55 protein-coding genes and 2 tRNA genes (2 of these 57 cut by a window edge) are annotated in these 55,612 nt (G+C 72.9%); 30 read left to right on the top strand and 27 right to left on the bottom strand.

Translation table 11 applies throughout. The features are described from left to right. From ACWEFJ_RS07855 to ACWEFJ_RS07840, 4 genes are all read right to left on the bottom strand, one after another. Positions 1–1,433: the 5' portion of a sodium/solute symporter gene (locus ACWEFJ_RS07855; protein WP_378086507.1), read on the bottom strand. 328 nt of this gene lie to the left of the window's left edge; only the first 1,433 of its 1,761 coding nucleotides appear in the window; its start codon is at positions 1,431–1,433; its stop codon lies beyond the left edge, outside the window. Positions 1,434–1,468: 35 nt separating this feature from the next. Continuing rightward, on the bottom strand, positions 1,469–1,909 hold the full coding sequence (locus ACWEFJ_RS07850) for a hypothetical protein (protein ID WP_378086480.1): 441 nt from the start codon (positions 1,907–1,909) through the stop codon (positions 1,469–1,471). Continuing rightward, a complete protein-coding gene (locus tag ACWEFJ_RS07845) occupies positions 1,906–2,763 on the bottom strand; it encodes a LytR/AlgR family response regulator transcription factor (protein ID WP_378086478.1) in 858 nt (285 codons plus the stop codon). Before ACWEFJ_RS07845 ends, ACWEFJ_RS07850 begins: the two co-directional genes overlap by 4 nt. A 61-nt stretch (positions 2,764–2,824) precedes the next feature. After that, entirely contained in the window at positions 2,825–3,691 is an 867-nt protein-coding gene (locus ACWEFJ_RS07840; protein ID WP_378086476.1) for a S49 family peptidase, read from the bottom strand. Positions 3,692–3,762: 71 nt separating this feature from the next. On the opposite strand from ACWEFJ_RS07840, the gene ACWEFJ_RS07835 reads away from it, so the two are divergent. Next, positions 3,763–3,930 (top strand): hypothetical protein, encoded by a 168-nt coding sequence (locus tag ACWEFJ_RS07835; RefSeq protein WP_378086474.1) that lies wholly within the window; start codon positions 3,763–3,765, stop codon positions 3,928–3,930. A 16-nt stretch (positions 3,931–3,946) separates the two neighbouring features. On the opposite strand, the gene ACWEFJ_RS07830 is transcribed toward ACWEFJ_RS07835, so the two are convergent. The 5 genes from ACWEFJ_RS07830 to ACWEFJ_RS07810 all read right to left on the bottom strand — a co-directional run bounded on the left by ACWEFJ_RS07830 (position 3,947) and on the right by ACWEFJ_RS07810 (position 8,575). Continuing rightward, the gene (locus ACWEFJ_RS07830; RefSeq protein ID WP_378086472.1) at positions 3,947–5,206 is read right to left on the bottom strand and encodes a histidine kinase; all 1,260 of its coding nucleotides are present in this window, start codon (positions 5,204–5,206) and stop codon (positions 3,947–3,949) included. Positions 5,207–5,407: 201 nt separating this feature from the next. Further along, complete coding sequence (locus ACWEFJ_RS07825) at positions 5,408–5,668, bottom strand: hypothetical protein (RefSeq protein WP_449713256.1); 261 nt, start codon at positions 5,666–5,668, stop codon at positions 5,408–5,410. Between the two features lie 91 nt (positions 5,669–5,759). After that, positions 5,760–6,623: a DNA-formamidopyrimidine glycosylase family protein gene (locus ACWEFJ_RS07820; protein WP_378086468.1), complete on the bottom strand. Its 864-nt coding sequence runs from the start codon at positions 6,621–6,623 to the stop codon at positions 5,760–5,762. 27 nt (positions 6,624–6,650) lie between these two features. Further along, on the bottom strand, positions 6,651–7,085 hold the full coding sequence (locus tag ACWEFJ_RS07815; RefSeq protein ID WP_378086466.1) for a DUF983 domain-containing protein: 435 nt from the start codon (positions 7,083–7,085) through the stop codon (positions 6,651–6,653). 86 nt (positions 7,086–7,171) lie between these two features. Then, positions 7,172–8,575, bottom strand: a complete 1,404-nt coding sequence (locus ACWEFJ_RS07810; protein WP_449713255.1) for an RNA polymerase sigma factor — start codon at positions 8,573–8,575, stop codon at positions 7,172–7,174. Between the two features lie 249 nt (positions 8,576–8,824). Here ACWEFJ_RS07810 and ACWEFJ_RS07805 point away from each other — a divergent pair, with 249 nt between their 5' ends. The 5 genes from ACWEFJ_RS07805 (at position 8,825) to ACWEFJ_RS07785 (ending at position 11,048) form a co-directional block, all read left to right on the top strand. Beyond that, the gene (locus ACWEFJ_RS07805) at positions 8,825–9,235 is read left to right on the top strand and encodes a DUF7674 family protein (protein WP_378086462.1); all 411 of its coding nucleotides are present in this window, start codon (positions 8,825–8,827) and stop codon (positions 9,233–9,235) included. 13 nt (positions 9,236–9,248) lie between these two features. After that, positions 9,249–9,321 (top strand) — tRNA-Gly (locus ACWEFJ_RS07800). 129 nt (positions 9,322–9,450) lie between these two features. Continuing rightward, complete coding sequence (locus tag ACWEFJ_RS07795; RefSeq protein ID WP_378086460.1) at positions 9,451–9,879, top strand: OsmC family protein; 429 nt, start codon at positions 9,451–9,453, stop codon at positions 9,877–9,879. Between the two features lie 112 nt (positions 9,880–9,991). Further along, positions 9,992–10,396, top strand: a complete 405-nt coding sequence (locus ACWEFJ_RS07790; protein WP_378086458.1) for a hypothetical protein — start codon at positions 9,992–9,994, stop codon at positions 10,394–10,396. Positions 10,397–10,442: 46 nt separating this feature from the next. After that, positions 10,443–11,048 (top strand): hypothetical protein, encoded by a 606-nt coding sequence (locus tag ACWEFJ_RS07785; protein ID WP_449713254.1) that lies wholly within the window; start codon positions 10,443–10,445, stop codon positions 11,046–11,048. 8 nt (positions 11,049–11,056) lie between these two features. Here the strand turns inward: ACWEFJ_RS07785 and ACWEFJ_RS07780 are convergent, their stop codons facing one another. Continuing rightward, positions 11,057–12,808: an ABC transporter ATP-binding protein gene (locus ACWEFJ_RS07780; protein ID WP_449713253.1), complete on the bottom strand. Its 1,752-nt coding sequence runs from the start codon at positions 12,806–12,808 to the stop codon at positions 11,057–11,059. Between the two features lie 303 nt (positions 12,809–13,111). Between ACWEFJ_RS07780 and ACWEFJ_RS07775 the strand changes: the two genes are divergently transcribed. From ACWEFJ_RS07775 to ACWEFJ_RS07750, 6 genes are all read left to right on the top strand, one after another. After that, positions 13,112–14,230, top strand: a complete 1,119-nt coding sequence (locus ACWEFJ_RS07775; RefSeq protein ID WP_378086452.1) for a hypothetical protein — start codon at positions 13,112–13,114, stop codon at positions 14,228–14,230. Further along, positions 14,223–17,903, top strand: coding sequence for an FkbM family methyltransferase (locus ACWEFJ_RS07770; protein WP_449713252.1), 3,681 nt, complete (start codon positions 14,223–14,225; stop codon positions 17,901–17,903). The genes ACWEFJ_RS07775 and ACWEFJ_RS07770 overlap by 8 nt, the downstream gene beginning before the upstream one ends. Before the next feature lie 96 nt (positions 17,904–17,999). Further along, positions 18,000–18,638, top strand: coding sequence for a hypothetical protein (locus ACWEFJ_RS07765; protein ID WP_378086447.1), 639 nt, complete (start codon positions 18,000–18,002; stop codon positions 18,636–18,638). Beyond that, the gene (locus tag ACWEFJ_RS07760; protein WP_449713251.1) at positions 18,631–19,590 is read left to right on the top strand and encodes a hypothetical protein; all 960 of its coding nucleotides are present in this window, start codon (positions 18,631–18,633) and stop codon (positions 19,588–19,590) included. The genes ACWEFJ_RS07765 and ACWEFJ_RS07760 overlap by 8 nt, the downstream gene beginning before the upstream one ends. Continuing rightward, positions 19,587–20,723, top strand: a complete 1,137-nt coding sequence (locus ACWEFJ_RS07755) for an acyltransferase family protein (RefSeq protein WP_449713250.1) — start codon at positions 19,587–19,589, stop codon at positions 20,721–20,723. Before ACWEFJ_RS07760 ends, ACWEFJ_RS07755 begins: the two co-directional genes overlap by 4 nt. A 13-nt stretch (positions 20,724–20,736) precedes the next feature. Continuing rightward, complete coding sequence (locus ACWEFJ_RS07750; protein WP_449713267.1) at positions 20,737–22,653, top strand: acyltransferase family protein; 1,917 nt, start codon at positions 20,737–20,739, stop codon at positions 22,651–22,653. On the opposite strand, the gene ACWEFJ_RS07745 is transcribed toward ACWEFJ_RS07750, so the two are convergent. Then, the gene (locus ACWEFJ_RS07745; protein WP_378086441.1) at positions 22,650–23,927 is read right to left on the bottom strand and encodes an alginate O-acetyltransferase AlgX-related protein; all 1,278 of its coding nucleotides are present in this window, start codon (positions 23,925–23,927) and stop codon (positions 22,650–22,652) included. The two genes, ACWEFJ_RS07750 and ACWEFJ_RS07745, sit on opposite strands and share 4 nt — an antisense overlap. 364 nt (positions 23,928–24,291) lie before the next feature. Here ACWEFJ_RS07745 and ACWEFJ_RS07740 point away from each other — a divergent pair, with 364 nt between their 5' ends. Continuing rightward, complete coding sequence (locus ACWEFJ_RS07740; RefSeq protein ID WP_378086439.1) at positions 24,292–24,666, top strand: hypothetical protein; 375 nt, start codon at positions 24,292–24,294, stop codon at positions 24,664–24,666. Positions 24,667–24,809: 143 nt separating this feature from the next. Here ACWEFJ_RS07740 and ACWEFJ_RS07735 read toward each other — a convergent pair whose 3' ends face one another. Both ACWEFJ_RS07735 and ACWEFJ_RS07730 read right to left on the bottom strand, forming a co-directional pair. Next, positions 24,810–25,469, bottom strand: a complete 660-nt coding sequence (locus ACWEFJ_RS07735; RefSeq protein WP_378086503.1) for a response regulator — start codon at positions 25,467–25,469, stop codon at positions 24,810–24,812. Beyond that, a complete protein-coding gene (locus ACWEFJ_RS07730; RefSeq protein WP_449713249.1) occupies positions 25,366–26,265 on the bottom strand; it encodes a sensor histidine kinase in 900 nt (299 codons plus the stop codon). The genes ACWEFJ_RS07735 and ACWEFJ_RS07730 overlap by 104 nt, the downstream gene beginning before the upstream one ends. A gap of 172 nt (positions 26,266–26,437) precedes the next feature. Between ACWEFJ_RS07730 and ACWEFJ_RS07725 the strand changes: the two genes are divergently transcribed. Then, positions 26,438–26,707, top strand: coding sequence for a hypothetical protein (locus tag ACWEFJ_RS07725; RefSeq protein WP_378086435.1), 270 nt, complete (start codon positions 26,438–26,440; stop codon positions 26,705–26,707). 113 nt (positions 26,708–26,820) lie between these two features. Here the strand turns inward: ACWEFJ_RS07725 and ACWEFJ_RS07720 are convergent, their stop codons facing one another. Continuing rightward, the gene (locus ACWEFJ_RS07720; RefSeq protein ID WP_449713248.1) at positions 26,821–28,617 is read right to left on the bottom strand and encodes a gamma-glutamyltransferase family protein; all 1,797 of its coding nucleotides are present in this window, start codon (positions 28,615–28,617) and stop codon (positions 26,821–26,823) included. A 74-nt stretch (positions 28,618–28,691) separates the two neighbouring features. Next, positions 28,692–29,990, bottom strand: a complete 1,299-nt coding sequence (locus ACWEFJ_RS07715; protein WP_378086431.1) for a UDP-glucose dehydrogenase family protein — start codon at positions 29,988–29,990, stop codon at positions 28,692–28,694. Positions 29,991–30,270: 280 nt separating this feature from the next. Here ACWEFJ_RS07715 and ACWEFJ_RS07710 point away from each other — a divergent pair, with 280 nt between their 5' ends. Next, entirely contained in the window at positions 30,271–31,023 is a 753-nt protein-coding gene (locus ACWEFJ_RS07710; RefSeq protein ID WP_378086429.1) for an SDR family NAD(P)-dependent oxidoreductase, read from the top strand. Positions 31,024–31,116: 93 nt separating this feature from the next. Here the strand turns inward: ACWEFJ_RS07710 and ACWEFJ_RS07705 are convergent, their stop codons facing one another. Then, positions 31,117–32,751 (bottom strand): TM0106 family RecB-like putative nuclease, encoded by a 1,635-nt coding sequence (locus tag ACWEFJ_RS07705; protein ID WP_449713247.1) that lies wholly within the window; start codon positions 32,749–32,751, stop codon positions 31,117–31,119. A 106-nt stretch (positions 32,752–32,857) separates the two neighbouring features. Here ACWEFJ_RS07705 and ACWEFJ_RS07700 point away from each other — a divergent pair, with 106 nt between their 5' ends. Further along, a complete protein-coding gene (locus tag ACWEFJ_RS07700; protein WP_378086426.1) occupies positions 32,858–33,289 on the top strand; it encodes a DUF6474 family protein in 432 nt (143 codons plus the stop codon). On the opposite strand, the gene ACWEFJ_RS07695 is transcribed toward ACWEFJ_RS07700, so the two are convergent. After that, positions 33,270–34,937 carry a BCCT family transporter gene (locus ACWEFJ_RS07695; protein ID WP_449713246.1) on the bottom strand — a complete coding sequence of 556 codons (1,668 nt, stop codon included), beginning with the start codon at positions 34,935–34,937 and terminating at the stop codon, positions 33,270–33,272. The genes ACWEFJ_RS07700 and ACWEFJ_RS07695 overlap by 20 nt on opposite strands. 92 nt (positions 34,938–35,029) lie before the next feature. On the opposite strand from ACWEFJ_RS07695, the gene ACWEFJ_RS07690 reads away from it, so the two are divergent. The 8 genes from ACWEFJ_RS07690 to ACWEFJ_RS07655 all read left to right on the top strand — a co-directional run bounded on the left by ACWEFJ_RS07690 (position 35,030) and on the right by ACWEFJ_RS07655 (position 41,466). Further along, positions 35,030–35,554, top strand: a complete 525-nt coding sequence (locus ACWEFJ_RS07690; RefSeq protein WP_378086422.1) for a hypothetical protein — start codon at positions 35,030–35,032, stop codon at positions 35,552–35,554. Positions 35,555–35,604: 50 nt separating this feature from the next. Continuing rightward, positions 35,605–36,363, top strand: coding sequence for a YcnI family copper-binding membrane protein (locus ACWEFJ_RS07685; RefSeq protein ID WP_449713245.1), 759 nt, complete (start codon positions 35,605–35,607; stop codon positions 36,361–36,363). Continuing rightward, a complete protein-coding gene (locus ACWEFJ_RS07680; protein ID WP_378086418.1) occupies positions 36,360–36,917 on the top strand; it encodes a copper resistance CopC family protein in 558 nt (185 codons plus the stop codon). The genes ACWEFJ_RS07685 and ACWEFJ_RS07680 overlap by 4 nt, the downstream gene beginning before the upstream one ends. After that, positions 36,914–37,936 (top strand): copper resistance D family protein, encoded by a 1,023-nt coding sequence (locus ACWEFJ_RS07675; protein ID WP_449713244.1) that lies wholly within the window; start codon positions 36,914–36,916, stop codon positions 37,934–37,936. The genes ACWEFJ_RS07680 and ACWEFJ_RS07675 overlap by 4 nt, the downstream gene beginning before the upstream one ends. Positions 37,937–38,056: 120 nt before the next feature. After that, a complete protein-coding gene (locus tag ACWEFJ_RS07670; RefSeq protein ID WP_449713243.1) occupies positions 38,057–38,929 on the top strand; it encodes a hypothetical protein in 873 nt (290 codons plus the stop codon). Positions 38,930–38,961: 32 nt separating this feature from the next. Continuing rightward, on the top strand, positions 38,962–39,777 hold the full coding sequence (locus tag ACWEFJ_RS07665) for a CHAP domain-containing protein (protein ID WP_449713242.1): 816 nt from the start codon (positions 38,962–38,964) through the stop codon (positions 39,775–39,777). 31 nt (positions 39,778–39,808) lie between these two features. After that, positions 39,809–40,591 (top strand): hypothetical protein, encoded by a 783-nt coding sequence (locus ACWEFJ_RS07660; protein ID WP_449713241.1) that lies wholly within the window; start codon positions 39,809–39,811, stop codon positions 40,589–40,591. Positions 40,592–40,671: 80 nt separating this feature from the next. Further along, a complete protein-coding gene (locus ACWEFJ_RS07655) occupies positions 40,672–41,466 on the top strand; it encodes an NAD(P)H-binding protein (protein ID WP_449713240.1) in 795 nt (264 codons plus the stop codon). A 46-nt stretch (positions 41,467–41,512) separates the two neighbouring features. Here the strand turns inward: ACWEFJ_RS07655 and ACWEFJ_RS07650 are convergent, their stop codons facing one another. The 3 genes from ACWEFJ_RS07650 to ACWEFJ_RS07640 all read right to left on the bottom strand — a co-directional run bounded on the left by ACWEFJ_RS07650 (position 41,513) and on the right by ACWEFJ_RS07640 (position 44,138). Further along, complete coding sequence (locus ACWEFJ_RS07650) at positions 41,513–41,833, bottom strand: hypothetical protein (protein ID WP_378086407.1); 321 nt, start codon at positions 41,831–41,833, stop codon at positions 41,513–41,515. Between the two features lie 66 nt (positions 41,834–41,899). Next, positions 41,900–42,790 (bottom strand): aminoglycoside phosphotransferase family protein, encoded by an 891-nt coding sequence (locus ACWEFJ_RS07645; RefSeq protein ID WP_378086405.1) that lies wholly within the window; start codon positions 42,788–42,790, stop codon positions 41,900–41,902. 19 nt (positions 42,791–42,809) lie between these two features. Beyond that, the gene (locus ACWEFJ_RS07640) at positions 42,810–44,138 is read right to left on the bottom strand and encodes a helix-turn-helix domain-containing protein (RefSeq protein ID WP_378086501.1); all 1,329 of its coding nucleotides are present in this window, start codon (positions 44,136–44,138) and stop codon (positions 42,810–42,812) included. Positions 44,139–44,414: 276 nt separating this feature from the next. Here ACWEFJ_RS07640 and ACWEFJ_RS07635 point away from each other — a divergent pair, with 276 nt between their 5' ends. Together ACWEFJ_RS07635 and ACWEFJ_RS07630 are read left to right on the top strand one after the other, a co-directional pair. Then, positions 44,415–44,738, top strand: a complete 324-nt coding sequence (locus ACWEFJ_RS07635) for a hypothetical protein (protein ID WP_378086403.1) — start codon at positions 44,415–44,417, stop codon at positions 44,736–44,738. A 13-nt stretch (positions 44,739–44,751) separates the two neighbouring features. Then, positions 44,752–45,114, top strand: a complete 363-nt coding sequence (locus tag ACWEFJ_RS07630) for a hypothetical protein (protein ID WP_310310641.1) — start codon at positions 44,752–44,754, stop codon at positions 45,112–45,114. A 273-nt stretch (positions 45,115–45,387) separates the two neighbouring features. On the opposite strand, the gene ACWEFJ_RS07625 is transcribed toward ACWEFJ_RS07630, so the two are convergent. Genes ACWEFJ_RS07625 through ACWEFJ_RS07615 form a run of 3 tightly spaced genes read right to left on the bottom strand, consistent with a single transcriptional unit; the run spans position 45,388 to position 48,656 of the window. Beyond that, positions 45,388–46,179, bottom strand: coding sequence for an SDR family NAD(P)-dependent oxidoreductase (locus ACWEFJ_RS07625; protein WP_449713239.1), 792 nt, complete (start codon positions 46,177–46,179; stop codon positions 45,388–45,390). Between the two features lie 12 nt (positions 46,180–46,191). Then, a complete protein-coding gene (locus tag ACWEFJ_RS07620; RefSeq protein WP_378086499.1) occupies positions 46,192–47,364 on the bottom strand; it encodes an MFS transporter in 1,173 nt (390 codons plus the stop codon). A 47-nt stretch (positions 47,365–47,411) separates the two neighbouring features. After that, positions 47,412–48,656: a glycoside hydrolase family 1 protein gene (locus ACWEFJ_RS07615; RefSeq protein ID WP_449713238.1), complete on the bottom strand. Its 1,245-nt coding sequence runs from the start codon at positions 48,654–48,656 to the stop codon at positions 47,412–47,414. Positions 48,657–48,720: 64 nt separating this feature from the next. On the opposite strand from ACWEFJ_RS07615, the gene ACWEFJ_RS07610 reads away from it, so the two are divergent. Then, positions 48,721–49,389: a TetR/AcrR family transcriptional regulator gene (locus ACWEFJ_RS07610; protein WP_378086397.1), complete on the top strand. Its 669-nt coding sequence runs from the start codon at positions 48,721–48,723 to the stop codon at positions 49,387–49,389. Between the two features lie 10 nt (positions 49,390–49,399). Here the strand turns inward: ACWEFJ_RS07610 and ACWEFJ_RS07605 are convergent, their stop codons facing one another. Then, positions 49,400–50,587 carry an amino acid deaminase/aldolase gene (locus tag ACWEFJ_RS07605; protein ID WP_449713237.1) on the bottom strand — a complete coding sequence of 396 codons (1,188 nt, stop codon included), beginning with the start codon at positions 50,585–50,587 and terminating at the stop codon, positions 49,400–49,402. A gap of 73 nt (positions 50,588–50,660) precedes the next feature. On the opposite strand from ACWEFJ_RS07605, the gene ACWEFJ_RS07600 reads away from it, so the two are divergent. Beyond that, complete coding sequence (locus ACWEFJ_RS07600; protein ID WP_378086393.1) at positions 50,661–51,938, top strand: D-arabinono-1,4-lactone oxidase; 1,278 nt, start codon at positions 50,661–50,663, stop codon at positions 51,936–51,938. A 122-nt stretch (positions 51,939–52,060) separates the two neighbouring features. On the opposite strand, the gene ACWEFJ_RS07595 is transcribed toward ACWEFJ_RS07600, so the two are convergent. From ACWEFJ_RS07595 to ACWEFJ_RS07585, 3 genes are all read right to left on the bottom strand, one after another. After that, on the bottom strand, positions 52,061–52,693 hold the full coding sequence (locus tag ACWEFJ_RS07595) for an NAD(P)-binding oxidoreductase (RefSeq protein WP_449713236.1): 633 nt from the start codon (positions 52,691–52,693) through the stop codon (positions 52,061–52,063). Between the two features lie 14 nt (positions 52,694–52,707). Beyond that, on the bottom strand, positions 52,708–53,325 hold the full coding sequence (locus ACWEFJ_RS07590) for a hypothetical protein (RefSeq protein WP_449713235.1): 618 nt from the start codon (positions 53,323–53,325) through the stop codon (positions 52,708–52,710). 450 nt (positions 53,326–53,775) lie between these two features. Beyond that, a tRNA-Leu gene (locus ACWEFJ_RS07585) sits at positions 53,776–53,858 on the bottom strand. Positions 53,859–53,973: 115 nt separating this feature from the next. Here ACWEFJ_RS07585 and ACWEFJ_RS07580 point away from each other — a divergent pair. Next, a complete protein-coding gene (locus ACWEFJ_RS07580; RefSeq protein ID WP_378086387.1) occupies positions 53,974–55,146 on the top strand; it encodes an FhaA domain-containing protein in 1,173 nt (390 codons plus the stop codon). A gap of 55 nt (positions 55,147–55,201) precedes the next feature. After that, positions 55,202–55,612: the 5' portion of an FHA domain-containing protein FhaB/FipA gene (locus tag ACWEFJ_RS07575; protein WP_378086385.1), read on the top strand. The gene runs 51 nt beyond the window's last position; only the first 411 of its 462 coding nucleotides appear in the window; its start codon is at positions 55,202–55,204; the stop codon falls past the right edge of the window.

The following is a 55,612-nucleotide window of genomic DNA, read 5'->3' as shown; positions in this document are numbered from 1 at the left end:
GCGCCGACCCAGGTCAACCCGCGCCACCAGATCCCCAGCAGCAGCAACGGGCAGAACGTGGACGCCGCCAGCGCGAACGACATCGCCACCGTCAACGACGCGTCCGCGCGCGGCAGCAGCAGCGCCAACCCGATCGCCACCGCGCCCGTCAGCACCGTGGCCCACCGGAAGTCGCGCACCTTGCCCGGCAGGATGTCCGTCGACACCACCCCGGCCACCGACACGAGCAGCCCGGACGACGTGGACAGGAACGCCGCGAACGCGCCCGCCGCCACCACCGCGCCCAGCACCTGCCCCAGCGGGTTCGGCTGCATCGTGGTCGGCAGCAGCAGCACCGCCGCGTCGGTCTTGCCCGTCACCAGCAACTGCGGCAGGTACTGCCGCGAGATCACGCCCAGCACGGTCGGGAACAGGTAGAACAACCCCAGCAGGTACAGCACGTGCAACGCCGTGCGCCGGGCCGCCCGCCCGTCCGGGTTGGTGTAGAACCGCACCAGCACGTGCGGCAGGCCCATCGTGCCCAGGAACGTCGCAAAGATCAGCGAGTACGTCTCGAACAGCCCCGACAGGCCGTCTGTCTGCGGTCGCAGCCAGTCCTCGTTGGACGTCGGCGACCCCTCCACCACGGGCACCGGCGAGCCGGCGGCGAACCGCAGCTCGGTGTCCGCGCCCACCTCGTGCAGGCCGGTCGTCCAGTACACCGGCCCGTCCGCGGGCGAGCCGTTCACCACGCCCGTCGCGGACAGCTCGACCGGCACGTCCACCCGCACCCGGACCGGGTCGACCGTGGTCACCTCGACGTCCTCGGGGAACCGCAGCACGCCCGCGGCGTCCACCGGCTGCGCGCCGTTGTCCGGCCCGGTCAGGAACAACGCGAACAGCACGAACGTCGGCGCGGCGATCGCGAACAGCTTGCCCCAGTACTGGAACGCCTGCACCAGCGTGATCGCGCGCATGCCGCCGCCGAGGACGTTCACCACCACGATCGCGGTCACCAGCACGCCGCCCAGCCACGCGGGCAGGCCCGTGATCGTGTTCAGCGTCAGCCCGGCCGACTGCAACTGCGGCACCAGGTACAGCACGCCGATGCAGATCACGAAGAACGTGCAGAACTTCCGCAGGTTGGACGGGCCGAGCCGGGCCTCGGCGAAGTCGGGCAGCGTGTACGCGCCGGACCGCCGCAGCGGCGCGGCCACGAACAGCATCATCGCCAGGTACCCGGCGGTGAAGCCGATCGGGTACCACAGCGCGTCGATCCCGTCCTTGAGCACCAGCCCGGCCACGCCGAGGAACGACGCGGCGGACAGGTACTCGCCGGAGATCGCCGCGGCGTTGCGGGTGGCGGGCACGGCGCGGCGGGCCACCAGGAAGTCGGGGGTCGTGTTGGCGCGGCGGGAACCCACGTAGCCCAACGAGAACGTCAGCAGCGCCATCACGCCGACGAGCACCAGGCTCCACGGGTTGTCGATCACCGGTCCACCGAACTCACGAAGTCCTGCTCGTGGCTCTCCGCCAGTCTTCGGTACGCGTAGCCCACCCCGTACAGGAGCGGGAACGGCAGCAGCGCCAGCAGCAGCCACGGCAGCCGCACGCCCAGGAACTGCACGTCCGACAACGACGGCACGAGGTAGAACAGCAACGGCAGCGACGCGAGCAGCACCAGCGTGCCGCCGCCGAGCGCCAGGCCGGTCCGCAGCTGGGTCCTGATCAGGTCGCGGATCAGCTTCTCGCCGACGCTGGTCTGCTCCTCCAGCTCGATGATCGTGCGCAGCACCCGCCCGCGCCCGCGCGGGTCCGCCAGGACCACGCGCCGCCGGCGGTTCTTGCGCGCCGACACCGACAGCCAGGCGTCGCGTTCGGCCGGCTGCGGCTGGTCCGGTTGGCCGGGGGGGCCGGAGTGCTTGGTCATCCCCAACTGCTCTTGGGGGGGCGCACGATCCGCTCCTTCAGCTCACGCGTGTGCCGCCGGCTCACCGGCAGCTCCTTCGCCCCCTCGCCCGACCCGATCACCACCGCGTACCCGTTCGACGTCATCCGCAGCTCGGTCACCAGCGGCAGCGCCACCAGGAAGGAGCGGTGGATGCGCACGAAGCCCGCGTTCTCCCAGCGCTCCTCCAGCTGGGCCAGCGGGATGCGCACCAGGTGGCTGGCGCCGTCGTTGGTGTGCAGGCGAGCGTAGTCGCCCTGCGCCTCGACGTAGCGCACGGTGGCCCGCGGCACGAGCTTGATCGTGCCGCCCAGCTCGACCGGGATCACCTCGTCGTCCTGCGGCTCCGCGGCCGGCTCCGGGGTCACCGCCGGGGTCGCGGCGACCCGGTCGACGACCCGCGAGATCGCCTTGTTGACCCGGTCGGCGTTGATCGGCTTGGTGACGAAGTCCAGCGCGCCCACCTCGAAGGCCACCACGGCCTCCGAGTGCTCGACCCCCGTGACGAACACCAACGCCGGCGGCGCGCGGAACGCGCCGAGCACGCGCGCGAGGTCCGTGCCGCTCAACCCCGGCATGTTGATGTCGGCGAACACGGCGTCGACCGGCGGTAGCCCGGCCCGGGTGCGGTCCATCACCTCGACGTCGTAGTCACCCCGGAGGATGCGCAGTGCCTCGGCCGCGTCGAAGGCCGTGAGCACGCGTCGGATGTGCGGGCTGCTTTCGAGCAGGTACTTGATCTCGCTCAGACCGGGTGCCTCGTCGTCCACCGCCAGGACGAGGAGCCCCGAGTGGTCCGCGCGATTGTTCACTGGGGTACTCACTGTGCCGCGCATCTTGCCGACCCGGCGGGGTCGCTGTCTACGCCGGTTGCCGGACGGCCGCGCGGCCGTGACCTCACAAGCCGAATCGCGACCAGCGCGCCCGCTCCTCCAACGCCGCCAACCCGTCCAGCAGGAAGTCGCCCGATCGGGTGGTGGCGCCGGCGAGCCCGAGACGGGCCAGGAGGGGTCGGCGGGGCTCGGCGACCGCGATGTCGGCGTCCGGGTAGCGCTCCGCCACGACGCCGCGCAGCGTGCCCAGCCCGTCGACCAGGCCCAGCTCGACGGCCTTCGCTCCGGTCCACACCTCGCCGTTGAACAGCTCGTCGTCGGTGCCCTTCAGCTTCGCGCCGCGCCGCTGCCTGACCCAGGCGGCGAACTGCTCGTGCAGCTGCGCCTGCAGGCCCTTGAGCCACTCGACGTCCTCGGGCTTCTCCGGGCTGAACGGGTCGAGGCGGACCTTGTTCTCCCCGGCCGTGTGCACGCGCCGCTCGACGCCGTAGCGCTCGATCAGGCCGTTGAGCCCGAACCCGGCGCTGACCACGCCGATCGACCCCACCAGGGACGTGCCGTGGGCGTAGATCTCGTCGGCCGCGCAGGCCAGCCAGTAGCCGCCGGAGGCCGCCAGGTCCTCGCAGAACGCCAGGACCGGCACCTTCTTCTTCGCGGCCAGCTCGCGGATGCGCTCGCCGACCAGCGCCGACTGGGTGGGCGCGCCGCCGGGCGAGTTGATCAGCAGGGCGACCGCGACCAGCCGGTCGTGGTCGAACGCGCGGGTCAGCGCGCTCTCCACGGTCTGCACGTTGATGGTGTTGCGGGCCATCGGCGAGGGCGTCGGGGTGATGACGCCGTGCAGGCGGACGGCGGCCACCACGGGGCCGCGCTCGGTCCGCTCGCTGACGATCTTCGGCAGCCGGGCCGCGATCTTGTCCGTCACGCTCATGCCCCGACCTTACGTGGGCCCGGCGGGGAGTGTGGCCGGGAAGCGGCGGCGCGCGCGGCTACCATCGAGCGGTGACGTTCAACCCGTTCCGGTGGCTCGAACGCTACGTCGAGTGGTGGGACGACCGCGGGCGCAAGAACGCCGACGGCCCGACCGCGATGCACGTCTACTGGATGTGGATGTCGTGGGGCATGTGCGCGGTCATGGTGGTCACGGTCCTGGCGATCGCCGCCGCGTGACCCCCGGCGCGGGACGTCACGCGCGCACGGCGGGCTGCTCGGTGGTGTCCTCCAGCCGCGGCGGCACCAGGGGCAGGTTGGTCTGCACGCCCCGGCTGTACTTCGGGATCTTGAGGATGATCTTCATGCCGGCGTCCGGCGCGGTCTCCACGACCAGCGCGTAGTCGTCGCCGAACACCGCCCGCATCCGGTGGTTGATGTTGCCCAGGCCCACGTGGGCGCCGGTCTGGTGGGCGTCCTTCAGGTCCTCGAACAGGCGGTCCGGGTCCATGCCGACGCCGTCGTCCTCGACGGAGATCAGCGCTTCCGCGCCGTTGTCCTCGGCGATGATCGTCAGCAGCCCGCCGCCGGGCTTCTTGGCCAGGCCGTGCCGGACCGCGTTCTCCACCAGCGGTTGCAGCACCAGGAACGGCAGCACGACCTGGAGCACCTCGGGCGCGATCTTCAGCCGCACGTTCAGCCTCGACCCGTACCGCGCCTGCTCGATGGTCAGGTAGCGGTGGATGTTGGTCAGCTCGTCGGCCAGCGTGGTGAAGAAGCCGTCGGTGCGGAACGAGTAGCGGGTGAACTCGGCGAACTCCTGCAGCAGCTCCCGCGCGTGCGCGGGGTCGGTGCGGATCAGCGACGAGATCGTGTTGAGCGCGTTGTAGACGAAGTGCGGCGAGATCTGCGCCCGCAGCGCCCGGACCTCGGCCTGCGCCAGCGCCTGCCGGGACTTCTGCAGCACCTCCAGCTCGAGCTGGGTGGAGACGAACCGCGCGGTCTCCTCCGCCATCCGGATCTGCCGCTTGTTCGCCACCCCGCTGACCACGATCAGCGTGCCGGCGACGTCGCCCTCCACCACCAGCGGCACGATCACGGCGCTGTGCAGCGAGCACGGGCCGGGCAGCTCGCAGTCGAGCTTGCGGTGCTCGACGTGCTCCTTGTGGCCCTCGCCGATGGCGCGCTCGATGTAGGGGCGCAGGAACTCGTAGTGGTCGTTCGCGCCGCCGTCCCACGACAGGAGCGTGTCCTCGTGGTCGGTGATGCCGACCGCGACGCACCGCAGCATCTCCCGCAGGTGCGGCGTCGCCTTGTTGGCCGCGTCCTCGGTCAGCCCCTCGCGCAGGTCGGCCGACGCCTTCGACATGCGGTGCAGCATGTCCATCACCGCGTCCTCGACCGACGTGCTGACCCGGCGGGCGCGGCAGAGCATCACGAACAGGCCCAGGACGGCCAAGGTCGCGATGAGGCCGAGCACCGCACGCTCGGTCAGGAGGTCACGCACGGCGTCCATGCTCTGCCGTGGGGGCGGCGGTGGCAAGGGATTCGCGGTGTGCGGCCGTGCACATCCGATGAATTGGCGGCGACCGTGGCGGATTGCTTACCCAATCGGGCGATCAAGACGGGGTGCGATCACGGAGAGTGGGTGCGATCCGATCACTCGGACCGCACCCCGGGGCACGGCGCTCACCCCGCGTCAGCGCCGGCCGTCCCGTCAGGTCGAGCTGGGCGCCGTCGTGGTGGAGGTCGGGCTCTGCTTCTTGCAGCCCAGCTTCTCGACCAGGTCGGCCAGGGCGGGTTCCTCCAGCAGGTCCAGCTCCTCCAGCACGCGGCAGATCACCTTCGTGACCTCGTCCTGCTGGAGCTGGGGTTTGTGCTCCTCGGGCGCGGCGGCCGAGACGGCGATGGTCGAACCGGCGAACGTGGCCAGTCCCATAGTGGCGCCGATCAACGCGGCGGCGATGCGCTGGTTCATGGCTCCTCCAAGTGTGGTTCGGACACCAGGAGGAGTGCCCCGACGAGCCCGGTTCAGCCGACGAACGGAGCAAGCCACTCGTCCGAGTGAGCTACTTGAGCAGCCGCGACATCCGGCGGTCGGCCAGCGGCCTGCCGCCCGTCTGGCACGTCGCGCAGTACTGGAAAGCCTTGTCCGCGAAGGAGACCTCGCGCACCGCGTCACCGCACACCGGGCACGGCAGACCGGTCCGCCCGTGCACCCGCAGGCCGGACCGCTTCTCACCCTTCAGGGTCGCCGCGTGCTGGCCGACCGAACGGGCCACGGCGTCGGTCAGCACGCCGACCAACGCCTCGTGCAGCCGGTCCAGCGCCTCCGCGTCCAGCTTGCCCGCCGTCGCGTAGGGCGACAGCCGGGCGGTGTGCATGATCTCGTCGGAGTAGGCGTTGCCGACGCCCGCGAGCACGGTCTGGTCGGTCAACGCCGTCTTCAGCCGCTCGGTGCGGCCCGCGAACAGGTCCTCCAGCTGGGTGCGCGTCACCGACAGCGCGTCCGGCCCCAGCCGCGCGATGCCCGGCACCTCCGCCGGGTCGGTCACGACCCACGCGGCCAGGCCCTTCTTGGTGCCCGCCTCGGTCAGGTCGAACCCCGGCCCCTCCCCCGGCGGGCCGAGGTGCACGCGCAGCGCCAGCGGCCCGCGACCGGGCTTGGGCGGACCCGCCGACAGGTGCTCCGACCAGCGCAGCCACCCGGCGCGCGCCAGGTGCACCACCAGGTGCAGGCCGTCGCAGTCGAGGTCCAGGTGCTTGCCGAACCGGCCCGCGCCGGTCACCTCGCGCCCCTGCAGCTCGGTCCACGGTGGCGTGAACGTCTTCAACACGTGCAGCGACGCCACGTCCACCCGGTGCACGCGCCGTCCAACGGCGTGCTCGCGCAGGTGGTGGGCGAGCGCCTCGACCTCGGGCAGTTCCGGCACCGCACCAGTGTCACCCGCGCCGGGCCGTCAGTCGACCGGTTGCAGCGGGCCGTCCAGGTCGGGCAGCGAGTACATCTCGATCTTGCGGGCCACGTTGGCGACCTCGTTGCGCACGGTGAGGAAGCCGCGCACCGAGCCGACCCACCGCTCCGGCGGCAGCTCCTCGGTCTTCTTCGAGTCCGCCGTGATCCGCCACGGCCGCCGCACCGCCCAGCGGACCGGGAAGAAGAGGAACACCAGGACCAGCGCCACCAGCAGCCAGCCGGGCACGACGACCTCCGGCGGCGTCCACGCCACCAGGATGACGCCCATGGCGATGACGATCGCGAGCATCAGCACGCCCGGGCCCTGACCGCCGCTCACGTCGTGCTCGAAGTCGGCGTCGGCCGACGGGTTGCGCCACTCGATCTGGCTGCGCACCGTCCACATCCGGCCGTCCGCACCGCGCACCAGCCGCGTCATCACCGTCTCCTCGGGACGTCGAGCGATCACTCAAGCGATCTCCACGCTACCGGGAGAGTCTTGCACCTCGCGGGTGAAACCGGTGGCTACGCGGGGTCCAGCCGGATCGGCGTCGGGTGCAGGGTGACGGTCGTCGGCGTCACCGGGGGCTTCGGCGGCTCGACCGACGTGCCCGCCGACCTGGGCGGGGAGGCGGTGGTCGTCGTGACGGCGGTCGTGGTGACGGCGGTCGTGGTGGTCAGCACCAGCACCGACGCGGACGCGGAGGTCGTGACCGGCGCGGTGTCGGTCTCCAGGGCGCGTTCGCGGGCCGGCGGGGCGCTCCCGGTCGGCTCCACCGCGGGCGGCGCGGGCGGGGGCGCGGAGGTCGTGACGGGCGCCGCGGAGCGGTCGGCCGGCCGGGTCCCGACGTGCGCGACGACCTGCCTGGCGCCGGCCGACGGCGACGTCTCGCTGGTCGGCGTGCCGATCACGGTCGTGGTCGCGGTGGTCGAGCACAGCGCCAGCACCTGCTCGTCGGGCGCGCCGTTCGGGCCGGCCTGCACCAGCGCCGGTCCGGGCCCGCCGGTGACCGTCCCGGCGACCACCCCGAACAGCCCCACGGCCGCGGCCGAGGCGGTGGCCGCCAGCGCGAGCTTCACCCGCCCGGTCAGCCACGCGGCCTTGCCGACCACCGCCGGGCCCAGCGCGGCCGGGGCGAGCGCGGCCGGACCGAGCGCCGCCGGGGCGAGCAGCGCGGTCGCGGCCACCGGCACGGCGATGCTCGCCGCGTGCGCCCGCAGCGTCGAGCACACCTCGACCAGCTCGGCGTGCAGCGCGTTGCAGGACGAGCAGGTCCGGAGGTGCTTGCGGATGCGCTTGTGCTCGGCGCCCTGCGCGCCGCCCGCCGTGTACGTGCCGAGCTTGGCCACCACCGAGCCGCACGCGCTCGGCCCGGCGTCCGCGGCCAGGTGCGCCTGGAGGTAGGCCGCCCGCAGCCCCTCGCGGGCCCGGCGGGCCAGGGCCGCCATCGCGTTCGGGCTCAGGCCGTAGGCGGGCGCGACCGCGGCCGGCCGCTCGCCCTCCACCTCGACCCGCCACAGCACCGTGCGCCACCGCTCGGGCAGGCTGGTGAACGCGCGGGAGATCAGCGCGTGCTCCGGCCGGCTCGCGGTGACGTCCGGGAACGGCTCGACCCGCCGGCTCAGCTCCTCGTCCTCCACCGGCACGTCCCGCCGCCGCCCGCTCCACTCCCACGCCACCCGGCGCGCGACGGTCAGCAGGTAGGTCCGGACGTGGTCGGTCGGGCCGTTGCCCCGGCGGATCGCCTGGAGCACGCGGAAGAACGCCTCCGCGGTGAGGTCGTCGGCCTCGGCGTGTTCACGCACGTGCCGGAGGGCGAAGCGGCGGACGGCGTCCGCGTGCCGGGTGAACAGCTCGCCGAACGCGCCGTCGTCACCCGCCCTGACCCTGGCGAGCAGTTCCCGGTCGAAATCGGCATCTCCGGCCATCCCGCCCCGGCACCTCCCGCCAAGCCTGTGGTCCACTGGTCAAGATGCCACAGACGGCTGATCCCGGGCCGAAGCGATAGCGAGCCGATACCGAACACCCGACGGTCGGTGTGGGCCGTTCGGCCCAGTCGGAGCGGCTGTCCACCGCCGTCGAGACGCTCGCGGTCGGTGACGGACCGGTCACGGGTGGGCGTCAGGTGGTGGCCGACGGCGCTGCGGGTTCCGCCGCGACGAGTACGCTCCTGCCGCGTGGTCGACTGGCGCGCAAGGGCTTCCGCCCTCCTCCCCGAGCTGAGCGCCGTCGTCGAGCGCGAGTCGTGGTCCTGCCACGTCTTCCTGGCCGAGTTGTGGCAACTCGCGCTGGAGGCGCACCGCGACGGCGACCGCGAGGTGCTCGGCCGCGTTTACGGGTTCGCGCACTGGTGCTTCCGGCAGCCGGAGCGGTTCCTGTCCGACGCGTCCGTGGTGAGCTTCTACGAGCACGTGTTCGACGAGTGGGAGCTGCGCGACGAGGTGGCGCCGTGGCTGCCCGCCGAGGTGGTGGACCGCGTCCGGCCGCTTTGGGAGTGGCGCTGGCCGAAGGAGCGGTTGACCGAGGTGGACCGCTTGTTGGCGCGAACGGGACCCCCCGTCGAAACCCCCTTGGAACATGGGCTATAGTTGTCCCCAGCAGGCGGATGTAGCGCAGTTGGTAGCGCATCACCTTGCCAAGGTGAGGGTCGCGAGTTCGAGTCTCGTCATCCGCTCTCGGGAAGACCCCCGGTGTCCGCACCGGGGGTCTTCCGCATTCCGGCCTTCGGGTTCCGGCGCGCGCGGACGATCACCACTAGGTTTGGCGTCGACAGGTCCTCCACGTCGAACACGGAGTTGCGCACATGGCCACCACCCGCAAGGCGACCACCAACTGGGAAGGCAACCTGCTCGAGGGCAAGGGCACCGTCGCCCTGGAGTCGTCGGGCATCGGCACGTACGAGGTGAGCTGGCCGTCCCGGGCCGAAGCGGCGAACGGCAAGACCAGCCCCGAGGAGCTGATCGCCGCCGCCCACTCGTCCTGCTACTCGATGGCGCTGTCGCACGGCCTCGCGCAGGCGGGCACCCCGCCGCAGGAGGTCGAGACCTCGGCCGAGGTGACGTTCCAGCCGGGCACCGGCATCACCGGCATCCACCTGACCGTCACCGCGGTCGTGCCCGGCCTCGACGCCGAGGGCTTCGCCGCCGCCGCCCAGAACGCCAAGGAGAACTGCCCGGTCAGCAAGGCGCTGGCGGGCACCGAGATCACGCTGACCGCGAACCTCAAGCAGTGATCGCGTGACGGTGGTACCGGCCCGATACCCGAAGTGTCGGGCCGGTACCAGATGTCCCGAAGGATTTGACCCTAACGAGTGAGGCCGGTAGTCGTTGGGGATGCTCACGGCGTTGAGTGCCCCCGGCCGGCTCGCCTTCGGCGCCCTGATCGGCGCGGCGGTGGCCGCCCTCCTGGCGGTCCAGGGCGGGCTGGGCAGAGCGCCCCGCAGCCTGGAGCCCACCGGCGGTGGCGGCGAGATCGTCGTCGTCAAGCGCAGCGAGCAGCCCGCGCGCACGGCGGCCGCGACCGGCACGACGACCACCGGCTCACGCCCGTCCGGCACGACGACGACCACGACGTCATCGTCCGCGACGACCACCAGCACGACGACGACCGAGGTCACCACCACGACCGAGGCGACCACCACGACCACCACCACGGCGCGGCCCACCACGACCACCACGCGGCGGCCCACCACCACGACGACCACGACCACGACGACGACCCGCAGACCGTGCGGGATCATCTTCTGCTGATTGCCCTCCCCCGGGTCACCGAACGTGTTTTGGCAAGATCGGAGGAGTGACGTCCAGCCAGGTGCCCACCCAGCCCCAGCGAACCCACGACACGCCCACGATCCGCATCCAGCCCGTCACGGACGCGCGGGAACCCGCTTGGCCGACCGCGGAACCGGTGACGGCGACCGACCTGACCCCCGTCGCGGTCGCCACGACGAAGTTCCCGCCCGTGCCCGCGCACGACGTGCCCGCCGGCCCCCTGCCGCAGCCCGCCGTCCAGGCCGCCCCGCTCCAGGTCGCGCCCGTTCCCGCCGCCCCCGCCCAACCCGCGCCCCTTCAGCCCGCGCCGCTCCAGGCTGCTCCCGCCCAACCCGCTCCCGTTCAGGCCGCACCACTTCAGGCCGCACCACTTCAGGCCGCACCACTTCAGGCCGCACCGCTCCAAACCGCGCCCGCCCAGCCCGCGCCCGCCCAGCCCGCGCCGGTCCAGCCGGTGACGCCGCCGGTGAACGGCGCACCCGCGCCGGTTCCCGCGCCGACCGCCGACCCCGCGCCGCAGGCCGCGCCCGAGGCGGCCAAGCCGACGCCGCCGCCCGCCAAGCCGCGCAGCCGGTTCCGCCGGATCGCCCGGCGCATCGTCGGCCCCACGCTGCTCACCAAGAAGGGCTGAGCGCCCGGCTACGCGCTCTGGGCCCGCGCGTACAGACCCCCCGACCGCAGCAACTCGTCGTGCGAGCCGATCTCCGCGATCCGGCCGTCGTCCATCACCACGATCCGGTCCGCGTTGCGGATCGTGGACAGCCGGTGCGCCACCACGAACACCGTGCGCCCCCGCACCAGGCGGGCCAGCGCCTGCTGCACCAGCGCCTCGGACCGGTGGTCCAGCGCGGAGGTCGCCTCGTCCAGCACGAGCACCCGCGGGTCGCGGATCAGCGCCCTGGCGATCGCCAGCCGCTGCTTCTGCCCGCCGGACAGCCGCGCGCCGCGCTCGCCGACCACGGTGTCCAGCCCGGACGGCAGCCGGTCGATGAACTCCAGCGCGTTGGCGTCGGCCAGCGCGCGGCGCACCACGTCCTCGGGCACGTCGTCGAGGCCGTAGCCGACGTTGTCCCGGATGGTGCCCTCGAACAGCACCGACTCCTGCGGCACCACCGACAGGAACCGCCGGTAGCTGCGCAGGTCGAGGGTCTCCATGTCCACGCCGTCGAGCAGGATGCGGCCCTCGGTCGGACGCAGGAACCCGATGACGAGGTTCACCACCGTCGACTTGCCCGCGCCGGACGCGCCGACCAGCGCGATCGTCTCGCCCGGCCGCACGTCGAGGTCGAAGTCGCGCACGGAGGGCCGGTCGGCGTCGGGGTAGGAGAACCCGACGCCCTCGAACCGCACGCCGCCGCGCACCACGTCCACCCGCGCCTTGCCCGCGTTGTGCTCCAGGTCGGGCGCTTCCAGCACCTCGCCGAGCGAGCGCACCGACGCCAAGCCCTTGCCGATCAGCGGGGCCAGGCTCATCAACGTGGTGACCGCGCCGGTGAGGGAGGCGAAGTAGGCGCTGAGCATCACCACGTCACCGGGCGTGACGGACAGCCGGCCGTGGTAGGCGGCCAGGGCCGAGCCCGCGAGGCAGCCGACGCCCAGGGCGTTGAGCAGGATCCAGGCCAGCGCGCCGAACCGGACGTTGAGGCCGTCGAGCTTCATGCCGGCCGCGAAGACCTGGCGCAGCGTGCCGTCCATGCGGTCGAGGGCGGTGCGCTCCAGGCCGTGCGCGCGGGTGATGGGGATGAGCGTGGTCATCTCCCCGACCCGCGACGACAGCTGCTCGACCTCCTGGCGGAACGACTCGTTGTACGCGCGCAGCCGGCCGCGCAGCCACATCACCAGCACCGCCGCGGCGGGCACGACGAGCAGGAACACCGGCAGGAACGCGGGCGCGCCCACCGCGATCACGGCCAGCGCGCCGCTCAGCGTGGCCAGCGCGGCGAGCCCCTGGTCGCCGATCTGCTGGGTGGAGGTCTCGATGCTCTCGACGTCCCGGATGACCTTGGTCTGCAGCACGCCCGCGCTGACCCGCGCGTGGTAGCCGATGGAGAGCTGCTGCATGCGGCGGCTCAGCGCGGACCTCGTCCGCATGCCCATCCGCCGCGCGCTGCCGTACCACCAGCGCGTGTAGAGGATGGCGAACGGGTAGTTGAGCACGAGCATGACCAGCAGCAGCCCCGCGCCGAGCCACATGCCGACGATCGGCCGACGCTGCACGACGACGTCGATGACGTGGGCCGTGATGAGCGGGGTCAGCCAGGTCGGGCTGTGCTTGACGAAGAACGCGCCCGCGCCGAGGGCGAGCTTCCCGCGGTCCTCCCGGTAGAGGTAGAGCAGGGTGCGGAGCGGGTGCTCGCCGCGGTAGCGGTGGTCGAGCGGACCGTGGGGCATGGGGCTGCTCCTGCGGACGGCGGGTGGTGTGACGCCCACACCGCGCCGTGTGGGGAGCGCTCTCACATCGTAGGTGGCCGGTGCGCGCGCCCGGCCCGCCCGCGCGGCGTCGCGGACCGTGGGCGGTCGTGCGCCGAACGTCAGGGCGACGGACCCCGTCACGGGCCGCGGCGGTCGCGTGGCGTGGGCCACCCGGAGGGACCAGCGGCCGGCAACGACCGCATCACAAGTGCCGTATGCCCGCACCGCCCCGGAACGCATAGGCAACAATGGCGCTCGCGCGGCAACCCCTGGAGGAGCGGAATGTCCTGGCAAGAGGACCTGGCAGAGTTGGACCGCACGTTGGCGGAGGGTCGGATCAGTGCCGACGACTACCGCCGTCGCCGGGATGAACTCCTCGCCGCCGCCTCGGGTGGCGGCCCGGCCGCACCGGCGCAGACCAACAGCGGCCCGTTCGCGCCGCCCGTGCGGTGGGACGCGGTGCCCCCGCAGCACCAGCAGCAGCAGCCGAACCCGGACGCGACCCAGATCGTCACGCCCGGCGGCCCGCAGGCCAACGCGGACAAGACCCAGGTCGTGAGCCAGCGGCCGACCGACGCCGACCGCACCCAGTACGTGGCGCCCATCGCGCCGCCGCCGAACCAGATGCCCCCGCCGCCGCCGGGCGGCTGGCAGGCGGGCCCGCCGTCGAGCACCCCGCCGTGGGGCGGCGACAGCTACAGCCCCGTCGGCGACGCCAACCCGAGCTGGATCGCCCAGGGGCCCGAGGTCTTCGACGACAGCGGCAGCGGCGGCAAGGGCAAGGTCATCGGCATCGTCGTGGCGATCGTGCTGCTCGCGGGCATCGCGTTCGGCGCCTACTGGATCTGGGGCCGCGGCGGCTCGACGCCCGCCGCCGAGTCCTCGAGCCAGACGCCGACCGCCACCACGACCACCACGCCGCCACCGCCGCCGGACCCGCTGCCGGTCGGCAAGGTCCCCGGCAAGGTGAGCACGAACAAGGCGGTGACCGACTTCACCGCGGTCCCGAACCTCAAGTACCTCCTCGACTCCGAGAGCGCGCTCTACACCTCCGCGGGCGCGTCCAAGACCAAGCTGGCCCAGTTCACCCTGGACGACGGCTCCAAGGGCATCATCCTGATCGTGCAGTGCACCGACGCCGCGGCGGCCGCCGCCGGCACGGTCGGCCTGCACAACACCCAGATCAACAACGGCATGGTGCAGGTGACCGACACCCCCGCCGGCGTGATGGCGGGCCAGGTCGACGCGAAGGACGGGCAGAACGCCCGCGTCCGCGGCCACTACACCAGCAAGGACCTGATCGTCCGGGTCGACGTCGCCGCGCCGACGCTCGCCGCCGCGCGCAAGGGCTTCGACGAGGCGCTGGACGCGGAGCTCGAGGTGCTGTCCGCCGATGGCTGAGCCGCGACCCGACGGCGGCGCGGTGACCGCGTGCACCGTCGTCGCCCGCAACTACCTGCCCGCCGCGCGCGTCCTGGCCGCGTCCTACCTGGAGCACCACCCCGACCACGAGTTCGTGATCGCGGTGATCGACGCGCCGCGCGGGTCGGGTGAGCGGCAGGGCCGGCTGCGCACGGTCGGTCCGGAGGCCACCGGCATCGACGCCGAGGACTACCTGCGGATGGCCACCGCCTACAACGTCACCGAGCTGGCGACGGCGGTGAAGCCGTACCTGCTGCGCGAGCTGCGGACGGCGGCCGACGTGGTGATGTACCTGGACCCGGACATCCAGGTGTTCGCGCCGATGCCGGAGTTGGCGGAACTGGCGCTGGCGCACGGGATCGTGCTCACGCCGCACTTCCTCAACCCGTTGCCGCGCGACGGCAAGGACCCGAGCGAAGCCGCGATCATGGGCGCGGGCATCTTCAACCTCGGTTTCGTGGCCACCGGTCCCGGTTCCGAGCCGTTCCTGGACTTCTGGGCCGAGCGGCTGCGCCACGACGCGATCGTCGCGCCGGAGAAGCAGCTCTTCACCGACCAGCGGTGGGTGGACCAGGTGCCCGCGCTGTTCGACCACACCGTGCTGCGCGACCCCGGGTTCAACGTCGCGTACTGGAACATCCACGAGCGCCCGGTCGAACGCGACGCGGACGGCGTGCTGACCGCGGGCGGTCACCGGCTGCGGTTCTTCCACTACAGCGGTTACCGGCCGGAGCACCCGTGGCTGCTGTCCTGCCACACGCCGCGCCGGCCGCGCGTGGTGCTGTCCGAGCACCCGGTCGTCCGCGAGCTGTGCGACGGCTACCGCTCCTCGTTGCAGCGCAACGGTTACGCCGAGACGCTGGAGTCGATCCCGTACGGCTTCGCGAAGATGGCCGACGGCACGAAGATCAGCCCGGCCATGCGCGCCCTGTACCGGGACGCGTGGGTCAAGGCCGAGCGGAAGAAGAAGCCCGTGCCGCCGCACGCGTTCGGCGACGACGGCGGCGAGGCGTTGCGCCGGTGGCTCGCCGCCCCGCCGGACGACGCGCCGATCGGCACCGCGCTCAGCCGCCTGGTGCAGGCGGTGTGGAACTCGCGCCCCGACCTGAAGACCGCGTTCCCGTTGCCGCACAGCCGCGACGCCGCCCCCTTCCGCTCCTGGTGCGCGAGTTCCGGGGTGACCGAGGCTTCCCTGCCGGCGTGGGCGCTGCCCGCCGAGCCGGTGGAGCCCGCGGAGCCGTCGGCCGAGTTCGGCGTCAACGTGGTCGGCTACCTGACCGCCGAGCTGGGCGTCGGCGAGATGGCCCGGCTGGTGCACGACGCGATCCGCGAGTCCGGGGTGCCGGTCGCGTCGGTGGTCGAGGACCGGCTGGTGTCCAACCGCACGGGCCTGGCCGAGCCGGGCACCGTCGGCGACCCGAAGTTCCCGGTCAGCCTGCTGTGCGTGAACGCGGACCAGACCCGCGCGGTGCTCGACCGCCAGCCGCAGGTCGGCCACCACCGCTACCGGATCGGCCTGTGGGCGTGGGAGCTGGAGGAGTTCCCCGGCGAGATGCACCACGCGTTCGACCTGGTCGACGAGGTGTGGACGGTCAGCGAGTTCTGCCGCGACGCGATCGCCCGGCACACGTCGATCCCGGTCAAGGCGATCCCGGTGCCGGTGCGCGACCCCGGCCCGCCGGTCCGGCCGGAGCGCCGCCCCGGCGACCCGGTGCGGTTCCTGTTCGCGTTCGACTTCTTCAGCATCGGGCAGCGCAAGAACCCGTGGGGCCTGGTCGAGGCGTTCCAGCGGGCGTTCGAGGGCCGCGACGACGTGCGCCTGGTGCTCAAGGCGATCAACGGCGACAAGAACCCGCACACCGCCGAGCGGCTGCGGGTCAAGGTGCTGGACGACCCGCGGATCGAGCTGATCGAGCGCTACCTGTCCGTGGAGGAGCTGGACGAGCTGTACGCGTCCAGCAGCGCGTACGTGTCGCTGCACCGCAGCGAGGGCTTCGGCCTCACCGTGGCCGAGGCGATGGCACGCGCCATGCCGGTGATCTCCACCGACTACTCCAGCACCGCGGAGTTCCTGGACGCCAGGACCGGCTGGCCGGTGCCGCACCGGCTGGTGCCGGTGGGTCCGGGCAACCACCCGTACCCGGCGACCGCCGTGTGGGCCGAACCCGACCTGGACGCCGCGGCCCGCGCCATGCGCGAGGTCGCGGACGACCCGGCCGAGGCCGCCCGGCGCGGCCGCGCGGCCCGCGAGCACATCCTGCGCACCCGGTCGGTGGCCAGGGCGGCCGCGTGGATGGCCGAGCAGTTGCGGGAGGCGCACCGGAGCTGGCTGGGCAGCGGTGGCGCGGGCTACCGGGCCGAGCTGCCGGGCTCGGACCTGCTGCGCCCGCTGCGCGACGCCAAGCAGGCGCTGCTGTGGCGCGCCGAGGTGGGCACCGCGTCGCGCACGCCGCTGGCGCCCGCCCTGCGCAAGGCCGTGCTGCGCGCCATCGACCACTACGACGTGCACCAGCGCAAGGTGATGGGCACGCTCGTCGGCGGCGTCGAGGACACGTTGAACGGCGTGGTCGCGCGGCTGGAGGCGGTCGAGTCGAGCGTCGAGTCCACGCGGTGGGCCAACGAGGGCCTCAAGACCCGCCTGGCCGCCGTGCAGGACGACCTCCGCTCCGCCGCGCAGGACGCCGCGTCCGCGGTGTCCGACCTGGAGCAGCGGGTCGACACCACCCTCGACCGCGTGTGGTCGCGGCTGGACGAGGAGCAGCGCACCACGTTCGACCGGTTCGCCGAGCGCGACGAGCGGTTCGACGGCGGCGACCGGCGGCTGGACGAGCTGGCCCGCGCGCTGGCCGCGGTGCAGGACACCGCCCGGCTGCGGCACGCGCCGGTGCCCGCCGGCGCGGACGTGGTGGTGTGCGACGCGGGCGCGTTGCTGCTGCCCGTGGACCGCGTCGTGCTGCCGTGGCTGGCCTACCACCGGTCGTGGGAGGCCGAGGAGGCCGAGCTCATGGCCCGGCTGGTGGGCGACGGCACGTTCGTCGACATCGGCGCGCACGTCGGCTACCACACGCTGCGGCTGCTCCGGCAGGCCGAGGGCGTCGAGGCGGTGGTCGCGGTGGAGGCCAACCCGGTCAACGCCGAGTACCTGCGCCGCAACGTCACCGCGAACCTCGGCCCCGAGGGCGCGCGGTCGGTGGACGTGCTGCCGGTCGCGGCGTGGGACACCGAGGGCAGCATCCGGCTCGTGCAGGCCGAGGACGGCAACAGCGGCGACCACCGGGCGCACGACGCGTCCGACGAGGCCGCGGGCGGCGTCGTGGTGCCGGCGGTCCGGCTCGACACCAGGCCGGAGGTGTCCGACCGCCGCGTCACGCTGGTGAAGGTGGACCTCCAGGGCCGCGACCACCGCGCGCTGGCCGGCCTGACCGCCGTGCTGGAACGCGACCGGCCGCACGTGGTGTGCGAGTTCTGCCCCGACGCGATCACCGAACTCGGCGACGACCCGCTCCAGGTCCTGCTGGGCTACCGCAAGCTCGGCTACGCGCCCGTGCCGCTGGGCGGCGACGCGGAGGCCGAGCACGCCGACGAGGACCTGGTGCGCCAGGCGGAAACGGCGGCGAGCGGCTTCGTCACGTTGTGGCTTCAACCACTCTGACCTGAGCATTTCCTGTGACAGGCGGGGTTCGGCCTGCGACACTCGTGCCCGGTTCCCACTCGGGGGCCGGGTTTCGAGTGTGGAGGTAAGTCCCGCGTGAGTGAGGTACGGACGCGCACCTCCGTGCTCGGCGCACTGCTCGTCACCGGCGTGCTCGCCGTCGTCACGTTCGGCGCCTGGAGCATCTGGGGCGGGGACCCGCTGCCCGCCAGCGCCCGCAACGTGCCGGCGACCGGCGAGGCGGGCCGCCTGGCCGCGGACCCGTTGGCGCTGGCGGACTTCGACTCCGGCACCGAGTCGTACGACAGCGTGCGCGCGTTCTCCGACCTGGTGGAGCTGAACTTCCTCAACGACCTCGAGGTCGAGGTCTACGCCGAAGGGGGCGCGGGCGCGGCCCGGCTGACGCTGTCGTCCCGGCGGCCCGAGGGCCGGGTGCTCGTCGCGGTCGTCCGGATGGCGGACCGCGAGGCCGCGCTGCGCGCCGCCGACCGGCTCGACGGGCTCCAGCAGGAGTTCGGCCTGGAGCGCATCGCGCCCGAGCACGGGATCACCCGGGTGACCCGGGTGGTCGCCAACCCGGACGCCGACCCCGCGCCGCGGCCGACGGTGCGCGCCTTCTACGTGCACCAGGACCTGCTCGTCCGGGTCGAGCTGAACGCCAGGTCGCACGACCTCACCTCCGCGTTCGGGCCCCTGCTCGCCCTCCAGCTGGAAGCGCTGCCCGCCGATGGCTGAGACCAGGACACCCGTCGAGGCGGGTGGCACGACCCTGCCCGGCGTGCGCGTGGTGACCGCGGCCGCCGTCTGCCTGCTCGCCTACAGCTACCTCGTCGGCCTGTGGCCGAGCCGGCACGGGGACACCGGCGACCTCGTCGTCGTGATCCGGGGCTGGGTCAACCAGCCGACCGGGCTCGGCGAGGACTTCGGCTTCCTCGGCACCGCGCTGCTGCTCCTGTCGGCCGGCTACGCGATCGCGGGCGTGGACCGGTGGTCCGTGGCGGTGCGGTTGCTGCGCCGGGTCGCGGCCGCGGTGGCGGGCGCGGTCGTCGTGGGCGCGCTGCTCCTGCTCCTGGGCGCGGAGCCGTTGACCGACGCGGCGGTGATCACGCCGATCGCGGCGGCGGCGTGCTCGGGGCTGCTGGTCGCGGCGCTGCGACCGGTGGAGCGCGGCGCGCCGTGGCTCGCGGTCCTGGTGCGGCTGGAGGTCGCCTGCGCGCTGGTGATGGCGGGCGGTTGGGCCGGCGCGCCGGACGTGCTGCGCGACCTCGGACAGGTCGCCGCCCTGGTGCCGCTGATCGTGCTCGGCGAGGTGGCGTGGCTCGTGCGGGCGGGGCGGCTGACCGCGGCGCACGGCTTCTGCCTCGGCCTGCTCGCCGCGGCGCTGCTGGTGGTGGCCGACGAGGTGACGCCGGAGCTGGCCGGGTACTGGCACCCGCTCGGCGGCGTGCTGGCGCTGCTGGTGTTCCTGATCGCGCTGCCGCGCGGCGCGGCGCTCGCGAGCACGCGGCCCGTGCGCTGGTTGAGCAGTCGCGCGGTGCCGCTGTACGTGTCCGTCCCGGTCGTCGGCTACGCGGTGACCGGCGCGCTGGCCGCCGTCCTGCCGTCATCGCTCGCCGTGGTGGTCGCGGTGGGGTGCGCGGGTTTCGCCGCGGAGGGTCTGCACCGGGTTGTGGAGAAGGTGGCATGACGGCGACCACGCTGGCGCGGCCCGAGGCCGCGGCCCAGGGCACCGGGTACCTGCACGGCCTCGACCTGCTGCGGGTCGTCGCGTCCTGCGCGGTCGTGCTGACCCACCTGACCGCCTGGTTCGCGTTGAACGACCGGGAGTTCTGGCTGTCGACCGCGGTCGAGCAGGGCGTCGTCGACCGGTTGCACCTCAACCCGCGCCTGTCGTTCTTCGGCGTGGCGTTGTTCCTGGTCGTCAGCGGCGTCGTGGTGACGCACGTGGCGAACCGGGAGCGCCCGGTCCAGTTCCTGCGCCGCCGCGTCGTGCGGCTCGTGCCGCTGCTGTGGGTCGTCACGGTGATCGCGTGGGTCCTGATCAACCTCGGTTTCCGGGTGTCGTCCGCCCGCGAGGGGGACCTCGACCTCGGCGACCTCGTCAGCGGCCTGTTCCTCGTCAACTTCCTGCAGACGCCGCAGGTCGCGCTGGTCGCGGTGACGTGGACGCTCCAGGTGCAGGTGGTCTTCTACTGCTACGTCGCGCTGACCATCCCCGTGCTGCGCAAGTGGCCGTGGATCCCGCCGCTGGCCGCCGCTCCCGCGTGCTTCACCGTCCTGCTGATCACCAACCACTTCCCGACCTCGCTCGGCCACGGGATCGGGCAGTTCGGCGCGTACCTGCCGGTGCTCGTGATCGGGCAGCTGATCTCGCTGGTGCACTCCGGGAAGGTCCACCCGGTCGCGGGCACGGCCATCGCCTCGGCGCACTTCCTGCTGTTCGTCTGGACCGACAAGGTGGGCGGCTACACCGAGCAGGGCGACGCGGTGCCGCGCACGCTGCTGTTCGCCGTGCTGCTGACCGTGCTGCTGGTGGCCGCGAGCGGTCCGGTGAGCCGGTCCGCGCTGATCCGCGGTTGGTCGAAGCGGACGTACGCGATCTACCTGATCCACCTGAGCGCGATGTACCCGTTGTACGACACCCTGATGCCGCACCTGGACCCGACCCTGGTCGTGGTGGTGGGGCTGGTGGCGGCCGCGGTGGCCGCCGAACTGCTGCACCGCCTGGTCGAGATGCCCGCCAACCGGGTGATCCGCAGGTGGGAACGGCGCGAGCGAACGGGCGAAGCCGGTTCAATCACGGGGAGGACACGAACGTAGGCGGTTCGTTACCATACGCGCGGCACGGGCGGTTAGTGGAAGGGTTGAGCCCCTGGACGGCCGGAGTTCGCTGAGCGGGCGGGAGCCTGCCGAGAAGACCCGCATCGCGTTCATCGACATCGGTCGCGGGCTCGCCGCGCTGCTGGTTTTCTACAGCCACCTGGCCGAGCAGTGGATCGCCAAGCGCGAAGCGGGCCCCACGCCTGTGATCGACGTGGTGGACGCGGTCACCAGCGATCCGATGCACATGGGGTTGCAGGGCATCGGCCAGGTCGCGGTGCCGTTCTTCTTCCTCGTCAGCGGGTACGTGGTGACGCCGGTGGCGCTGCGCCAGGGCGCCCGCGGGTTCGGCCTCAACCGCCTGGTGCGCGTGTACGTGCCGATGACGTTCGTGGTGCTGCTGACCGCGGCGGTGATCCTGCTCGGCGGGAGGCCGCTCGGCGGCGGCAACGAGCCCGTGATCACGTGGTGGACCGTGGTCACCAACGCCCTGACGATCAACTACCTGATCGTGCCGCAGGTCGTGATGGTCGGCGTGGCGTGGACGCTCGTGGTCGAGGTCATCTTCTACGTCCTGCTGGTGGCGCTGCTGCCGGTCATGCGGCGTGCGCCGTGGCTCGCGATCTCGGTCCAGCTGGTCTTCATCTTCGTGGTGATGATGACCAACCGGCAGTTGGGCCCGTCGTGGCTCGTGTTCGCGGTGAACGTGTCGTACCTCGCCATCCCGCTGATCGGGCAGATCGTCTGGGCGACGACGACCAAGCGCGTGCCGCTGTGGCTCGGCGGGGTGTTCGCCGGCGCCGCGTGGGCGCTGTACGTGCTCGCCGACCACCTGAAGTTCGGCAGGCTGGACGCCTCGTACAACCTGGCGCTGGCGGTCGCGGTGCTGTGCTTCCTGATGGGGATGTTCGCCGAGCCGCGGCTCGTGGAGCGGCGGATCTGGGTGGGGCTGTCCGAGCGCAGCTACTCGATCTACCTGCTGCACGGCCTGGTGGCGTTCACGGCGCTCGACCTCCTCCGGCCGCAGGTGCCGCTGTGGCTCGCGGTGCCGATCGCGATCGCGGTGACGTTCGGCGTGGTGGAGCTGAGCTACCGGTACGTGGAGAAGCCGAGCCACGTCCTCGCGCGGCGGCTGGCCCGCAAACCCGCGCCCAAGCCCGTGCCCGAGCCCGCGGAGCCCGAGTCGGACCTCGACGACGACCTCGACAACGATCTTGAGGACGACTTCGAGGACGTGGAGGAACCCGAGGACGCCGCCGAGGACGCGGAAGACGCCGAGTGGCCGGACGACGAGCCGGAACCCGTCCGCGAGGAACCGACCGAGGTGCTGCCCCGGGTCCGGTCGAACCGCCTGCGCACCCCGCCGCCCCAGCGCCGGCCGCCCTTCGCCACCCGGCCGCAGGGCCCGCCCGTGCCCCGCACGCCTCCGCCGCGCAGCCAGCCCTCGCGTCCCGACGCGCCCCGACCCGACGCCCCGCGCCCGCCGGCCCCGCGACCCGACGCGCGTCCCCACCCGCCGCGTCCCGAGCCCGCTCGCCCCGAGACCCCGCGTGCCGACGCGCCGCGCCACCCGGCGGCCCGCCCCGAACCACCCCGCCCCGAAGCGCCCCGACCCGAACCACTCCGTTCCGAAGCATTCCGGTCCGCAGCACCGCGTCCCCAGCCACCGCGCACCCCGGCGCGGGACGTCCCCCTCGACCGCGCCCCGGTCCCCGGCCCGCCGGCACCGCGACCGCCGCTCGCCCGTCCCGTCCCGGCGCCCGGTCCGGCCGAGGAGACCCGGCACCTCCCCGCCGCCTGGCCGGCCGACGAGCCGGAGCCGGAGGAGGTCGCGCCCCGGCGCAGGCGGTTGCGCGACGACAGCGGGCCGGTGGTCACCGTGGCGTCCCTGCTGGAGAACCACGCCCGGGAGAACGGGCGCCGGCGTTAGCGCGGCTGCTTGGCCAGCTCCTCGGCGATGACGTCGATGACCGGCGGTTCGAGGACCGGGTCCAGCCCGCTGACCAGCAGCCGCTCCGCGGCTTCGAGCACCACGACGTCGGTGGCGGCGAGTGCGCGCGCGACCTCGCGGGCGTTGCCGGAGAGGCGTTCGACGTGGACCATCGTGAGGTCGGTGAAGCAGGCGACCAGGTACTGCCCGGCGTAGTAGGAGAACGAGTCGCCGAGCAGACCGACCTTGGCGTCGACCACGCCCTTCGACGGCGGCTGGGTGAACCGCTGCGGCTTGGGGTCGGGGGTGATCTCGCGGCTGCGCACGGTGCTGCCGTCCGGCGCGAGGTCGTAGGACTGGATCGGGTCGGTCGCGGTCCGGCCGAGCAGCGGGGCGAGGTCGCCCTCGCGGTCGATCACGTTGGTGGGCCGGACCTTCCAGCCGCGCGAGGTGCCCGGTTCGATCGTGTCGGTGATCACGCGCGCCATGACCAGGCTGCCGTCGTGCGTCCAGTGGCTGTCGTACTTGGGGTAGGGCAGCCGGTTGTTCAGCTTGGCGGTCTCGTGCATGCGCGACCGCAGGTCCAGCGCGCCCGTCTTGGCGGACAGGTCCTTCCAGAACTCCTCGGTCGCCTTGGCGTGGCAGTCCTTGCCGAAGTACTTCGACGGCAGGTACTGCGGCACCATGGTGCTCTTGTTCGGCGCGACGACCAGCACGAACCGGCGACCGGACGACTCGACCGCGCGACGCAGGCGGGCCAGCCGGGCGTGCACCTCGGCGATCGGGATCAGCGGTTCGCAGGCGCCCTCGACGTCGTCGCCGAGGAACAGCCAGTCGTCCTTGCCCTCGATCGCGTCCACGAACGCCGTCGGGGTGGGTCGGTCGAGGGACGGGTCCTTCGGGGCGACCACCACGCCGACCTCGTCCTGCGACCGGTCGAGCTGCGGCGCCTCGCCGAACACGCCGCGGCTGACGCCGTCCGCCACCGCCACGGCCTTGTCGCGCAGCGGCACGTGGTCGCTCGCCCACGCGTTGAGCCCGGTGAAGAAGCCCCAGCCGTCGGTGATCGACGGGAACGCGGCGAGCCTGCGGTTCTCGAACTCGGCCGGCCGCACGCCGACGACCAGCAGCATCGCGGGCGTGCAGAAGAAGATGACGGCGAGGGTCAGCGCGGTGCGCTGGCGGCTGCTGTGCCGAGGCCGGTAGAGCGCGTGCTCGCGGGGGAGCAGCGACTCGGGCACCGCCGGGAGGTTCTTGGCCGGGTCGATGCTCACGCGGACAGCGTAGTTGGCGGCCATGTCACCCGTTCGCGGTTCACCGCAAGGTGGTGATTCGCACGGTGCCCGCCGGGCAACCCGCCACCTGTGGCGGACGTCTACCCGGGTGACAGGAGAGCCGATGCGGCGGAGGACCGGTATGTGGCCCACTGTGATCCTGGTCACCACGGGCGGGCTCGCTTTTATAGTGCGAACCGTTCGCGTCCTGCGATCCGCATCGAAATCGGAAGGTGGGCGACCCCGTATTGAGACCGCCCCGCCGGCCTAGTCCCTATGGCGGCTTGTCCGCTTGCCGTACGATCATTTCCGGGTCGAACGACCTGTGCCTGCTAGGGGACCTCAGAACAGAGGTAGGTGCGTCATGGATCTCGCACTCAGCAAGGTGATCGAGCTGCGCGAAAGCGGCTTCCAGTTCCTGCACCTCCGCGACGAGGACGGGCAGCTGGACCGCATCATGGCGTTCAAGCAGCGCAGAGGGTTCATCGACTCGATCTTGTTCTGGTCGGAGACCGAGGCCCGCGCGGGCCGGCTGCCGGCCGTGCGGGACAGCCGGCGCGCCGCCCAGGCCGTGTGGATTTACGAGGGACCGCTGGTCGAGGCCGTGGACCGGCTCCTGGACCTGCCGGAGCCCGGCTCGCGCAACGCGCCGACGCTGATGAAGAAGACGGCGTCGGACCTCGCGGTCGTGACCACGCTGCCGTTCAAGCTGAAGCTGCCGCCGGGCGCTATCGCCTAGCCCCCTTCGTTCACGTCACCCGCCGCACACACAATGCGGCGGGTTTCGGCGTTTTCGTCACTGTCAGTGATATTTGTTGTTTTTCGCAGAACTTTCGCGGGACCCGTCCGGGGAGCCTCGGACCGCGCGCCAACAATGAATATTCACCCTCGGCGCGGGGACACCAAACCTGATTCATAGGCGAGCACGACGAGTTGCGCGCGGTCCCGCGCGCCCAGTTTGGTCATCACCCGGCTGACGTGGGTCCGGGAGGTGGCCGGACTGATCACGAGGTGCGCGGCGATCTCGTCGTTGGACAGGCCGGCGGCCACGAGCGCCAGCACCTCCCGCTCCCGCGCGGTCAGCTCGCGCAGCGCCCGGGGGTCGGGACGCCGGTGCTCCGGACGACTCGCGAACTCCTCGATCACCTTCCGGGTGACACTCGGTGCGAGGAGCGCCTCACCCTCCGCGACGACCTTGAGGGCGTGCAGCAGCTCCACCGGGTCGGTGTCCTTCAGCAGGAAGCCCGAGGCGCCGGCGCGCAGCGCCTCGAACACGTACTCGTCCACGTTGAAGGTCGTCAGCACCAGGACCTTCACGTCCGGCAGCTCGGCGCAGATCCGCCGGGTGGCGGCCAGGCCGTCGACGCCGGGCATCCGGATGTCCATCACCACGACGTCCGGCCGGTGCTCGTGCGCCCGCCGGACGGCCTCCTCGCCGTCACCGGCCTCGCCGACGACCTCGAACCCGTCCTCGGTGTCGAGCAGCAGGCGGAAACCCGCGCGCACCAGCGCCTGGTCGTCGGCCAGCACCACCCTGATCACCACGAACCTCCCACGGTAGGACCGCCCTGACGGTGAAGCCCCGGGTCGACGGCCCCACGTCCAGCGTGCCACCGAGCGCCTCCACCCGTTCCCGCATGCCGCGGATGCCGGAGCCCGCGCCCTGGGGCGGCCGGTCGCCGCCGCCACCGTCGTCGGCCACGGTGAGGACCAGCGCGTCCTCGGTGCGCTCGAACGAGATGACGACCTCGGACGCGTCCGGCGCGTACCGCATCGCGTTGGTCAGCGCCTCCTGCACCACCCGGTACGCGGCGGCGTCCACGGGGGCGGGCAGCGGCCCCGGCGTGCCGACGACCCGGGCCGCGGGCACCGGCCGCACCAGCTCGTCCAGCCGGTCGAGGCTGGGCGCCGGCGTCGTGCCCTCGCCGGTGCGCAGCACGCCGAGGGTGGCGCGCAGGTCGTCCAGCGCGCGACCGCTCGCCTCCTTGATGGCCCGCAGCGCCTTGACCGCCTCCTCGGGGCGGCGGTCGGCGACGTGCGCGGCGACGCCGGCCTGCACGTTGATCATGGCGAGGCTGTGCGCGACGACGTCGTGCACCTCGCGCGCGATCCGCAGCCGTTCCTCTTCCACCTGGCGGCTCCGCTGCTCGACGACCCTGGTGCGGCGCAGGGACAGCACGGCGACGGCGGGCGCGACGATGAGCGGACCCCAGTGGCCGGTCAGGTAGTACAGCCAGGTGGACACCCCGGTCACCGCGATCACGGCGACGGGGAAGCGCTTGCGCCAGACCAGCGGCGCGAACGTCGCCGCGAACCAGACCCACGCCAACCACGCCACGGCACGACGGTACGGGAGGCCACGCCGGTCGGCGTCGGTCCGCAGGCGCTTCCCGCCGGTACGTCGACCGTCGTACGGCACGCCCCACAGCCCACCTGAGGGGGTGAAGTAATCCACTCCGGGGGATGAGCGGGCTTGAACCGCGACCCCCGGTTGCGACACTTTGCCGCCCATGAACCTCAGGAAGACCATCGCGGGAGCCGCGGTCACCCTCGGCGGCGCGGCCGTCCTGCTCGGCCTCGGCGGCACCGCGCAGGCGGTCGAGGTGGGCGCCCACACCACGCCCGACGTCGAGGGCGAAGTGGGCCGGGTCGCCACGGTCGGCGACATCGTCCGGGTGGACACCGCCGACCCGGCCGGGCCGGTCGTCCTCGGCCCCGTCGCCGCGGGCCAGGACGCGGGCGCGCCGCTGGACGTGCGGCTCGAGTTCCTCGGCGGCTGACCCCGACCCGGTCCGCCGGGGAGGTTCACCGAGAAGCCGGAACGGTCCCGACCCCCTCCCCCTCGGGCCGGGGCCGTTCCAACCTCGCGGCGACGGCCCGGCCCGGCGGGCGGCTACCGGCCGACCGCGTAGCCCTGCGCCCCGCGCGCGTTGGCGGCGGCGCGCAGCAGGCCGTCGCGGGAGTCCCGGGACACCGCGGACATCCGGCCCAGCGCCCACGGGCCCGCGTCCACCACCGCGTGACCGCGGTCGCGCAGCTCGTCCAGCGCCGCCCGGCCGAGGCGGGACTCGACCACGACCTCGCCCGGCGTCCACGACCGCGGGTAGAACGAGCTGGGGAACGCGTTGGTGTGCCACATCGGCGAGTCGATGGCCTCCTGGAGGTTCATCCCGCCGGCGGTGTGCGCGAGCCAGAACCCGAGCTGCCACTGGTCCTGCTGGTCGCCGCCGGGCGTGCCGAACCCGAGCGCGGGCAGGCCGTCGCGCAGCGCCAGCGTCGGGGACAGCGTGATGCGGGGCCGCTTGCCCGGGGCCAGCGAGTTCGGCAGGTCCGGTTCCAGCCAGAACATCTGCGCCCGGCTGCCGAGGCAGAACCCCAGCGAGGGGATCGTCGGCGAGGACTGGAGCCAGCCGCCGGACGGGGTGGCCGACACGATGTTGCCCCAGCGGTCCACCACGTCGACGTGGACCGTGTCGCCCTTGACCGCGCCGGTGCGGGAGACCGTGGGTTCGCCGAGCGCGCCGCCGTCCTCCTCCTGCCCGGCGAGGCGCGGGCCGCGCAGCACGTGGCCGGGCAGCCGGGCCGCGACCGCGCCGGGCGAGCCGGGCCGCAGGTCGAGCGAGGCGTGGTCGCCGACGAGTCGCCGCCGCCGGTCCGCGTACTCCCGGGACAGGAGCAGGTCGAGCGGCACGTCGCCGGTGTCGCCGTACCACGCCTCCCGGTCGGCGAACGCGAGCTTCGCCGCCTCCACCGCGAGGTGCACCGTCTCCGCCGTCGGCACGCCGTCCACGTAGGAGAGCCGGTCGGCGAAGCCCTCCAGCAGCAGCAACTGCTGCAGCAGCACCGGTCCCTGGGTCCACGCCCCGGGCTTCACCACGGTCCACGGCCCGAAGTCCACCGACACGGCGTCCTCGTAACCCGCCTCCCACGACGCCATGTCCTCGCCGGTGAGCACCCCGGCGTGGTCGGCGCCGGAGTCGTCGCGGTGCGCGATCCGGGCGAACTCGTCCACCTGCGCCGCCACGAAACCCTGCGACCACGCCCGCCGCGCCGCGTCGATCTGCGCCTCGCGGTCGGCGCCCGCCGCCTCGCCGGCGGCCAGCAGCCACTCCCAGGTGTCGGCGAGCCGGGGGTTGCGGAAGCGCGTCCCGGCGGCGGGCGGCTTGCCGCCCGGCAGCCACAGCGCCGCCGACGACGTCCAGTGGTCGCGGAACAGGTCGGCGACCGTCGAGATGGTGAACGACACCCGCTCCAGCAGCGGGAACCCGTCGCGCGCGTACCCGATCGCGTAGCCGAGCACGTCGCGCAGCGACTTGGTGCCGTAGTCGCGCAGCAGCGTCAGCCAGCCGTCCCACGCGCCCGGCACGGTGGCGGCCAGCAACCCGCTGCCGGGCACCAGGTCGAGCCCGAGCCCGCGGTAGTGCCCGATGGTGGCGCCGGCGGGCGCGACGCCCTGGCCGCACAGCACGCGCGGCGCGGTCTCGCCCGCCGCGGCGAACACCACGGGGACCTCGCCGCCGGGCCCGTTGAGGTGCGGCTCCACCACCTGCAGCACGAAGCCGACGGCGACCGCGGCGTCGAAGGCGTTGCCGCCGTCCTCCAGGACGGCCATGCCCGCGGTGGACGCGAGCCAGTGCGTGGAGGCCACCATGCCGTGCGTGCCGGCCAGCTCAGGTCGGGTGGTGAACACCCCGTCAACCTACGTCCCGCGCCCCGGTTTTGTTACCCCGGCTAACGAGATGTCTCCTGAAGATCCGCTGAACCTCACCTCGCCTGGTCCGGGACGCGCAGGTCGCGGCCCAGGCCGTGGAGCACGAGGCCGGCCCGCGCCACCGCGTCCGGGTCGAGGTGGTTGCGGGTGTCCAGCACCGTCGAACCGGCCATCGCGGACGCCACCAGGCCCCAGTCGAGCGCGCGGAACTCCGGCCACTCGGTCAGCAGCACCACCGCGTCCGCGTCGCGCACCGCCGCGTACGGCGAGTCCACCACGGTCATGCCCGCCAGCGGCCGGTCGATCCCGGGGTCGTGGGCCACCAGCTCCGCGCCCTCGAACGCGAGCAGCTCGGCCACCGCCAGGGCGGGCGAGTCGCGCAGGTCGTTGGTGCCCGCCTTGAACGCGAGCCCCAGCACGCCCACGCGGGCGCCCGCCAGCGGCCCGATGGCGCGCCGCAGCTTGTCCACGACCCGCCGCTGCTGCCGCGCGTTCGTCTCGATGGTGGCCCTGACCAGCGAGAAGTCCACGCCGACGGCGTCGGCGATGCGGACCATGGCGTGCGTGTCCTTGGGCAGGCACGACCCGCCCCAGCCGGGTCCGGGCTGGAGGAACGACTGGCCGATGCGCTTGTCGTGGCCCATGCCCTCGGTGACGGAGGTGACGTCGGCGCCGACCAGCTCGCACAGCTCGGCGACCGCGTTGACGTAGGACAGCTTCATGGCCAGGAAGCAGTTGGCGGCGTACTTGACCATCTCGGCGCTGGCCGCGTCCATCAGCACGGTGGGCGCGCCGAGCCGGGTGAACAGCGCGGCGACGCGTTCGGCGGCCCGCGGCGAGCCGGCGCCGACCACGATCCGGTCGGGGTGCAGGAAGTCGCGGACCGCGCTGCCCTCGCGCAGGAACTCGGGGTTCGAGACCACCGCCACGTCGTCGCGCCCGAGCAGCGCCGCGACCCTGGTCGACGTGCCGACCGGGACGGTGGACTTGCACACCACCACCGCGTCGCGGGGCAGCACGTCGCGGATCTCGGCGGCCACCGCCTCGATGGCGGCGAGGTCGGCCGCGCCGCCCGCGCCCATGGGCGTCGGCAGGCACAGGAACACCACCTCGGCGTCGGCGACGGCGTGCCGCGCGCCCTCCACGAACTCGAGCCGGCCCGCGGACCGGCCCTCCACGACCAGGTCCGCGAGACCGGGCTCCAGGATGTCGACCTGCCCGGCGCGCAGCCGGGCCACCTTCAGCGCGTCCACGTCGGCGCACACGACCCGATGCCCGAGGGAGGCCAGGCACGCCCCCGTCGTCAGGCCCACGTAACCCGTTCCCACGACCGCGATCCGCCGGACGAACATGGCACGACGGTGACACCCGAAGTTGGCCGTGGGTCAAACACCAGGCGTATGCGGAGAGTGAGGTGGGTAGTCCCCTGGGGGTACGGGGAAACACCCCTCGCGGCGGACGCGGTTTCGCCTGGACAAGGGCAAGGTCGTGGGTATGGAACTCGTCCTCATCTCGCTGCTCTTCGCGGGGCTGGCGCTGCTGGCGGCCGTGCCGTTGGTCGCATTGCTCCACTTCTCCGCGCGCCGGGGGCTGAACGACCGTTAACCTCCTGGTCCCAGGACAGGAGGAAGCATGGAGATCTCGGGTACCGCGGCGATCGTCACCGGCGGCGCGTCCGGTCTGGGCCTCGCAACCGCGCGTGCGCTGGCGGCACGGGGTGCGGCGGTGTTCGCGCTGGACCTCTCGACCGACCACGCCCCGGACGTGGAGGGCGTCACGTACCTGGCGGCGGACGTCACCTCGGAGGAGGACGTCCAGGCCGCCGTCGACACGGCCGCCGGCTCCGGCTCGCCGCTGCGGGTCGTGGTGAACTGCGCGGGCATCGGCCCGTCGGCGAGGACGGTGGGCAAGTCCGGCCCGCACCCGCTCGACCTGTACCGGAAGGTCGTCGACGTCAACCTGGTCGGCACGTTCAACGTGCTGCGGCTGGCCGCGGCCGCGATGGGCAAGACCGAGCCGCTGGAGCACGGCCAGCGCGGCGTGGTGATCAACACCGCGTCGATCGCGGCGTTCGACGGGCAGATCGGGCAGGTGGCCTACGCGGCGTCGAAGGCCGCGGTGGTCGGGATGACGCTGCCCGCGGCGCGTGACCTGTCGTCGGTCGGGGTGCGGGTGATGACGATCGCGCCGGGCATCGTGGACACGCCGATGCTCGCGACCGTGTCGGAGGAGTTCCGGGCGGGCCTGGCGGCGGGCGTGCCGTTCCCGAAGCGGCTGGCGCAGCCGGAGGAGTACGCGCGGCTGGCCGTGTCGATCGTGGAGCACGACTACCTGAACGGCGAGGTCATCCGCATGGACGGCGCGCTGCGGATGCAGCCCAGGTAGCGCTACCGGTCGCAGTCCTCGACCAGGGTGGCCACGGCCGTGCCCGGCCGGTGGGGGCAGACCCGCGCCGTCGCGCCCCTCGGCCGGGCCGGGCTAGAGGTCCCCGGCGAACGGCAGGTCGTCCATGGCGTCCGACGTCATCCACAGCCGCAGGGTGTGGGTGGCGCGGACGTCGTCCTCGTTGTACTCCAGCAGCCGGCGGCGCTGGGCGGGGTCCGGCGGCCTGCCGTCCATGCCCACGGCGTCGCGGTACCAGCGCATCGAGTTCTCGCCGCCCGCCTCCGGGTCCCGCCAGCGGAACCCGGCGACCGGCGCGATGGTCTTCAGGCCCTTGCCGTGGGCGCACAGGAACTGGTCCTGCACGATGCCGAACAGGTCCACCCACGAGTCGGACGTGATGAACTCCCGCACCTGCGCCACGGTCGGAATGCCGGGCTGCCCCTTGAACCGCTCGGCCGAGCCGAGCAGCCAGCGGTTCTCCGCCAACTCGTTGTAGCAGTACGCCTTGAACGACAGCCCGCGCGCCCGGGCCCGCAGCCGGATGCCGGTGAGCCAGCCCCAGAACTCGGCGAACGACCGGGCCTCGTCCGCGCACGGCAGCGGGTCCCACGTGGCGAACGCCCGGTAGCCGGGCTCCTCGCCGACGTCCTGCCCGGACAGCCAGCAGCCCCACATGTACGCGCCGAGGTCGCCGAAGCTCTCCATGTCCACGTCGACCTCGACGTCGGCGCGCGGCACCTCCATGCGGGACACGCGGCGCACCACGGTCAGGTCGCGCAGCCACGCGCGGGCCAGCACGACCGCGTCCGAGTGCAGCATGCCGACCAGCGGGACGAGCTGCTCGGCCGGGTCCAGCGCGGCCAGCTCGTCGACCGTGGTCACACCGGCCTTGCGCAGCGCCACGGCGTCCTCGCCGCGCACCACCAGGCTGACGTCCCGGGCGGCCTTCAGGTCGGCCTCGCACACCGGCCACCACGGGCAGCTGCGGCACTCCACGATCCGGGACGGGCGGGCCAGCGGGTCGGCGCCGGTGGCGGCGGCGGTGGCCACCGCGAGCCGGTCGGAGAAGCGGTTGTCGTACTCGGCGAGCGCGGTGCGCCCGGCGGGCCACGTCGGCGCCTCCAGGTCGTGCCACACGACGACGTCGGCGTCCATGCCGATGACACCGCCGGTGGCGCGGCCACGCGCGGCGAAGCCGGACGCCTGCAGCTGCCGCTGCGCGTGGGCCAGCCGGAGCTGGTCGCGCGGCTGGGGCCGGACCTTGCGCAGCGGGTCCACCCGCGCGCCGCCCGGCAGCGGGTGGGACAGCGGCGACGTGCGCGCGCCCTGGCCGGGGTCGCTGACCTTGTGCCGGACCACGAGCACCGGCACGTACCCGGTCTTCTCCTTCACCAGCAGGTCGATGCCGCCGCGGCGCCCGCCCAGCGGGTCGCGCGGCAGGGCGGCGCCCCAGATGAACGGCACGCCGGCCTGCATGGCCTCGGCGGTCACGCGCTCCCGGTCGGCCGAGGGCACGTCCTGCGGGATCTCCAACAGGTCGGACCCGACGACGCGGCCCAGCGCCGCGGCGACCGCGCGCCGGTGGTCCTCGGCGTCGGCCTTGCGCTGCTGACCGGTGGGGTCCGGCGGCAGTGTCGGCACGTCGCGCATGGTGGGATCGTGTTCGAGGTGCACCCGCCGCCGGCAACGAGTGACCACACCGGCGTCGAGCTGCACCTGGGAAGTCACCGGTGCAGCGTATGACGCCGGGCGCGTCGTCGTGCCGGCAACCTCGCGGAGTCGAGTCGATCTTTTGCCCGGACGGCTCTAGGGTCTGGGGTGAGGAGGTGCGGCCGTGGCACGGGCGAAGGGCAAGGGGTTCACCCCCGGCAGGGCGAAGAACCTCGTGGGCGTGGCCAAGGTGCTGGCGCCGGCGTTGATCCCGGTGGTGGCGCCGGTGGCGGCGCGGGCCGCCGCGTTGCTGAGCGACCGCTACGACCACTTCCGGGCGTCCCGGTTGGGCGTGCCGGTGGACCAGCTCACCCGGTACTCGGGCAAGGGCGCGCGCCTGCACGCCCGGATCGTCGGCTTCGGCGAGGCGCTGGACCAGCTCCGCGGCTCCGACGCGGCCTACGTCGAGGGCGTCGAGAAGCGGCTCGCGCAACTGCTGGCCGCCGTGCGGGCCTCGGAGCGGATGCCCGCGCCGCGGCGCCGGGCGGCGCACCGCGCGATCTCGGCCGACCTCGACGCGATGGAGGCCGACCTGCTCAAACGCCTCGGCGTGTGAGCTGCTCCACCGCCCGGTAGGCGGTCTCCTCCGGGCCCATCTGGGCGGTGACCTCCTCCATGACCTCGGCGACCCGCTCCTCCCTCCGGATCAGCGGGTCGCTGCGCAGGTCACGGGCCAGCGACACGCACAAGCCGACCATGACGACCAGGAACGGCAGCGCGGCGATGATGGTCAGGTTCTGCAGGCCGGTCAGCCCGCTCGACCCGCCGACCAGCAGCATCACCGCCGCGACCAGGCCCGTGAGCACGCCCCAGAACACCACCACGCCCCGGCCCGGCCGGATCGAGCCGCGCTGCGACAGCGTGCCCATCACCACGGACGCGGCGTCCGCGCCGGACACGAAGAAGATCGCCACCAGCACCATCACCACGATCCCGGCGACGGTGGCGAGCGGGAACTGGTCGAGCAGCCCGAACAGCTGGCCCTCCGGCGACGACGCGCCCGCGAGGTCCGCGCGGTGGCGCTGCACGAAGATCGCCGTGCCGCCGAACACGCAGAACCACACCAGGCTGACCAGGCTCGGCACGCCGATGACGCCGGCCACGAACTGCCGGATCGTGCGGCCCCGGCTGATGCGGGCGATGAACATGCCGACGAACGGCGTCCAGGAGATCCACCACGCCCAGTAGAAGATCGTCCAGCCGGACAGCCACGCCTGCGTCGCGTCCCCGCCGGACGCGGCGGTCCGGCCCGCCATGTCGGCCAGGTCGCGGAAGTAGTCGCCGATCGCGGTCGGCACGAGGTTCAGCACGAACACCGTCGGCCCGACCACGAACACGAACGCGGCCAGCACCACGGCCAGCACCATGTTGACGTTGGACAGCCACTGGATGCCCTTGGCCACGCCGGACACCGCCGACGCGACGAACGCCGCGGTCAGCACGGCGATGACGCCGACCAGCACGCCGTTGCCGACGTCGCCGAGCCAGCCCGCGACCCGCAGGCCGCTGCCGATCTGCAACGCGCCCAGGCCGAGCGAGGTGGCCGACCCGAACAGCGTCGCGAAGATCGCCAGCACGTCGATCGCCCGGCCGGCCGGTCCCGCCGCCCGGCGCCGCCCGAGCAGCGGCGCGAACGCCGCGCTGATCAGCTGGCTGCGGCCGCGGCGGAAGCTGCCGTAGGCGATGGCCAGGCCCACCACCGCGTAGATCGCCCACGGGTGCAGCGTCCAGTGGAACAGGGTGGTGGCCATCGCGGTCTGCAACGCCTGGTCCGTGCCGCCCTCCACGGTGCCCGGCGGCGGCTGCACGAAGTGCGTGAGCGGCTCGTTCACCCCGTAGAACATCAGGCCGATGCCCATGCCCGCGCTGAACATCATCGCCACCCACGAGACCGTGCGGAACTCCGGCTGCTCGTCGTCGCGGCCGAGGGGGATGCGGCCGTAGCGGCTCGTCGCGAGCCAGAGGGCGAACAGCACGAAGCCCGACGCGCTGAGCACGAACGCCCAGCCCAGGTTGGCGATGACCCAGGTCAGGGCCGCTTTCGACGCGCCGGCCAGCGAGGCCGTGCCGAAGATGCCCCACGCGACGAACGCCAGCGTGACGACGGCGGCGACGCCGAAGACCGCTCGGTCCGTGCGCCCTGGCCGATCCGCCCTCGGATCACCGGGCAGGGGTTCGTGGACGGGTTTGCTCTCGTGCGTCACGGGTACCCGATACCCCCGTTCGGCGTAGGGGAAACCCCAGGACGGCCGTAGGGGCTCACGCCACCGTCGTGCGACCTCCTACGCTCTGGGGTGTGACCAGCCGGCCCGCTCCGACCCGCCTCGCGCGGGCCGCGCTGCTGGCCGTCACCTCGGCGGCGCTGAGCGTGGCCGCGCACGGCGCGGCGGGCGGTTCGGTCACCGAGTTCGCGCCCGCGCTGCCGCTGACCGTGCTCGTCGCGTTCGCGGGCACGGCGCTCGCCGAGCGCGGACGCCGCCCCTGGACGATCCTGGCCGCGCTGGGCGTCGCCCAGGTCGGGCAGCACGCGCTGCTCAACCTCGGCCACCACGCCGCCGAGCGCCCCGGCCTCGGGTTCGGCCCGACCGCGATGACGGCCGCGCACGTGGTCGCCGCCCTGCTCACCGGACTGCTGCTGGCCCGTGCCGACGCCGTGCTGCACGCGCTGGCCACCGCCGTCACCCGGCTCCTGCCGCCGCCGCCCGCGCCGCCCGCCCCGGTCGGCGAGTGGTGGGCGCTCACGCCCGCGTCGTCGGCGAACACGCTGGTCGACGTGCTGCGGCGGCGGGTGCACGGCCGCCGCGGTCCACCCGGTTCCTGACCACCCGAGTCCCCCAACACACGTCCTCTGGTCTCAGGAGCCACAACTTCATGTCGACACATCGATTTGGCGCGCGCACGCTCGCCAAGGGCGGCGCCGTGCTCGCGACCGCCGCGTTCCTCTCCCTGACCACCGCGGGCCCGGCGTCCGCGCACGTCACCGCGTCCACCCCCGGCAACGCCGTGCAGGGCGGGTACACCAAGGTCACGCTGCGCGTGCCCAACGAGCGGCCCGACGCGGGCACGGTGAAGCTGGAGCTGACCCTGCCCGCCGAGTACCCGCTGGCCTCGGTCAGCACCAGGCCGACGCCCGGCTGGAAGGTCGAGGCGGTCAAGGAGAAGCTGGCCACGCCGGTCAAGAGCCACGGCCGCGAGGTCACCGAGGCGGTGCGCACGGTCACCTGGACCGCCGACCCGGGCACCCGCATCGAGCCCGGTCAGTTCAACGAGTTCGACCTGTCCATCGGGCCGCTGCCGGACAACACCGACAAGCTCGTCCTGCCCACCAAACAGACCTACGACAGCGGCGAGGTCGTGGACTGGAACGCCCCGCCGCCCGCCGAGGGCAGCGAGGAGCCCGAGCGCCCCGCGCCCGTGCTGAAGCTCGTCGCGAAGAGCGGCGACGACGACCATGGCGACGCCACGGCCACCGCGGTCGCGGACGACGGGCACGACGACGCCGCGGCCGGCGCGACCGACGACACGGCCCGCTGGCTGGGCGGCGCGGGCCTCGTGGTCGGCGCGCTGGGCCTCGGGTTGGGTGCGGGCGCCGTGCTGCGGTCCCGCCGCGCGGGCAAGCCGACGGCATGAGGCGCGTCGTCTCGCTGCTGCTGACCGGCTTGCTCGCGGGCGGGCTCGCGCTGGCCACGGCCGCGCCCGCGTCCGCGCACAACGTGCTGATCAGCAGCGACCCGAAGGACGGGTCCTCGCTGGAGACCGGGCCGGCGACGGTCACGTTGACCTTCGACCAGCCCGTGCAGGCCGGCGAGAAGTTCAACACGATCACCGTCACCGGCCCCGAGGGCACGCGCTGGGAAGCGGAGGGCGAGCCGACGGTCAAGAACAACAGCGTCGTCTTCCCGATCCGGCCGCTGGGGCCGGCCGCCGAGTACACCGTCGGCTACCGGGTCCTGTCCGCGGACGGGCACCCGGTGACGGGGTCGCTCAAGTTCACCCTCACCAAGGCGGGTGACGGCACGCCCGCGCCGGCGGCCCCGGCCGACCCGGACGCGGGCTCGTCGTCGTCCGGGTCCGGCGTGCCCATCTGGGTGTGGATCGCGGCCGCCGCCGTGCTGCTGGCCGGTGGCGCGTTCTTCGCGGTGCGCGGCGGCTCGGGCGACGCCAAGGAGAACGGCGGGCGATGACCGCGAACCGGACCACCACCACCGCCGGCCGGTACTGGGTCGTGGGCGGCCTGCTGGCGGGCGGGGTCGTCGGCGTGCTGTTGGGCCTCGGCCTGTCCACCGCGCCCGCCGCGGTGGGCGTGGCCGAGGCCGGGGTGGTGGCCCGGTTCGCGCAACCGCTGGTGCGGACCCTGCTGGACGTGGCGGCGACGATCGTCGTGGGGCTCTCGCTGCTGCCCAAACTGCTCGGGTTCACCCGACCGGCGCTCACCGAGCCGGTGCTGCGGATCGCCCGGCCGGCCGCCGTGGTCGCCGCGGCCGTGTGGGCTTTCACCGCGTTGTTGTCGATCGTGCTCCGGGCGTACGAAACGCGTCCGGACGCGGAATTGACCATGCCCATGGTCGTGGATTACGTCCAGCGCGTGGGGGCCGGTCAGGGATTGCTGTTCAGCGCGGTCTGCGCGCTGGTGTACCTGTGGATCGGCATCATGGCCGTGCGCCGCGGTGAATCGGTGCCGGCGGAATTGCGCATCCTGATCGCGATGTTCGGTTTGCTGCCCCTGCCCGTCACCGGTCACGCGTCGAACTGGAAGTACCACGACTACTCCATGATCTCGATGGAGTTGCACGTGTTGGGCGCGGCGGCGTGGACGGGCGGATTGGCCGCGCTGGTGGTGCTGGTCGCGCACCGGCGCGGTCTGCTCGCCGACGCGCTGCCGAAGTTCTCGAAACTCGCCACGGTCGCCTTGGCGCTGGTGTCCGTCACGGGATTGTTCAACGGCGTGCTGGAACTCGCGTTGAACCCGGTCGTCGGCCTGCCCGGTTCGTTGTTCACCACGTCGTACGGGCTGGTGCTGGTCGGCAAGGTCGTGTGCGCCGCCCTGCTCGCGGTGCTCGGCGCGAACATCCGGTGGCGGTTGCTGCCCCACATCGCCCAGCACAAGGCGACGGCGATCGTGGGCTGGGCCGCCGTGGAACTGGCCGTCATGGGCATCGCTTTCGGGTTGGCCGTCGTGCTCTCCCGCGCGCCGGTCGCCTGACCCGCGACGCGTCGTCGAAAAGGGGTGTGCGGGACTGTCCCGCACACCCCTTCCGCTTGTCCGGCCCCGGTCGAACGGATTGCCTCGTGGCGAGCGAATCCGACGAGAAGGGGCCAGGAGATGCCACGCCGACAGAGCACCGGTCGCCACCGCCTCGCCACCCCGGCGCGGGACCGGGAGCACCCCACGAAGGCGCTGCTGCTGTTCGCCGCGTTCGCGCTGACGGTGGTGGCGGCGTTCCTGCTCGGCCACCAGCAGGGCGGGGACGCGGCCATCGCCGAGCCGCCCGTGTCGCGAGCACCCGCGGACCTGGTCGAGGACCCGGCTGAAGACCCGGCCGATGACCCGGCCCAGCCGACGACCCCGTCCGAACCCGAGCCGGCCGAGCCGACGCCCGCCGACGAGCCAGCCGCCGACGAGCCGGCCGACCAGGAGCAGGCCACCGAGGAGCCGACCGCCCAGGAGCCGATCGCCGAGGAGCCGCCCGCCGAGTCGGTCACCGCCGACGAACCGGCCGCTGACCTGCAGCCGGTCGACCAGGCACCGGTGCCCGCCCCGCAGCCGCAGAGCCCTCGGCCCGCGACGCCGCAGCCGGTGACGCCGCAGCCCGTGTTCGAGGTGCTGGCGGACCGCTCCCGCGAACCGGAACAGGCCGAGGAGCCGGTCGAACCGGTCGAGCCGAACCCGGAGCCGGAGCCGACCCCGGACGACCCGACCCCGCCGACCGCGACCCCCGAGGTGCACGAGACGCGGGTTCCCGAGACGCCCGAGGTGTACGGGACGCCGGTGGACGAGACCCCTGAGGTGTACGGGACGCCGTACGAGCCGACCGCCCCGGAGACCTACCTCGTCCCCCTGGACCACGACCTGAACCCCGTCCCGTGCCCGGACTCGGACGCGGTGGCGGACGGGGCGCGCCCCGACTTCCCGACGCCGATCCTCGTCGGGCCCGACGCCGACGGCCCCTTCACGATCCTGCCCGCCGGTCGCTGAACAACCCAACACCACCGAAGGAGCAATTCCTCATGCGATTCACCCTGCCCGGAAAAGCCGCCGCCCGAATCGTCGTCCTCGCCGCCGCGGTGATCGGCGTGGCGTTGTTGGGGATGTCCACCGAGCGCGGCACCGCGGTCGAAGTGGAACTCGTCGCGGCCAAGAAGTCCACGTCGCAGCAGGCCGACGACGAAACCCGGCGCAAGATCGTGGAAACCGCCGAGAAGGAGATGAACAGCAGCCGCAACAAGGAAACCGGCGTCAACTGCAACGCCTACAGCCCGGACGGCCGGTGCCAGGCCTGGTGCGCCGACTTCACGAAGTACGTCTGGGGCAAGAGCGGGGCCAAGACCGACGGCGTCAACTCGATGGCGAAGAGCTTCAAGGATTACGGCCTGAAGAACAACACGTGGAAGGCCGGGGCGGGCGTGAAGAACGTCAAGCCCGGTGACGCGGTCACCTACCGCCTCAACGACAAGAACTCCGGCAACGACCACGTCGGCATCGTCACGGCCGTCGACAAGAAGACCGGCAAGATCACCGTGATCTCGGGCAACAGCGGCGACAAGATCCGCAAGGTGACGATCGACCCGAAGAAGTCCCAGGTGACCGGTTACGCCTCGCCCGTCGAGAAGAAGAAGGCCACCAAGAAGACCGACGCCAAATCCGACACCAAGAAGACCGACACCAAGAAGAGCGACGGCAAGAAGACGGACTCCAAGAAGAGCGACACGAAGAAGACCCAGCCGAAGAAGGCCGAGGACACCAAGCCCGGGCAGGTCGAGCCCGAGGGCCCGGTGATCCTGCACGAGTCCCAGGTGACCACCGCCTACGGCGTCATCGGCTGACCCCCGACCACCTCACCCACGGAGACCCACCATGACGTCCACCACGACCTCCCGGACCGGGCGCGCCCTGGGCGCGGCGCTCGCCCTGGCCGTCGCGCTCGGCGCGCTCGTCGGCCTCGCCCCCGACGACCGGGCCGGCGCCGACGGCGCCACCGCCACCCCCGTGCCCGTCGCGGCCAAGGAGCCGCTCCGCAGGGTCAAGGCGAGCGCGAAGATCGACCAGACGCACTGGGAGCGCGTGCCGGGCCTGGGCGGCGCCACCTGCGTCAAGACCAGGATCCAGGGCACGATCGCCTACGAGTACGTCTGGGCCCCGCCGCTGCGCCCCCGACCCGACAAGCCGGCGAAGACCTACCCCTCGCTCAACCGGACCACGATCGTGTCGCCGCAGGTCACCGTGTCGGCGTGGTCCCGCTGCTCCGGGTCGGGCCGCAAGGCGGTCAAGCTGAGCGGCGCGTCGTTCGAGCAGCGGTGGCTCAACGGCAACCAGTGCAGCGCGAGCGGGTTGTCGCTGAGCGTCGGAGGTCCGCCGTGGGCGGCCTACGTCGGCACGACGATCAACTGCGGCGAGTCGTCGGTGCTGGGCCGCAAGAGCGACTTCGCCAAGGTCGACAACGACTTCCGCGAGTCCAACAGCAACGTCCGGATCGACGTGCACGGCAGCGCGCTGAAGCGCAAGGGCAGCCCGGACACCGGCGAGTGGTACTGCGCCCGGGTCGAGGTCGGCGGCCGGGTGACCAAGTCGAACAGGAACGACAACTTCGCCCACACGTTCTACCCCTGCCTCCGCCTCCCGGCGGGGCGCAACCCCTGACGGGTGATCCGCGGGGCGGTGGCCGGCGGTGCCCCGGCCACCGCCCCCGGATTGTCGGACCCCTGTGCTGGGGTGCACCCATGGCTGATGCACCGATCCTCGTCCTGGGAGCCACCGGTTCGACCGGCCGCCGGGTCGCCGCGCGGCTCGCCGACCTGGGCCACGCCGTGCGCCGGGCGTCCCGCCGCGGCGACGTGCGCTTCGACTGGACCGACCCCGGCACGTGGCCGGCCGCGCTGACCGGCGTCGAGCGGGTGTACCTGATGGCGCCGCACGAGCTGCCGATCGACCCGGCGTTCGTGGGCGAGGCCGTGGCGCGGGGTGTGCGGCGGTTCGTCCTGCTGTCCTCCCGCGGCGTGGTGGAGATGCGCGACGAGCGGCTGCTCGCCGCCGAACGGCTGGTGCGCGGGTCCGGGGTCGGGTGGACCGTGCTGCGGCCGGACTGGTTCAACCAGAACTTCGACGAGGGGTTCTTCCGCCCGTCGGTGCTCGCGGGCGAGCTGGTGGTGCCGCTCGGCGAGAAGGCGCAGACCTTCGTGGACGCCGACGACATCGCGGCCGTGGCCGTCGCCGCCCTGACCGGGGACGGGTACGAAGGCCGGGTGTACGAGGTCACCGGGCCGGAGGCGTTGTCGTTCCGGCAGGCCCTGGCCGTGATCGGGGAGGTGACCGGCCGCCGGGTCGAGTACCGGGGCACGGCCGACGACTACCGCGCGGTCGTGCCCGCCGAGACGGCCGAGCGGCAGATCCGGGCGTGGGACGCGCTGGGCGACGGCGAGCCGACCGACGTCGTCGCCCGGGTCGCCGGGCGGGAGCCGACGCGCTTCCGCGACTACGTCACCCGGGCGTGGGACGCGGGCGCGTGGCGCGGGTAGGCGTCGGCGAGTGGTCCGTTCGGTGCGACGAACTGCTCCGGACGCCCTAGTCGGTGACCAGTCGCGCGGAAGGGTCCTCGCGGAGCCGGGTCAACGCCGCCATCGCGTCCTGACCACGCCGTTCGAGCTCCTTGGCGTCGATCCAGCCGTTGGCGAAGTACCGGTAGTCCTGCGCGAGCTTCACCAGTTCGGCCAGGTAGTTCGCCGAACGGCGGCGGCGTTGCTCGTCGAACGACGCGAGCAGCGGCAGCTGGGTGTCCACGACCTCGTCCAGCATGCGGGCGGCTCGCAGGGCGCGCTTCACCCGCCGTCGCCGCACCACCGGCAGATTCCCGACCACGCACACCTCGCCGACCCCGTCGCGCATCCGTCGTTGCCTGAGTCGTCGGACGCCCGCCGAGTGTTACGGATCTGTTTCCCCACGCCCGCGCGGTCAGCGGTAAGGGGCCCAGCGGGTCGTCGTGTCGCCCGCGCGCAACGCCTTCAGCCGGCTGCGCAGCTCGTCGCGCACACCGGGGTGGCTGCGCATGATCGGCAGCACGCTCGTGGTCAGCTTCAGCTCCCTGACCTCGCGCAGCACCGGGAAGCCCGACCACTGGACCACGTCGAACCCGTACTCGTCGGCGAGCTGCCGGTACCACTCGTCCGGGTGACCGAAGCGGGCGACGCCGACCGGCAGGGTGCTCAGGTCCCACTCGCGCGGCCCGACGCTGGTCGAGTCGAAGTCGCAGATCACCGGCCCGTCGGGGCTGGGGATCAGGTTGCCCAGGTGCGCGTCGCCGTGCAGCACGCCCTGCGGCAGCACGGTCCGCAGCTCGGCCAGGCGGGCGTCGGCCTCGGCGCACCGGTCCTCCAGGAACCGGCGGTCCGGCCCGGACAGCTCCTCGGCGTCGGCGATGCGCCGGCGCACGTCGTCCAGCGGCGCCCAGCGCGGCAGGTCGAACTCCGGCACGGGCAGCGCGTGCACCTGCCGCAGCACCCGCCCCAGGTCACGGCCGTCGACGGGCCGGCCGCCGGAGGGCACCGTGTGCCACAGGGTGGCCAGGTGGTCGCCCACCTCCAACGGCTGCGGCACGTCCTCGACCAGCCGCACGGCGGGCACGTCGTGCGAGGCGAGCCAGCGCGCGACCTCGACCACCTTCCGGGCCCGGTGCCGCAGGTTCATCGAACCGACGATCCGCACCACCACCCGGTCGCCGGGCAGGTCGAACACGGCGTTGCTGGTGAACTTCACGAGCCGCGCGTCGCGGTGCGCGAGCCCCAGGTCGGCGCACAGCCGTTCGAGCACGGCGGTCAGCGCGGCCGAGGTGAACCTGCCGTCCACCGACCCCGACACCCGCCGGTCAGGCCGCGCTGTCGGAGCCGCTGCCGGTGAACTTGGCGAGGCGTTCGGCCAGCTCACGGGCGTCGGGGTTGTTGCGGCGCTTCTCGGCTTCCTTCTGCAGCGGCTTCATCCGGTCCTTCGTGCGGACCGACTTCAGGCCCTCGGACAGCTCGATCGCCTGGCGGCCCAGGCGGGCGCCGTGGTCGATGTCGCCGTCGAGCAGGTGGTTGATCGACAGCGAGGTGAGGTTGAACGACCGGCTGCGGGTCATGTCCTCGCCGTAGCCGCCGATCGCCTTGGTCAGGGCGGGCACCGCGGTGCGGGTGTACTTCGTGTCCACGGTCTGCGCCAGCTCCGTGTGCACGGTGCCGATCATCGCGGACAGGTCGTTCGCGTCGAAGAACTTCGCCCAGGCGGGCGCCTCGCCGATGTTGGCGCGGGCGAACTCGTCGCGCGCCCGGCCGAGCAGCTTCAACGCCTGGTCGTCGGAGCCCATCTTGGCGTAGGCCCACGCCTCGTTGGCGCAGAGGATGCCGACGGCGAGTTCCGAGCCGGAGTTCTGCGCGGCCAACTGGCCGAGCTGGAACACCTTCAACGCGTCGTCCGGCGCGTTCTGGTGCAGGTAGACGCGGCCCATCCGGTACAGGATGTTGGCCACCAGCTCTTCCTTGCGGCCCTGCTTCGCGAGGCCGAGGGCCTGGCCGAAGTGGTTGCGGGCCGAGTCGTAGAGGCCCGTGTCGAACGAGGTCCAGCCGGCCAGGTTGTGCAGGTCGGCGAGCGCGACGTAGAGGCGCTCCTTGACCAGGTCGGTCGCGTTGGCGCCGAGCATCTGCTGGCCCCAGGAGAGCTGGGCGACCACCGCGTCGCGGCACGAGCCGCCGCCGTACTGGTAGTCCAGGGTGCGCAACGCCCTGGTGGCCGCCTCGACCTGGCGGACGTCGGTCATGCCGATCCGGCCGGGGGCCGGAGTCTGCGCGGGCGATGAAGCCCAAGACCCGGAGTCCGTACCGAACACGGCCGCGCCGACGGTGATGGCGGCGGCGTGCGCGAGGAACTTCCTTCGCTTCACCGACTCGTCCTCCTCAGAATGGGGTGACTCCGCCGTGGCGGCCACCCTCACTGCCGTGGCCTCGTCGTAGGCGAGGCCCATGTACCCCCTGGGCACACCCAAGCCCTGGGCGATCCGCGCGAGGACGTCGTAGGCCATGACCTGGCGTCCCTTGAGGATCTCCGAGACTTCGGACTGCGACTGGCCCGTCAACGCCGCGATCTGGCGCTGCGAGACGCCGTGCCGCCGGAGCAGGCGGTACACCGCGCTGATCTCGCGTCGGGCCAGGGCGTCGCGCATCTCCTGCTGGTCCCAGACGTCTGGTGTAACAGGAGAACTCGGCGAACCGATGGTGTTCAATTGCGCCCCCTCACAGTCCTTTGGGCGTCAACGGCAGAGTAGGGGCACTCCCCCGACTGCGAGAAGTGCCGATCGGCGAGGCTGATCGGCCCTGCCGAACTCCGCTGACCGCTTACCGTGGAACGGCCACCGGCCAGCGCTGTGACGTCCCGATCCGGGTTGAATCATCGCAATCTAAGTTCCGGTAAGCGAGCGAGCACGGAGAGGAACCTGGCTGTGGACCTGATCGAGCGGGCGGTGACCACCTCGGGTGGCCCGACAGCGCCTGCCGTCGCCACGGTCCCCCCTCCGGCCGCTCCGGAGTCCGTCCAGGAGCCGACCGACCTCGGTTCCGGATGGCGCGGCACGACCGGGCACCGTCGCTGGTGGCGCATCCGCTGCAGCGACGTGGTCGACCGGGAGCGCTGCCTCACCGTGATGGTCGACCGGGGCCGCGTGGTCCTGGTCGGTCCGCCCGGTGAGACGGCGGTCCTCTCGGCCGACCAACTCGTACAGCTCAGGGCCGCGCTACGCGAAGCCGCCGAGCAGGCGGAAAGGTGACGGTGACGTTTCGGTGGACGAGATCCTCGGACAAGTTCTTCGCAACGCGGTGTGGGAGCGGTTGGACCTGCTCACGGAGTTGGCCAACGAGGCCGACGCCCCGTCCCTCCTGTCGGTGGCACGTTCCGAGCTCCCTCGGCTGACCGAGGGGTGGCGGGCGCTGCTCGCCGCGCACGAACCGGACGAGAAGGGCAACTGCCCCGAGTGCTCCGGTCGGTGGCGGCAGCAGAAGAGCCCCTGCTCGGTGTGGCGCGCCGCGTACGAGCACCTGGTCGCGGGCGGGTTGGCCCCGCGCCCGGCTCGACACCTCCGATCGGCGCCGGTGACGCCTCCTGTCACCCGGTCGCGCCGGGGAGTGGTTGCTCGAGCCCACTAACGGGCGGCCCCGACCTGTCGTTCCCCCGACGCGACCAGGTCGAGCACCCGCCTACTGGCCGGCGGTCCGGGACGTGCGAACCCCCGACCGCGACGAACGGATCGCCGGCCGGCTGAAACTTCACGAACGGCAGGGCACGACAACTGCACACAGTCATCCGCGGGCCGGTGTTGTGCACACCTTCCCTCCCCGACCGACACCGGTCCGCGGGCACCACCTCGGCCCCGATGTCCGCACCTCCCGCGCGGGCATCGGGGCCGATTCGACCGCTCCTCAGCGGTGCGTGCCGGTCAGCCAGGCCAGGTAGCCGGTCAGCCCCGGGGCCAGGCGGCCGGCCACGTCGAACGCCTTGAGCTGCCACGGGAAGACCACCTCGTCGCGCTCCCGCTCCAGCGCCCGCGCGATCCGGTCCGCCACGGCGTCCGGCGTCACCTCCGGGATGAGCCGCGCCACGCCGGGGATGCGCTCCTCGGCGCCGGGGTTGTTGACGAAGTACCGGCTGCTCACCTTGCCCGGCACGACCTCGGTCACCCCCACCCCGGTGCCGCGCAGGTCGAGCCGCAGCGCCGCGGTCAGCCCGCGCAACGCGTAGCGGGAGGCCGCGTACCCGGTCGCGCCGGGGATCGGCAGCCGGGACACCGGCGAGTTCACCGTGACCACCCGCCCCGACCCGCGGGCCCGCATGCCGGGCAGGAACTCCCTGGTCAGGTGCAGCGCGGCGGTGAACGGCAGGGCGATCATGCCGGCCAGCTCCGCGGTCGGCGTGTCGTCCAGGAACAGCCAGCGGCCCACGCCCGCGTTGTTGACCAGCACGTCCGGCACGCCGACCTCGGCGGTCACCCGTGCGGCGAGCGCGCGGATCTGCTCGACGTCCGCGAGGTCGGCCGACACGGCGAGCGCACGCCCACCGGTCACCGTGATCCGCTCGACCTGCTCGTCCAGCGCTTCACCGCCGCGTGCCACGAGCACGACAACCGAACCGCGCCCCGCGAGCGTCCGGGCCGTCGCCGCGCCGATGCCCTGCGACGCGCCGGTCACCACGGCGACCTTTCCCGACAACCGCACCTGCCACTCCCCCTATGCCACCGAACGGACCCTGGTCACGAGCACTGCCGCGCACAGCGTGGCGAACGCCGAGACGGCGAACAAGCCGCGGTACCCGCCGAGCGACGCCAGCACGAAGGTCGTCAGCAGCGGGGCGACCACCTGCGGCAGCGAGTTGGCGATGTTGAGCACGCCGAGGTCCTTGGCGCGGTCGGACGCGGCCGGCAGCACCTGGGTGAGCAGCGCGAGCGCCACCGCCCAGTAGCCGCCGAAGCCGACGCCGAGCAGCGGCGCGGCGACGAGGGCGGCCGTCCAGGTCGGCCAGGCGACGAGCAGCAGCGCGGCCGCCGCCATCACGGCGGCCGACACCAGCACGTACGGCTTGCGGCGGCCGGTGCGGTCCGACCGCGCGCCCGCGGCGAACGCGCCGATCGCCAGCGCCACGCCGTAGAGCAGCATCAACACCAGCAGGCCGTCCTCGGGCGACGGGTGCCGCACCACGTCGCCGAGGAAGTACAGCAGGTAGAGCGTGCCGAACGCGTTGCCCAGGTTGATCATGAAGTGGGCGCACCACGCCCAGGCGAAGTCCGGGTGCCGCCTCGGCGAGACCCACAGCTCGCGCCACCGCAGCACCGGCCGGTCGGCGCGCGGCAGCCGGGCGTCCGGGGTGATCAGCACGAACGCGCACGCGCCCGCCACGACCAGCGCCGCGCACGCCAGGTACCCCGCGGCCAGGCCGCTGACCAGGACGGTCACCACGACCGCGCCCAGCACCGTGCCGAGCATCTGGGAGATGCCGACCAGCCCGCCGACCTTGGCGCGCTGCCGCACGGGCACCCGGTCGGGCACGGCGGAGGTGAGGCTCGCGAGCATCCCGTTCAGCCCGGCCTGGACGAGGCACCACCCGAGCACCATCACCCCGACGGAGGATGCCGACGACAGCACGGCCAAGCCGACGGCGCCGGTCGCCGCGCCGGCCAGCGTCCACGGGTGCCGCCGCCCGAAGCGGGACGTGGTGCGGTCCGACGACAGCCCGATCAGCGGGTTCGCCACCAGCGCCACGAGCGCGCCCACGCCGGTGACCAGGCCGAACACCGCCTCCTTGCCGGCCGCGTCGAGCAGTTCGGCCTGCTGCGGCAGCAGCACCTGGATCGGCGCGTAGATGGCGAGCCACAGGCCGAGGTTGGCCAGGAAGAGCCACGTCATCCACGACCGGCGGACCGGGACGACCGGTTCCGCCAACGCCTCGGCGGTCACCGCCTGATCCGATCGCGGTACCACTCGTAAGAGGCACGCGGGGTGCGTTGCTGCGTCGCGTAGTCGACGTGGACCAGGCCGAACCGCTGCGAGTACCCGGAGTCCCACTCGAAGTTGTCCAGCAGGGACCACACGAAGTACCCGCGCACGCCGGACTTGAGGGCTTCCTCGATGTGCGCGTCCAGGTACTCGATCCGCTCGGTGTCCTCCGGCGAGTGGGGGTAGCTGCACCCGCTCTCGGTCACGTGGACCGGCGGCAGGTCGGCGAAGCGCGCCCGCAGCAGGGAGATCATCTCCGACAGCCCCGACGGCACGACGGGCCAGCCGAAGCCGGTCTTGGGGTACTCGTCGATGTCGACCAGCTCGAACGGCAGCGGGTTGCCCTCGGACGGCTGCCGCAGCCGGGTCGGGTTGTAGTAGTTCACGCCGTAGAAGTCGAGCGGCGCGGAGGTGATCGCCAGGTCGCCGTCCACGATCGGCAAGCGGTCGGCCAGCGCGTCCGGGTAGCGCCCGGCGAGCTGGGCGTCGGCGTAGAGCCAGTTGTGCAGCTCCGAGTACGCCTCGGCGGCCGGCGCGTCCGCCGGGGTCGCGGGCCAGGCGGGCGTGTGGTTGTTGGCCGTGCCGACCGCGCGCGCCCCGGCCGAGCGCAGGGCCTGCACGGCGAGCCCGTGGGCCAGGTTGAGGTGGTGGGCGGTGGGCAGCGCGTCGTAGAGCAGGGTCTTGCCCGGCGCGTGCTGCCCGGTCGCGTAGCCGAGCAGCGTCACCATCGCGGGCTCGTTGATCGGGATCCACAGCGCGACCCGGTCGGCGAGGCGTGCGGCGACCTCGGCGGCGTACTCGCCGAAGCGGAAGGCGGTGTCGCGGGCGAGCCAGCCGCCCGCCTGCTCCACGGCCAGCGGCGTGTCCCAGTGGTACAGCGTGACCACCGGCGCGATGCCGGAGTCCAGCAGCTCGTCCACCAGGCGGTCGTAGAACGCCAGGTCACCGGCCAGGACCCGCGGCCACGACACGGAGAACCGGTAGGCGTTCACGCCGAGCGACCGCATGAGCCCGACGTCCTCGCGGTAGCGGCGGTAGTGGTCGCACGCGGTGGACGCGTCCTGCCCCTCGAACGCCGGGAACGCGTCCCACACCGACGGCTGCCTGCCCGCGGCGGTGAACGAGCCCTCGATCTGGAAGGCGGAGGTCGACACGCCCCAGAGGAAGTCGTCGGCGCCCGGGGAGTCGGTGGACAGCGTCACGTGAGCCTCCCAAACATGAAAGTTGTTCGGATCGTAGGCGTGTTGCGCGGCGAAGTGAAGTGGAATGGTCCACCACCGGGCACTATGGAGACCCGCCACCCAGTCAGCAGGAGTCGCCGTGACCAGTACGACCCCGCTGCGCCGGCAGCCGGTGCAGCAGCGCAGCGCCAAGCGCGTCGAGCGGATGCTCGAAGCCTGCGCACAGCTCATCGAGGAGGTCGGGTACGACGGAGTCACCACGACACTGATCGCCGAGCGCGCGGGTGTCGCGGTCGGCTCGCTCTACCAGTTCTTCCCGGACAAACGGGCGGTCGTGCAGGCGTTGACCCTGCGGAACCTGGAGAAGTTCATCCAGACGGTGGACGGCCGGTTCACCTCGACCACCCTCGAGCACTGGTGGGACGCCGTCGACTCGATCTTCGACGTCTACGTGTCGATGCACCGCGAGGTGCCCGCGTTCAGCAAGCTGCACTTCGGCGACGTGGTCGACATGCGGTTGCTGGACGACCGGCGCGACAACAACACGGTCATCTCCGACCGCATCGCGGAGATGATCTCGGCCAAGTTCGACATCCCGTTCGCCGAGCTGGAGCTGCCGATCTCGATCGCGGTCGAGGCGGCGGACGGCGTGCTGAACCTCGCGTTCCGCCGCGACCCGGCCGGTGACCAGCGGATCCTGGACGAGGCGAAGGCCATGGTCCGCGGCTACCTGTCGACCCGGCTCCCGGACTAGCCGCGGAGTTTCAGCCGAACGAGTGTCCTTCACCCCGGTAGGTGGGCACGGTCCGCTCCAGCACGTCGCCGCGCACGACGTGGTAGTGGGTGAACCGCTCGGCCAGCTCGCCCGCCTTGGCGTGCCGCAGCCACACGCGGTCGCCGAGGCGCAGCGAGTCGGCCGCCCGGCCCACCACCGGGGTCTGCACCTCGCCCGCGCCCTCCAGCGGCAGCAGCTTCAGGCCGACCGGCAGGTACGGCGTGGGCTGGCGGTCGGGGGTCGCGGTGCCGGAGGCGACGTAGCCGCCCGAGAACAGCGTGGCCACGTGCCGCTTCGGCCGGCGCACGACCGGCAGCGCGAACAGCACGGCCGGCCTGGGCCGGAAACCGCGGTAGCCGTCGAACAGGGTCGGGCCGATCAGCCCGGACCCGGCGGCCAGCTCGGTGACGGACGGGTCGGCGGCGGTGATCTCCAGGCTGCCCGTGCCGCCGCCGTTGACGAACTCCAGGTCGGCGACCCCGCGCACGGCGGCGACCGCGAGCGCGCGGCGCTCGACCAGCTCGGCGGCGGAGTGGCGCTGCATCCAGCGCAGCACCGCGCCGCGCACCGGCCGGCCCGGCGGCCGGTCGCCCAGGCCCGCGATCTGCCCCTCGTAGGCCATCACGCCGACCAGCCGGAACCCCGGCCGGCGCGCGATCTCCGCGGCCAGGGCCCGCGCGTCGCGCGCCGTGTGCACGGGTGACCGCCGCGGGCCGACGTGCAGGCCCGGCACGGGTCGCCACGACACGTCCAGCTCCAGGCACACCCGGATCTCGGGGTGGCCCGCGCCGAGCACGGCGTCGACCAGGTCCAGGTGGTCGGTCGAGTCGACCACGATCGTGGTCCTGGCCAGGGCCTTGTCGTCCTTGGCGAGGTCCTTGAGCGCGCCGGCGTCGGTGGTCGGGTAGGCGACGAGGAGGTCCTCGGACAGGTCGACCGACGACAGCCACAGCGCCTCGGCCAGCGAGTAGCACATGACGCCCGCGAACCCGGGGCGCGCGAGCACCCGCTCCAGCAGCGCGCGGACCCGGACGGACTTGCTCGCCACCCGGATCGGCCGCCCGCCCGCGCGGCGCACGAGGTCGGCCGCGTTGCTGTCGAAGGCGTCCAGGTCGACGATCGCGAACGGCGGGTCGTGCTCCTCCGTCGCGGCGTCCAGGCGCGTGCGGTGCTGCATGGGCTCACGGTACTTGAAAGGTGAATAGCTTTCACCTACGGTGCGTGGAACGCGTCACACCCGGAGGTGGGCATTGGGGTCCCCGTGGACGAACTGGGCGCGCACCGCGTCCGCCGACCCGCACCGGGTGGAGCGGCCGGCGAGCGTCGACGCGCTCGCCGAAGCCGTGGCGGGCGCGTCGCGCGTGCGGCCGCGCGGCAGCGGGCACTCGTTCACCGGCATCGCGGTCGCGCCCGGCGTGGCGATCGACCTCGACGCGTGGACGGGGATCGTCGACGTGTCCGGCACGCTGGTCACGGTCCGGTCCGGCACCACGCTGCGCCGGCTCAACGCCCTGCTCGACGTGCTCGGGCTGGCCATGGCGAACCTCGGCGACATCGACGCGCAGACCGTGGCGGGCGCCATCTCCACCGGCACGCACGGCACCGGCGCGAAGCTCGGCGGCCTGGCCACCCAGGTGGTCGCGCTCGAACTCGTGCTCGCCGACGGGTCGCTCGTGCGGTGCTCGGCCGACGAACGGCCGGAGCTGTTCCACGCGGCCAGGATCGGCCTCGGCGCGCTCGGCGTGATCAGCACGGTGACGCTGCGCTGCGTGCCCGCGTTCGTGCTGCACGCGCGCGAGTTCCCCGGCCGGCTCGACGCGGTGCTGGAGGAGTTCGACCACCTCACCGCGGTCGAGGACCACGTGGAGTTCCACTGGTTCCCGCACTCCGACCGGGTGATCGTGAAGCGGAACAACCGGGTGGACGAGCCCGCCGCGCCGCTGTCGGCGCTGCGCCGGTTCTACGAGTACGAGGTGATGGAGAACACCGCCTTCGGGCTGGTCTGCCGGCTGGCGAAGGCCGTGCCGGCGACCACCAGGGCGCTCAACCGGGTGTGCGGGTCCCTGGTGTCCGAGCGCGACTACCGGGACGTCTCGCACCGGGTCTTCGTCACGCCGCGCCGGGTCCGGTTCGTGGAGAGCGAGTACGCCGTGCCGCGGGCGGCCCTGCACGACGTGCTGCGCGAGCTGCGCGCGGCCGTCGCCGGGCTCGACCACGGCGTCATCGTGCCGGTGGAGGTGCGCGTCGCCCAGGGCGACGACATCTGGCTGTCCACCGCGCACGGGCGTGACACGGCTTACATCGCCGTCCACCAGTACCTCGGCATGCCGTACCGGCGGTACTTCGACGCGTTCGAGCGGATCGCGGGCGCGGTCGGCGGGCGGCCCCACTGGGGCAAGATGCACGGCCTCGCGGCCGACGCCCTGCGCGACCGCTACCCGCGCTTCGACGACTTCCGCCGGGTCCGGGCCGAGGTGGACCCGACCGGCAAGTTCACCAACGACTACCTCGACCGCGTCCTCGGCTGACCGCCCGGTGGCGCACCGCCAGCCACCGGGCGGACGGCACGCCGGTCCGGTCCACGCCGACCGCCGAGGTGCGCGCGCCGCCGCGGACGTGCGCGACGGACGGCTGCGGAGGCGCGGTGCGCCTAGAAGGCGTCGGCGATCGGGGTGTCGCCGCCGATCAGCTCGTACGTCCGGCGCGCCGTGCCCGGGCGGTCCAGGAGCGCCAGCACGACCGCCGCCACGTCGCCCCTCGGTACGGAACCCCGTAGGGGCGTTTCGGCCAGTTCGACCAACCCGGTCGGCTCGTCGTCGGTCAGCCGGCCCGGCCGCAGGATCGTCCAGTCCAGGTCGCGGCCCCGCAGGTCCTCCTCGGCCGCGCCCTTGGCCGCCAGGTAGGCGTCGAACACCTCGTCGCCCGTGGTCCGGCCGATGCCGGCCGAGCTGATCTGGACGAACCGCCGCACCCCGGCCCGCTGCGCCGCCTCGGCGAACAGCACCGCCGCCGCGCGGTCCACCGTGTCCTTGCGCGCCACCCCGCTGCCCGGTCCGGCGCCCGCGGCGAACAGGGCCGCGTCCGCGCCGGTCAGCAGTTCCGCGACCGAAGCGACGTCGGTCGCCTCCAGGTCGCAGTGGACGGGGACACCACCCGCGTCCAGGACGTCCCCGTGGTGGTCCGGGTTGCGGACCAGCGCCGTGGCGCTGTCGCCCCTCGCGGCCAGCAGCCGCTCCACCCACAACGCGATCTTGCCGTGCCCACCCGCGATCACTACCCGCATGGTCCGACCGTAGGTCAGGACGCGGTCGCCAGCACCCGCTCGTAGACCAGTTCGTTCACCCACCGGGTGGTCGCGGTGTCCTCGACCGGCACGGTCTCGTTGCGACCCGCCACGTCCGTGCTGAGCTGGAGGTCCTCGTCGGCCAGCAGGACCGAGACGCCGTAGCGCCGCACCCGCGGCAGGCAGTTGGCCAGGTAGTCGTGCGTGAACACGACCGACGCCGGCAGCACCGCGGCGGCGTTGCCGAAGCGGGCGAACGGCACCGCCGAGGCCAGCGCGGTCCGCCAGTGCCGGGCCACCGCGAGCACGCCCACGATCCGCACCGCGGCGGGCGGCACGCGGCCGTCCATCTCCGGCCAGACCCACGTGGACACCGTCGTGCGGTCCGTCTCCGGGCCCGCGCCCAGGCACACCCGCTCGGCGTGCGCGTCGGCCAGCAGCTCGGCCACCACGATGACCTTGCGCCCCATGAGGACCATCTCGGGCAGCACCACGCCGTGCCAGCCGAGGCGCACCGCCGCGGAGGCGGCCAGCTCCTCGGCGGAGCCGGGCAGTTCGGGAACCGGGATCGCGGTGGCCGACAGCGCCCTGGTGTCGTCGGTGTCCGCGATCCGTGCTGGTGTGCTGCTCACGCCAGGGCCTCCTCGGCAACCACGGCGGGCTGTCCGCCGCGTTTCGACTCGTGCTCTGGGTAAGGCGTACCAGGTGGGACCGTTCGCACCCCCGAGCCAATCGGCGTCCTGCGATCGACGGCGTCGAGCGGTCGGTAACCGGTCGGCGACCGGCGGAGCGACTTCGGTCCGGCGGTGCTGCCGTCTGGGTGACCCCACGCCCCCGCGGACCGCCGAAGGCTGCTCAGCGTGTGCGTCGCTCGCCTGGATCGACCGCCGAACCGACCCCGGTGGCCGGCCCGCCGAGCACCCGACCGACCGCTCGCCGCACCAAATCGACCGACCGCCCCAACGACCCTCACGTTCGGCCGCGGACCACCCGGGTGACAGACATCACGCGGCCGGCATTCCGGGAGGTCGCGAAAAACCGGAAGTCCCACCCACGATCGTGGATGGGACTTCCGGTTTTTGTGGGCGAGGGGGGAGTTGAACCCCCACGTCCTTTCGGACACACGGACCTGAACCGTGCGCGTCTGCCATTCCGCCACTCGCCCGGAGCGACGTGGAGAACACTAGCACGGTCCCCGTCCGGGTTACCAATTGCCCCGTGTACCGGCACGTCGCCCCGGATACGATCGGGGTGGAAGTCGACCGGGTCGGAGGGTTGCCGTGGGCCTCGTACAGCGCTTCGAGCGCCGTCTCGAAGGCATCGTGGGCAACACCTTCGCGCGGGTGTTCGGTGGCAACGTCGTCCCGCAGGAAGTGGCCCAGGCACTGCAGCGGGAGGCGGAGAGCAACATCCGCGAGTTGGCGGGTGGCAGGTTGCTCGCTCCGAACCACTTCCAGGTCCTGCTGGGTCCGCAGGACCACGACCGGCTTGCCGGGGACGGCCAGGATGAACTACGCATCACCCAGCTTCTCGGGGACTCCATCCGGGAGCACCTCGAAGAGAGCGGATGGGACACCTATGGTGACGTCGTAGTCTCCCTGGAGCGCTCCGACGCGCTGCACACGGGACAGTTCCGAACCAGCTCGTCCGTCGACCCCGACGTGAAAGTTGCCAGCCGACGGTCAGCACCACCTCGCACTGCAGGAGACGGATCCATGAGCCAGCCTCCCGGCTACGGACAAGGACAGGGCCAGCCCGCCTACGACCCCTATGCACAGGGCGGCTACGGCCAGCAGCAGCAGGGCTACGACCAGCAGGGGTACGGTCAGCAGCAGCCCGGGTACGACCAGGGCTACGGCCAGCAGCAGGGCTATGACCAGGGTTACGGCCAGCAGGGCTACGACCAGGGCTACGGCCAGCCCCAGCCCGGCTACGACCAGGGTTACGGCCAGCAGCCCGGCTACGACCAGGGCTACGGCCAGCCCCAACCGGGGTACGGCCAGCCCGGCTACGACCAGGGCTACGGCCAGCAGCCCGGGTACGACCAGGGTTACGGCCAGCAGGGCTACGGGCAGCCCGGCTACGACCAGGGCTACGGGCAGCAGGGCTACGGCGACCCGGGGCAGGGCTACGCGCCGCCGGCCGTCCAGTCCGGCCCGCGCCAGCTCAACGCGACGCTGCACCTGGACGACGGTTCCAACCGCACCTACAACCTGAAGCAGGGCGGCAACGTGGTCGGCCGCGGCCAGGAAGCGGACTTCCGGCTCCCCGACACGGGCGTCTCCAGGAGGCACCTGGAGATCACCTGGGACGGGCACAGTGCCATGCTCGCTGATCTCGGTTCGACAAACGGCACCACGGTGAACGGCACTCCAGTGCAGACTTGGCAGCTCGCGGAAGGCGACGTCGTCCGCATCGGCCACTCCTCGCTGGTCTACCGCACCCAGGGCTGAGTCGTCGATCCGGGCGAAGGCGTGACGGCACTCAAGTCAGGAGCGGTTACAACCGGTGCCAGAGCTGGTGATGCAGCTGACCAGAGCGGGTTTCCTCGTCCTGCTCTGGTTGTTCGTGTTGGCTGCGCTTCGAGTGGTCCGCTCCGACCTGTACGCGGCGTCGGGGCTCCGCGTCCCGACGCCCAAGTTCGGCAGGGGCGCTAACAAAGCCGCCCGGGGCACCAAGGCGGCCCGGCAGCTCGTCGTGACCCACGGCGCGCTGGCGGGCACGCGCATCTCCCTGGACGGCAGGCCGATCCTGATCGGCCGCGCGGACGACTCCACGCTCGTGCTGGACGACGACTTCGCGTCGACCCGGCACGCGCGGTTGTCGATGCGCGGCACCGACTGGTACGTGGAGGACCTCGGCTCCACGAACGGCACGTACCTCGACCGGGCGAAGGTCACGGCCCCACTCCGGGTCCCG

This window comes from Actinosynnema sp. NPDC004786, assembly GCF_053601135.1.
The sequence above is the reverse complement of the archived record's forward strand: the minus strand, read 5'-3'. Positions and strand labels throughout refer to the sequence as shown.

What these genes read in the sequence shown, in the direction of transcription:
- ACWEFJ_RS07620 (WP_378086499.1), bottom strand. Translation starts at nt 47,364, where the DNA reads ATGACGTGGCTCTTCCTGGCCAACCTCGGCCTGTGGCTCGCCATCTAC.
- ACWEFJ_RS07655 (WP_449713240.1), top strand. Translation starts at nt 40,672, where the DNA reads ATGGCTGATGCACCGATCCTCGTCCTGGGAGCCACCGGTTCGACCGGC.
- ACWEFJ_RS07665 (WP_449713242.1), top strand. Translation starts at nt 38,962, where the DNA reads ATGCGATTCACCCTGCCCGGAAAAGCCGCCGCCCGAATCGTCGTCCTC.
- ACWEFJ_RS07795 (WP_378086460.1), top strand. Translation starts at nt 9,451, where the DNA reads ATGGCCACCACCCGCAAGGCGACCACCAACTGGGAAGGCAACCTGCTC.
- ACWEFJ_RS07755 (WP_449713250.1), top strand. Translation starts at nt 19,587, where the DNA reads ATGACGGCGACCACGCTGGCGCGGCCCGAGGCCGCGGCCCAGGGCACC.
- ACWEFJ_RS07680 (WP_378086418.1), top strand. Translation starts at nt 36,360, where the DNA reads ATGAGGCGCGTCGTCTCGCTGCTGCTGACCGGCTTGCTCGCGGGCGGG.
- ACWEFJ_RS07825 (WP_449713256.1), bottom strand. Translation starts at nt 5,668, where the DNA reads ATGAACCAGCGCATCGCCGCCGCGTTGATCGGCGCCACTATGGGACTG.
- ACWEFJ_RS07740 (WP_378086439.1), top strand. Translation starts at nt 24,292, where the DNA reads ATGGATCTCGCACTCAGCAAGGTGATCGAGCTGCGCGAAAGCGGCTTC.
- ACWEFJ_RS07840 (WP_378086476.1), bottom strand. Translation starts at nt 3,691, where the DNA reads ATGAGCGTGACGGACAAGATCGCGGCCCGGCTGCCGAAGATCGTCAGC.
- ACWEFJ_RS07845 (WP_378086478.1), bottom strand. Translation starts at nt 2,763, where the DNA reads ATGCGCGGCACAGTGAGTACCCCAGTGAACAATCGCGCGGACCACTCG.
- ACWEFJ_RS07850 (WP_378086480.1), bottom strand. Translation starts at nt 1,909, where the DNA reads ATGACCAAGCACTCCGGCCCCCCCGGCCAACCGGACCAGCCGCAGCCG.
- ACWEFJ_RS07780 (WP_449713253.1), bottom strand. Translation starts at nt 12,808, where the DNA reads ATGCCCCACGGTCCGCTCGACCACCGCTACCGCGGCGAGCACCCGCTC.
- ACWEFJ_RS07660 (WP_449713241.1), top strand. Translation starts at nt 39,809, where the DNA reads ATGACGTCCACCACGACCTCCCGGACCGGGCGCGCCCTGGGCGCGGCG.
- ACWEFJ_RS07685 (WP_449713245.1), top strand. Translation starts at nt 35,605, where the DNA reads ATGTCGACACATCGATTTGGCGCGCGCACGCTCGCCAAGGGCGGCGCC.
- ACWEFJ_RS07610 (WP_378086397.1), top strand. Translation starts at nt 48,721, where the DNA reads ATGGTCCACCACCGGGCACTATGGAGACCCGCCACCCAGTCAGCAGGA.
- ACWEFJ_RS07650 (WP_378086407.1), bottom strand. Translation starts at nt 41,833, where the DNA reads ATGCGCGACGGGGTCGGCGAGGTGTGCGTGGTCGGGAATCTGCCGGTG.
- ACWEFJ_RS07810 (WP_449713255.1), bottom strand. Translation starts at nt 8,575, where the DNA reads ATGGCCGGAGATGCCGATTTCGACCGGGAACTGCTCGCCAGGGTCAGG.
- ACWEFJ_RS07775 (WP_378086452.1), top strand. Translation starts at nt 13,112, where the DNA reads ATGTCCTGGCAAGAGGACCTGGCAGAGTTGGACCGCACGTTGGCGGAG.
- ACWEFJ_RS07725 (WP_378086435.1), top strand. Translation starts at nt 26,438, where the DNA reads ATGAACCTCAGGAAGACCATCGCGGGAGCCGCGGTCACCCTCGGCGGC.
- ACWEFJ_RS07675 (WP_449713244.1), top strand. Translation starts at nt 36,914, where the DNA reads ATGACCGCGAACCGGACCACCACCACCGCCGGCCGGTACTGGGTCGTG.
- ACWEFJ_RS07640 (WP_378086501.1), bottom strand. Translation starts at nt 44,138, where the DNA reads ATGCGCGACGCCCTGGCCCGACGCGAGATCAGCGCGGTGTACCGCCTG.
- ACWEFJ_RS07605 (WP_449713237.1), bottom strand. Translation starts at nt 50,587, where the DNA reads ATGCAGCACCGCACGCGCCTGGACGCCGCGACGGAGGAGCACGACCCG.
- ACWEFJ_RS07815 (WP_378086466.1), bottom strand. Translation starts at nt 7,085, where the DNA reads ATGACGCGGCTGGTGCGCGGTGCGGACGGCCGGATGTGGACGGTGCGC.
- ACWEFJ_RS07760 (WP_449713251.1), top strand. Translation starts at nt 18,631, where the DNA reads ATGGCTGAGACCAGGACACCCGTCGAGGCGGGTGGCACGACCCTGCCC.
- ACWEFJ_RS07670 (WP_449713243.1), top strand. Translation starts at nt 38,057, where the DNA reads ATGCCACGCCGACAGAGCACCGGTCGCCACCGCCTCGCCACCCCGGCG.
- ACWEFJ_RS07715 (WP_378086431.1), bottom strand. Translation starts at nt 29,990, where the DNA reads ATGTTCGTCCGGCGGATCGCGGTCGTGGGAACGGGTTACGTGGGCCTG.
- ACWEFJ_RS07710 (WP_378086429.1), top strand. Translation starts at nt 30,271, where the DNA reads ATGGAGATCTCGGGTACCGCGGCGATCGTCACCGGCGGCGCGTCCGGT.
- ACWEFJ_RS07595 (WP_449713236.1), bottom strand. Translation starts at nt 52,693, where the DNA reads ATGCGGGTAGTGATCGCGGGTGGGCACGGCAAGATCGCGTTGTGGGTG.
- ACWEFJ_RS07770 (WP_449713252.1), top strand. Translation starts at nt 14,223, where the DNA reads ATGGCTGAGCCGCGACCCGACGGCGGCGCGGTGACCGCGTGCACCGTC.
- ACWEFJ_RS07830 (WP_378086472.1), bottom strand. Translation starts at nt 5,206, where the DNA reads ATGGACGCCGTGCGTGACCTCCTGACCGAGCGTGCGGTGCTCGGCCTC.